A 40987-nucleotide genomic window follows, 5' to 3' on the forward strand; every position below is an offset into this window, starting at 1 on the left:
AGTTTTGTTAGATTTTTCTAAAAAATCAGTATTGACAAATAGACTGATTGATTGTATTATTTTAGCATGATTTGAAAATAAAATAGGTCATGAAACAAGAGTCAAAGAAGACTCCGAACCTTAACCACAGGGGCGGAGTCTTTTTTTTCACCCAAAGGAGGAGTCATGATGGCTAAAGATGATTTAGTATATGTAATCCCTGCAGGTCAATATGGTAAAGAAGGTGTGCTGGCTTTACTCGAACAGCACCCGGAAATTAAATTTGTATCTCTCGTAGGCATCGACCTCGCCGGTAACGATACGGACGAAAAGATTCCTATCAGTGTATTCTTCGATGAATACGATAAATTCTTCAATGCTACGGCTTTCCAGACAGACGGTTCTTCCGTTGTCCTGCCGGGCATCGCTACCTTGTCCAATGCTCGTGTCGACATCAAAGCCGACCCCGGCGTCGACTGGTTCGTCGATTACAATGACGGCAATATCGATTCGGAAACGGGCAAACCCGTCGGTACGCTCCGTATCCCGAGCTTCCTCCGCCATGCTACGGGCTTTATCGACTCCCGTTCCATCCTTCGCAACACCTGCGACTACGTAGGCGACCAGATTTTGGCTCTTGTCAAGAAATACGGCATCAAAGGCACGTCCATCAATCCTGATGACATCGAAAAGATCGTCTTCACGACGGCTACAGAATTGGAATTCTGGGTCAAGACCCCGAGCCAGGACGTAGCTACCCGACTCTTGTCGGCATCCCAGAAGATGCAGGAACAGTACTGGCAGCGTACACACGGCGTCGTCCGCACGGCGCTTGAACAGACCGTCGAACGCCTTGAAAAATACGGCCTCGAACCGGAAATGGGCCATAAAGAAGTCGGCGGCGTCAAAGCCCAGATCGACGATTCCGGTAAATTGACCTTCGTCCTCGAACAGCTCGAAGTCGACTGGAAATACGCCAGCGACCCTGTACAGACAGCCGATAACGAAATCGCTGCCCGTATCATCGTCCGCGAAGTCTTCCGCGAAAACGGCCTCGAAGTCACCTTCCAGGCAAAACCGATCCACGGTGTTGCCGGCTCCGGTGAACATACGCATCTCGGCATCGGCGCTATCATGAAGAATGGCAAATTCGTCAACCTCTTCAACCCGGATGACATGAAGAGCGAATTCCTCTCGGCCGTCGGCTATGGCGCTATCATGGGTATCCTCAAACACTACGAAGTCATAAACCCCTTCGTATCGTCGACGACGGACTCCCTCAACCGCTTGAAACCGGGCTTCGAAGCTCCTGTCTGCATCGTTACGGCTCTCGGCGGCGAAACACCGGACGTTCCGACTCGTAACCGTTCCGTCCTGGCCGGCCTCATCCGTGACATCACCAGCCCGGCAGCTACGCGTTTCGAACTCCGCGCTCCCAACCCGTTCACCAATACGTACATCGCCATCGCTATGTGCTACCTCGGCGCTCTGGACGGCATCAAATACGCTCTCTCCAGCGGCAAATCGACGGCTGAACTCCTGGCTGAACTCTCCAAGAAACCGGGCGAAGACGCAGATTACCTGGAAAAAGACCGGGCATACCGCTCCGAAGTCGACGTCTTCGAAAACTTCAGCGACGAAGAACGCAATGCCATGTTCGGCAAAGCTCCGCGTACGGTATGGGAAAACTTCAAAGCCCTTACGACGTATCCGGAAAAACTGGACGACCTCGCTTGCGACGCTTTCCAGAAACGCATCATGGAATCCTTCAAACTCGGCGCTCTCAGCCGCTGGGCACTGGAACTCCAGTACCGCATCATTCCGGAAAACCTCTCGAAAGTCATCGCTGCCGAACAGCTCCATGCTGATGGCGACAGCAATGCTCTCGAAGTCGAACGCTGGACCAAGATTAACGCTCTCCGCACGGAATTAGGCCGCGACACCGAAAAGAGCCTGTCCATCTTCTCCAAGATCAAACAGGCCCTGGCTGCTGACGACTACGATACCGCATCGGACCTCATGGTCGAAATGAGCGACAAAATGGATCAGCTCACCGACATGTACTACGAATATTCTCATAACGCTTTCTAATATATCGTTTGGATGTAAAAAGGAGCTGTCGCATTGCGACAGCTCCTTTTTGAGTTTTAAGTTTATAGTTTTTAGTTTGCAGCAAATGGTAAAAAATTTAAAATCAGCTTCTACAAACTACAAACTCCACATTACAAACTATAAAGAGAAAGGGATATCACATGATGGCAAAAGCCTTCGTGCGACAAGCCCTTTTTTTATAATGACAAGCAACCCCTCAGTCAGCTACGCTGCCAGCTCCCCTATAAAGGGAGCCTTAAGCCTCTCCTGATAGGAGAGGTGGCCCATAGGGCCGGAGAGGTTGCCTTTTGCCGCCCCTGGGACGGCACTTACGATGCGGCCTGCGAATGCGAACTGCGGCCTGCGAACTGCGTCCTTTAAAAATGGAAGGTCACGCCGGCGCCGACGCCGTGTTCGTTGTCGCCGTCTTCGGGCATGTAGTTATGGTAATTGACGTTCAGGCCCCAGCCGAAGGCGATGTTGTAATTGAGGCCGGCCTGGGCTTCGGCAAAGTGCGAGCCCTTGACGTAGGTCGCATAGGGCTGGAGGCCCAGGATGTGCGGCGCAGCGACGCCGATGCCGCCGTAGAAGGACGTCGAGCTCGACTGTTCGTCGATGTTGTTGCGCCAGCCGCCGAGGAGCTGGACTTTCGAGCCGATGACATTGTATTTGGCATAGATGTCGTTCTGGTTGCCGTACTGGTCGCGGTCGGCCCGTTTATAGCCGATGGTCGTCCGCGGCAGGACTTTGGCTTCGGCGTACTGTTCTTTCGTGCCGACGCCGAGGCTGACACCGGCTTCGGGCAGGACGGACAAGGCGAAGGCCTGGGGCAGGGCAAAAGCCGTGCAGGCCAGTAAGGCTGTGGTCAATTTCTTTAACATACGTATCGCTCCTTTGCGAAAAAATCATTTCAATTCCAGACCGACCGGGCAGTGGTCGCTGCCGGTGATGTCGGTGTATATGGCGGCTTTTTCCAGCCGGTCGTCGAGGTCCTTCGTAGTCAGGAAGTAGTCGATGCGCCATCCGGCATTGTTCTGACGGGCTTTGAAACGGTAGCTCCACCACGAATACACACCGGTCACGTCGGGGTAGAAGTGGCGCCACGTATCGGTGAAGCCCGCTGCCAGGAGGTCCGTCATCTTCTGCCGTTCTTCATCGGAGAAGCCGGCGTTCTTATGGTTCGTCTTGGGGTTCTTGAGGTCGATTTCTTCGTGGGCCACGTTGAGGTCGCCGCAGACGATGACCGGCTTGTCCCGGTGCAGTTCCAGCAGGTACTGGCGGAAGTCGTCTTCCCATTTCATGCGGTACGGCAGGCGGGCCAGTTCGCTCTGGGAATTGGGCGTATAGCAGGTCACGAAGTAGTATTCCGGGAATTCCAGGGTGATCAGGCGTCCTTCGTGGTCGTGCTCGTCGATGCCCATGCCGTAGCGGACGGACAGGGAAGACAGGCGGGTGAAGATGGCCGTGCCGCTGTAGCCTTTGCGGTCGGCATAGTTCCAGTATTGTTCATAGCCCGGCAGGTCCAGGTCGATCTGGCCGGCCTGGAGCTTTGTTTCCTGCAGGCAGAAGACGTCGGCGTCGAGGGCTTGGAACGTATCCATGAAGCCTTTCTTCATGACAGCCCGCAGGCCGTTGACGTTCCAGGAAATAAATTTTGTCATGCAAATCACCTTTCTTCCTTATATATCTAGGATATTGATACATTTTTTGTTATAATGAATGTAAACTATAACAATGATGACGTACAGCCATGGGGAGTGGGGGATGGAACCCCGCATACTCGTCCTTATTGTATAAAATCGCTGTGCGATTGTCAAAATAATGAAGCAGGTGATAGTATGGCAGTACATGAATTGGCAGGTACCAAAGTAAGAAAAGAAGACTACATTGATTTGAAAGCCATCGCTGCGGCATATCATACGACGCATCCCGATGTGGCGGATCCTCATCAGCAGGTCCGTTTCGGCACATCAGGCCATCGCGGCCAGGCCGGCAACGGCAGCTTTACCCAGGACCACGTGGCGGCTATTACCCAGGCTGTCTGCAACTTCCGCAAGCAGTTCGGCGCCGAAGGGCCGCTGTTCGTCGGCGAAGATACCCATTATCTGTCGAAACTGGCTTATGAAACGGTCTTGTCCGTCCTGGCAGCCAACGGCGTCACGGCTTACGTCGATAGTGTTGGCGATTTCGTACCGACACCGTCTGTATCGCGGGCCATCCTGCGCTACAACAGCCATCGTGGTGAACGCCTGGCCGACGGTTTGATCATTACGCCGTCCCACAATCCTCCGGAACATGGCGGCATCAAGTATAACCCCATTACCGGCGGGCCGGCCGGTTCGGATATCACCAAGGCTATCGAAAGGGAAGCCAACCGTCTCCTGGCCGGCCACAACGAAGGCGTCCAGATGATGGCCCATGACCAGGCCAAGGACAGCGCATTTGTCGTCCCTTATGATTACAAGGGCCTCTACGTGGCCGAACTGGACTCCATCATCGACATGGACGCCATCCGCGACGCTAAATTGCGCATCCTGGTCAACGCCCTGGGCGGGTCGGGCATGAACTACTGGCACCAGATTTCCGACACGTACCACCTGGACCTGGATTTCGTCAACGATACGTATGACCCGCAGTTCACCTTCATGAATTACGACCACGACGGCAAGGTCCGCATGGACTGCTCGTCGGCCTATGTCATGTCGGCCGTCACCGGCCAGGCCGCAGACTATAACCTCGTCCTGGCCAATGACCCGGACTACGACCGCTTCGGCATCGTCTCCGGCGCGGAAGGCATGATTTCGGCCAACGCCTTTTTGACCGTCGCGGCCCATTATCTCATGACGCACCGCAATTTCGAAGGCCTGGGCATCGCCAAGACCGTCGTCACGACGGATATGCTCGCCCGGGAAGCCAAGCTCCTGGACATCCCGCTCTATGAAGTCCCGGTCGGCTTCAAATATTTCGGCCCCCTCTATACAGATGGCAAGATCGCCTTTTCCGGCGAAGAAAGTGCCGGCGGCTCGTTCATCGCCAAGGACCGCAGCGTCTGGACGACCGACAAGGACGGCATGATCATGTGCCTCCTGGCCGCTGAAATCCGCGCCGTCACGGGCAAATCGCCCATCGAATATTACAACGACCTCTGTGAAAAACTGGGCCGGCCGTACACCATGCGCAGCGATGCACCGGCGACGCTGGAAGAAAAAGACAAGATCAGCGCCCTCACCGAAGCCGACGTCACGGAAAAGACCTTGTGCGGCAGCCCCATTACGGCCGTCCTCTCCAAGTCCCCGTATGGTGATTTCGCCATCGGCGGCGTCAAGATCACGACCGACGACGGCTGGGTCGCCGCCCGCCCGTCCGGCACCGAAGACCTGTACAAATTATACGCTGAAAGCTTCGTTTCGCCCGACCAGGCCGGCAAGCTCCTGGAAGAAGGCAAGGCCCTCATCAGCAAGGCATTGAATAAATAGCTCAGAGTTGCAAGTTTGTCGTCAATTCTATCATTTCGTATGCAGACAGTGGAATTCAGTACGCTACCTGTGCTATAATAGGGAAGCATGGAATTTAATAACGAAAAGGAGTGGACAGCTGTGAAAGTTGTAATCACCGTAGTTGGCGTGGACCGCACTGGTATCATCGCCGCCGTCAGCCAGATCATGGCAGAAAATAAAGTCAATATCTTGACGATCAACCAGGTCATCTTAGATGGCATTTTCAACATGGCCATGATCGTGGACATGGATAATTCCGATATTACCTTAGATACCTTACAGGATTTGCTCAAACAGAAGGGCGATGCCCTCGGCGTTGAAATCCGGGCGCAGAACCAGGCTATTTTTGACGCAATGCATCGTGTAGGCTAAGGAGAAATGATATGCTGACAATCCAAGACGTACTTGAAACGAATCAGATGATTCAAAAGAACAACCTTGACGTCCGCACCATTACCATGGGCATCAGCCTCCTCGACTGCTGCGCCAGCGACGGCAAGACCTTGTGCAACAATATTTACGATAAAATCACGAAATACGGTGAACACTTAGTCGAAACGGGAGAAGCCATCTCCCGCGAATACGGCGTGCCCATCATCAATAAGCGCGTCTCCGTGACGCCCATCAGCCTCGTCGCCGGGGCCAGCGACCTGACGAGTTACGTCGACATCGCCCGGACCCTCGACAAGGCAGCTAAAGAAATCGGCATCAACTTCATCGGCGGCTTCTCGGCCCTGGTCGAACGGGGCATGAGCAAAGGCGACCGCATCCTCATCGACTCCATCGCCGAAAGCCTGGCTGTGACCGACCTCGTCTGCAGTTCCGTCGCCGTCGGCTCGACGAAGGCCGGCATCAACATGGATGCCGTCGCCGAAATGGGCCGCGTCTTCAAGGACCTGGCCGAACGGACGAAGGACCAGGATGCCTTAGGCTGCGCCAAACTCGTCGTCTTCTCCAATGCCGTCGAAGACAACCCCTTCATGGCCGGCGCCTTCCACGGCGTCACCAATGGGGATTCGTGCATCAGCGTCGGTGTCAGCGGCCCGGGCGTCGTCAAAGTCGCCCTGGAACAGGTCAAAGGCCAGCCCTTTGACGTCGTCGCCGAAACCATCAAGAAGACGGCCTTCAAGATTACCCGCGTCGGCCAGCTCGTCGCCATGGAAGCGTCGAAGCGCCTCAACATGCCCTTTGGCATCATCGACCTGTCCTTGGCTCCGACACCGGCAGTCGGCGACAGCGTCGCATCGATTTTGGAAGAAATGGGCCTGGAAAGCTGTGGTGCCTGCGGCACGACGGCAGCCCTGGCGCTCCTCAACGACGCCGTCAAGAAGGGCGGCCTCATGGCTTCGTCCCGCGTCGGCGGCCTGTCTGGCGCCTTTATCCCTGTCAGTGAAGACAAGGGCATGCTCGAAGCCGTCGGCCGCGGCAGCCTGAGCCTGGAAAAACTGGAAGCCATGACCTGTGTCTGCTCGGTCGGCCTCGACATGATCGCCATCCCCGGCAATACGCCGGCCTCGACCATTTCGGCCATCATCGCCGACGAAGCGGCTATCGGCATGATCAACAACAAGACGACGGCCGTCCGCGTCATCCCCGTACCGGGCAAGGACGTCGGCGACAATGTTGAATTCGGCGGCCTCCTCGGCCATTGCCCGATCATCAATGTCAATAAATACAAGTCAGATGAATTCATTGCCCGCGGCGGCCGCATCCCGGCGCCCATGCGCAGTCTGACGAACTGATAGATTAATGGAAAGTAGGCGTGTGTTGTGCTCCAATATGTTGTACCCTTTGTAATTGCATTAGTCGTTTCTTATCTCCTGACGCCGAGCGTCAAGAAACTCGCTATCAAGATCGGCGCCGTGGACCGGCCCAATGCAAGAAAGGTACATACTCATGTCATCCCGCGGCTCGGCGGGCTGGCAATCTATATCGGCTTCATGGCAGCCGTCTTGTTCTGCGTGCCTTTGCAGCATGAACTGGTCGGGATGCTCCTGGGCTGCACGGCTATCGTCGCCGTCGGCATCTGGGACGACATCTGCAACATTCCGGCCAAGGTCAAGCTCGTCGGCCAGATCCTGGCCGCCTGCATCCCCATCGCCTTTGGCATCCAGATCGAATGGCTGACCAATCCTTTTGGTGATATCATCGTCCTGCCAGAAATCATTGCCATTCCCGTGACGATTTTCTGGATCATCGGCTTTACCAATACGGTGAACCTCATCGATGGTCTTGACGGCCTGGCAGCCGGCGTCGCCTTCATCGCATCGATTTCGATGTTCCTCCTGGCTTATAACCTGAACCAGTTCCTGCCGGCTCTGGTCATCGTGTCCATGGCCGGGGCGGCTTTGGGCTTCTTGCAGTACAATTTCAACCCGGCCAAGATTTTCATGGGTGATACGGGCAGTATGCTCCTGGGCTATACCCTGTCCGTCGCCGCCGTCTTAGGCCTGGTCAAGACGGCAGCCACCGTGGCTCTCGTCGTACCCATCATCGCCCTGGGTCTGCCGATCCTCGATACGACGTTTGCTATCATCCGCCGCAAGATGAGCGGCGTTCCGATTTTCCAGCCTGATAAGGGCCACCTGCATCATCGCCTGCTGGCTCTGGGCATGACACAGAAGCAAGCCGTATTAATAATGTATTTTGTCAGCATGATTCTCGGCATCGTAGCCCTCTTTGTAGCCAACGTGAGCTATAAGACGGGTATCGTGACTGTCCTGGTCGTTCTTGCCGTCATCATTTATTCGGCAAAACGCATTGGCATATTGCGCAAATCAACGACCGATTCTACCCACAAACAGTAGTGGGTGGAATCGGTTGTCTTATAAGGAGGTTTTTTTATTATGATCAAGGTAATGACTGTATTCGGTACGCGGCCGGAAGCCATCAAGATGGCCCCTGTCGTACTGGAATTGCAGAAACATGCCGACCGGATCCAGACCATCGTCGCCGTTACGGCCCAGCACCGTCAGATGCTCGACCAGGTACTGGATCTCTTCCAGATTACACCGGACTATGACCTGGATATCATGTCCCAGGGGCAGACGCTGTACGACATTACGACCAAGTCCCTCATGGGCCTGAAAGATGTCCTGGCCAAGGAAAAGCCCGACCTGGTCCTGGTCCATGGCGACACGACGACGACCTTTGCCGGCGCCCTGGCCTCGTACTACCAGCAGGTCCCGGTAGGCCACGTCGAAGCCGGTCTGCGGACAGGGGACATCTATTCGCCCTTCCCGGAAGAAATGAACCGCAAGCTGACCGGTGCCATCGCAGCCATCCACTTCGCACCGACGGCGACGGCCAAGGCCAATCTGCTCAAGGAAAATGTAAATCCTTCTCATATTTATGTGACGGGGAATACGGTCATCGACGCCTTGATGATGACCGTTGCCGGCGACTATGACTTCGGCGACGACCTGAAGGACGTCGATTTCCATAACCACCGGGTCATCCTCCTGACGACGCACCGCCGGGAAAACCTGGGTGAACCGATGCGCCATATCTATAAGGCCCTGCGCCGCATTATCGAAGAGATTCCCGATACGGAAATCGTCTTTCCTGTCCACCGTAATCCGCTGGTGCGCAAAGTCGTCGAAGAGGAACTGGCCGGTGTCGACCGCATCCACCTCATCGACCCCATGGAATATGAACCCTTTGCCAATCTCATGAGCCTGAGCAGCCTGGTCCTCACCGACTCTGGCGGCATCCAGGAAGAAGCGCCGTCTCTCGGCAAGCCTGTCCTGGTCCTGCGCAATACGACCGAACGGCCTGAAGCCGTCGAAGCCGGCACGGTACGCCTCATCGGCACGGACAAGGATGTCGTCTATGCCGAAACGAAGCGGCTCCTGACCGACCAGGCCGCTTACGATGCCATGAGCAACGCTGTCAATCCCTATGGCGACGGCAAGGCTTCGCAGCGCATCGTCCAGGCTATTCTCCACGTTTTTTCCGGGGAAGAAGCCGTTCCGGATGATTTTAGCCGCTAAGTATTGTCTTAGGCTATACTGAGAATCGTTTTTAGCTATAACGTTTAAATTTCTTTCATTTTGTATTGATTTTCCAGATTTTCCGTGCTAAAATAAGCCAATAATCGTTGCTGGCAGTATATAACTGCTATACCAAACGATTATGGAAAACTGCCATCGCCCGAGCAGGAGTGTATGTAGTATGAGACATCATGATGATCCTCACGATGACAAATTAAATCACATGAGGCTTTGGGATATTGTTGTCATTGCCGGTTCCTTAGGTTTGTCTCTCTTCGTCTGCATCTGTGTCGGCGTCGCCATAGGGCACTTCATCGATGTCCATGCCGGGACGTCGCCGTGGGGATTGATTCTTTTTTCCTTCATCGGTGCCATCTCCGGATTCTGGACCTTATATAAAAAAGCCTTGTCCTATCAGCAGGACGAGGCGCGCCATGGCCGGCATCTGCGCAAGTGAAATGTCACGGAGGATAGCCTATGGAAGCGTTTTATGCTTATGTAAAGGCAACAATATACAAGCTCGTTGGTTTTACGTGTATCGTCACGGCCGTCCTTTTTCTAGGAGGCTGGTGGCAGTACATAAGTGGCTGGTGTATCGGCAGCGGCTTGAACATCGTTTATTTCTTCATGCTCAGCAGCCGTTCGGTACGGGCCTTAAAATTGCCGCCTGGGCAGGCGGCGTCATTCATCCGCGGCGGTGCCGTGTTCCGGCTGGTCTTCATCTGCCTGGCCGTCATCGTCATCCTGCAGTTCCCGTCCATTTCCCTGGGGGCTGCCGTGGCCGGTATCTTTTCGTACCGCGTCCTCGTCTTCGCAGATGTACTGACTGCGCGTCTCAGACGGTAAAGGAAAGGAGGTATTGCGTATGGAATTACATGCAGGGCATCATATGGTCGTCCAGCTCCTGGGTCTGAATGTCAACTTGGATACGCTCATGATGACCTGGCTGGTTGCGGCTTTGGTCATTATCGTCACTGTCGCTGCGACAAGGGGCCGGTCCCTCGTCCCGTCAGGACTTCAGAACGCCATGGAAATCGTCATCGAAGCATTGCTCGATCAGTTCAAGGAAACGTTGGGGCCGAAATACGGCCAGGTCGTTTCGGTCTTGCTGACGATGTTCCTGTTCATCCTCTTCGCCAACGAATTGGGCATGCTGCCGAATCCGCATGTCCTGCTTCGCCGACGAATGATTTGAATACGACTGTCGCCCTGGCACTGGTTTCTTCCTTTATGGTCCACTTCATGGCCTTGAAGAACCAGGGGTTCAAAAAGCATTTCAAGCATTTCTTCGAACCCTTTGCGCCGTTTGTCGTCATCAATCTGATGGAAGAAATCACCAAACCGTTGACACTGGCCTTCCGTCTCTTTGGCAACATCCTGGCCGGTGAAATCCTGTTGGAAGTCCTGTACTTCCTCGTGCCTGTCGCCATCCCGATGATTTGGATCCTCTTTAGCTTCGTCATCGGCCTCATCCAGGCATTCATCTTCACCATTCTGACTACATCGTATCTGGCACCGTCCTTTACGGAAGACTAAGAAAAGCTCAGATACCGTTACAACTTAGGAGGTTATTTATTATGGAAAAAGCTCTCGTATTGGCATTATCTGCATTTGGTGCATGCTTAGGTATTGGTTTGGCAGCTCTCGGCGCTGCTATCGGTGACGGCCATGCCGCATCGAAGATGCTTGAAGGTACGGCCCGCCAGCCGGAAATGGGCGGCAAACTCCTGGTCAACATGCTTATCTCCATCGGCCTGATCGAATCCATGCCGATTATCGCAGCTGTCATCGCTATCGTATTGGTCTTCGCCAATCCGTTCGTCAGCCTGCTCTAATCCGAAGATTCTAATATACAGCCGGGGAGGGAAGTACATTGGTTAGTATTAATGGTACCTTGCTGTTCCAGTTCATCAACTTCTTCGTGTTAGTTGCCATTCTGGCAAAGTTCGCTTATAAACCGCTGCTCAAAGTCCTGGAAGACCGCCGCAACAAGATTGCGTCGGACCTCGACAACGCAGCCAAAGCCCGGGAAACGGCTGAAAAGATGAAAGCCGACTATGAAGCCCAGATCCGCGATGCCCGTGCTGAAGCCCAGGCCATTGTCGACAAAGCTGTCAAGCAGGCCGACAAAGAAGCCCAGGCCCAGCTGGAAGCCATCCGCGCCCAGATCGCCCGGGAAAAACAGATCGCCCAGACGGAAATCGCCAACGAACGGGAAGCGGCTATCCGGGAAATGCGTAATGAAGTAGTCACACTGTCCATGGCTGTGGCAGAAAAACTGCTCCAGAAAAACATGGATCCTGACATGAACGCCAAACTGGTAGCCGATTGCATCGACCAGCTCCAGACGCACCGCGTAAAGGGGAACTGATCTTATGATACCCGAAACGATCTATAGCAAATACAGCCAGGCGATGTTCGACATCGCCAGCGAACAGAAGAAGCTTACCGAGTTCGGAACAGAACTGAAAGGCGTACGGGACACGTTCCAGGAAAATCCCGATTTGTGGAAATTCCTGAATCATCCCCTCGTACCGCCGCAGTCTAAAAAAGACACACTTGCAAAGATTTTCAAGGACAGCCTATCGCCGATCGTCCTGCAGTTCATGTACGTCATGATCGACCGGCGCCGGGAAGCGGCCCTCTTGCTTGCCATTGACGGGTTCATCGATTTGGCCCGCAAGGCCCAGCACATCGAAGTGGCCAAGATCCGCGTCGTCAAACCACTGTCCAAGAAAGAAGAAACGAAACTGGTTGCCAGCCTGGAAGCCATGACGGGTCAGCACATCGAACCGCTGTACTACGTCGACCCGTCGCTCATCGGCGGCATGGTCATCCAGATCGGCGACAAACTAATAGACGGCAGCCTCCGGCGGCAGCTGCGCGATATGCAGCATAAACTGCTCCAGGCTGACGTGACGAATGGGGTGACGGACGAATAATGAAAATGAAGCCAGAAGAAATAACGGCTATAATCAAGAAACAAATCGAAGATTATAATGTGGAAATGAATGTCGACGACGTCGGCACCGTTCTGGAAGTCGGGGACGGCATTGCACACATTTACGGTTTGGACAAAGCCATGTCCGGGGAATTGCTGGAACTGCCTCACGGCGTTTACGGCATGGCCCTGAACCTGGAAGAAGACAACGTCGGCGCCGTACTGCTCGGCGATGACGCCCTCATCAAGGAAGGCGACACCGTCCGCCGTACAGGCCGCGTCATGCGTGTCCCTGTAGGCGAAGCCATGGTCGGCCGCGTTGTCAACCCCTTGGGGATACCTATTGATGGCAAAGGGGAAATCAAGACCAAAGATTCACGCCTCATCGAAGTCAAGGCTTTCGGCATCGCCGACCGCCAGCCGGTCAAGGTACCGCTCCAGACAGGCCTCAAGGCTATCGACTCCATGGTTCCTATCGGCCGTGGCCAGCGTGAACTCATCATCGGTGACCGTGGCACCGGCAAGACGGCCATCGCCATCGATACCATCCTGAATCAGAAGGACACAGGCGTCATCTGCGTCTACGTCGCTATCGGCCAGAAGGCATCGACCGTTGCCCGCGTTGTCCGGACCCTGGAAGAACACGGCGCTATGGCCTATACCATCGTCGTCGCCGCTACGGCTTCCGACGGCGCACCGCTCCAGTACCTGGCCCCGTATTCCGGCGTTTCCATGGCCGAATACTTCATGCTCCAGGGCAAGGACTGCCTCTGCGTCTACGATGACTTGTCCAAACACGCTCAGGCTTACCGCGCCATGAGTCTGCTCCTCCGTCGTCCGCCAGGACGTGAAGCATACCCGGGCGACGTATTCTACTTACATTCCCGTCTCCTCGAACGCGCTGCCAAGCTGTCCGATGAACTCGGCGGCGGCTCGATTACGGCCCTGCCGATCATCGAAACCCTGGCCGGTGACTTGTCGGCCTATATCCCGACTAACGTCATTTCCATCACAGACGGCCAGATCTTCCTGGAAACAGAAGCCTTCAACTCCGGGATCCGCCCGGCTATCAACGTCGGCCTCTCCGTTTCCCGTGTCGGCGGCTCCGCCCAGATCAAGGCCATGAAGAAAATCGCCGGTACCCTCCGCCTGAGCCTGGCCCAGTACCGCGAATTGGCCGCTTTCGCCCAGTTCGGCTCCGACCTCGATAAGAGCACGAAAGCCCAGATCGACGCCGGCGAACGGACGATGCAGCTCCTCATCCAGCCGCAGTATCAGCCGATGCCCGTCGAAGACCAGGTCATGCAGATTTACCTGGCCGTCAAGAACTACCTCATGCCTGTACAGGTTGAAGAAGTTTCTCAGTTTGCTGACGGCTTCATCAAGTTCATGCACAGTAACTATCCGGAAGTCGGCGAAAGCATCAAATCGACGAAGGAACTCGGCAAAGACGCAGAAGCTACGCTGCAGAAGGCTATCGCTGAATACACCAAGCAGTACGGCGCTTCTCACGAACTGATCAAAGAGGAGGAATAAGCTATGCCGAGTGCACGCGAAATAAACAGACGTATTAAATCCGTCACCAATACCCAGCAGATCACTAAGGCCATGAAGATGGTTTCCTCCGTACGACTGCGCCGTGCACAGGATCGGGCCGTGGCTACCGCCCCGTATACCGAAAAGATGGAAGGCATGCTGCAGCGTCTGTCTGCGGCTTCGCCCGATGCGGGCAACGCCTTGTTCACGCCTCATGATACGGTCAAGAAGACGTGCTACATCATCATCGGTTCGGACAAAGGGCTGGCCGGTGCTTTCAATTCCAATGTCAACAAGGCCATCGTGTCGGTCCTCAAGGACAAGCCCCGCGATGCATCGATGCTCCTGGTCGCAGGCCGCAAGCCCATGGAGTACCTCAAGCACCTCCACCTGGTACCGGAAAAGAAGTGGTCCGGTTTTTCCGACAAGCCCCAGTTCAGCCACGCCCAGCAGATAGCCCACTTGGCGACGCAGAAGTTCCTCGATGGCGAAGTCGACGAAGTCTATGTCATTTACACGCACTTCAAGTCGGCCCTGTCCCAGGATACGCGCATCGTCAAGATGCTGCCCATTACCCAGAAGGAAGGCCAGCAGGAAGGGGGGCCGCGGGAAGAATACCTCTTCGCGCCGGATCCGAAGCTCGTCCTCGACGCCTTGCTGCCGCAGTATCTGGATCTGTTCATTTACAACAGCCTCCTTCAGTCCGCTGCCAGCGAACTCGGTGCCCGTATGACGGCCATGACGTCGGCTACGGACAACGCAGGCGAACTGATCGACAAATTGACTGTTACCTACAATAAAGTCCGTCAGGCTGGTATCACCAACGAATTGACGGAAATTGTCAGCGGCGCCAACGCTTTGCAGTAAGCCGCCTGGCGATCATTCTGAAAGAGAGGAGTACCTCTTCATGAGTAATAATATTGGGAAAGTAGTCCAGGTCATCGGCCCGGTCGTCGACGTGCGGTTTGCCTCGGAAGCAGATTTGCCCGCCATTTACAACGCCATCCATATCACCGGTGGCGAAGGCGACCAGAAGATCGACCTGGTTGTAGAAGTCATGCAGCACTTGGGCGACGACGTCGTCCGCTGCGTTGCCATGGACTCGACGGACGGCCTCGTCCGCGGCATGGCAGCTGAAAATACGGGCGGTCCCATCAAGGTCCCCGTCGGCAAAGGTGTCCTGGGCCGTATCTTCAACGTCCTCGGCCAGACTGTCGATAAAGTCGACGCTAAAGTCGAAGCCGATGATTACTGGCCTATCCATCGTCCGGTCCCGAAATTCCAGGACCAGGCGACGGAAACGGAAATCTTTGAAACGGGGATCAAAGTCGTCGACCTCATCTGCCCTTATGCCAAAGGCGGCAAGATCGGCCTCTTCGGCGGCGCTGGTGTCGGCAAGACCGTCCTCATCATGGAACTCATCCACAACGTCGCTACCGGCCACGGCGGCTATTCCGTCTTCACCGGCGTCGGCGAACGTACGCGTGAAGGCAATGACCTTTGGAACGAAATGAAGGAATCCGGCGTCATCGACAAGACGGCCCTCGTCTACGGCCAGATGAACGAACCGCCTGGAGCCCGTATGCGCGTCGGCCTGACCGGTCTGACCATGGCAGAATACTTCCGCGATAAAGAACACAAAGACGTATTGCTGTTCATCGACAACATCTTCCGTTTCATCCAGGCCGGCTCCGAAGTTTCGGCTCTGCTCGGCCGTATCCCGTCGGCCGTTGGCTACCAGCCGACACTGGGTACCGACGTCGGCGCCCTGCAGGAACGCATTACGTCGACTAAAGACGGGTCCATCACGTCGGTCCAGGCTGTCTATGTCCCGGCCGATGACTTGACTGACCCGGCTCCGGCAGCTACCTTCGCCCACTTGGATGCGACGACCGTCCTGGCCCGTGAAATCGCCGAACTGGGCATTTACCCGGCCGTCGATCCCCTCGATTCGACGTCGCGTATCCTCGATCCCCACGTCATCGGCGATGACCATTACAACATGGCCCGTGCCGTCCAGGAAATTCTCCAGAAGTACAAAGACCTGCAGGATATCATCGCCATCCTGGGCATCGACGAACTGTCCGAAGAAGATAAGCTGACCGTTGCCCGTGCCCGTAAGGTACAGCGTTTCCTCAGCCAGCCTTTCGCCGTCGCTGAACAGTTCACCGGTCAGAAGGGCCGCTATGTGCCGTTGAAAGAAACCATCGAAGGCTTCAAGGAAATCTTGTCCGGTAAATGCGACGACATGCCGGAACAGGCCTTCTACATGGTAGGCAATATCGAAGAAGCATACGAAAAGGCTAAGACACTGAAAGGGGAATAGTCTATGGCAGAAGCAGGAAAGACCCTCCATCTGGAAGTCATTACACCCGATGCTGCCGTACTCCATGAAGATGTGGATTTCGTCCTCGTCCGCGCATTGGACGGCGACTTGGGCATCATGCCCAATCATGCGCCGCTCATCGCGTCCCTGTCGATTTGGCCCCTGTGCTATGATAAAGGCGGAAAGCGCCAGTGCGTCACCGTAGCGTCGGGCTTCCTGGAAGTCCATGACAATACGGTCACAGTCATCACGCCAGCTTCAGAAAAACCGGAAGACATCGACGTAGCCCGCGCCCAATCGGCGGAAAAACGTGCCGAAGACCGCTTGGTTGCACACGCTGCCGACCTCGACGTGACCCGCGCCGAAGCGGCCCTGCAACGAGCCCTGCGCCGCCTGGACGTCGCCGAAAAATACGGCAAGCAATGATAGTGAGTTTAAAGTTTTTAGTATAGAGTTTGTAGTGAATCCATTCAAAGTATTGATTACTGCAAACTACAAACTGCAAACTCAAAAGGAGCTGTCTCTACGAGACGGCTCCTTTTTATTGACTTTTCCCCCCATCTCTGCTATGATAAGGTTTGTACAAATCAATAGGCGATGCAGGAGAGTAAGTACGTATCATCCTCAGCGAAGCAGGGACAGTGTGAGCCTGCTGCCGATGCGGAAGGCGCTCTGAAGGCCGCGGCCGGAAGTCTTTTCGATGTGTATGGCCGATGAATCAAGCGGGTCTTTGGACCAATCAGGGTGGAACCGCGGGTACGTATACTCGTCCCTGTAACATGTCATGTGTTACAGGGACTTTTTTGTATTTAGGAGGGAATACGATGAATTTTCAAGACATGATATTTGCATTGAAGAGCTTTTGGTCTTCTCAGGGCTGTATCATCTACGAACCGTATGATGTAGAAAAAGGGGCAGGGACCATGAACCCGGCTACCTTCCTGCGCACGCTCGGGCCGGAACCGTGGCACGTTGCCTATGTCGAACCGTCTCGCCGCCCGGCTGACGGCCGCTATGGCGACAACCCGAACCGCCTGTACCAGCATCATCAGTTCCAGGTCATTTGCAAACCGTCGCCGGACAACATCCAGGAACTCTATCTGAAGAGTCTGGAAACGTTGGGCATCAACCCGGCAGAACACGATATCCGTTTCGTCGAAGACAACTGGGAATCGCCGACCCTCGGCGCCTGGGGCCTGGGCTGGGAAGTCTGGCTCGACGGCATGGAAGTCACGCAGTTCACCTACTTCCAGCAGGTCGGCGGCATCGACGTCGCTCCTGTTTCGTCGGAAATCACATACGGTATGGAACGCCTGGCCATGTATATCCAGGGCGTCGAAAACGTCTATGACCTCAAATGGAATGAAGACGTCACTTATGGCGACATCTTCCATCAGAACGAAGTCGAACAGTCGACGTATGCCTTTGAATTGAGCAACGCCGACCTCTTGTTCCACCTCTTCGATGAATACGAAAAAGAAGCCATGCGGGTCATCAAAGCCGGCTTCGTCCTTCCGGCCTATGACTACGTATTGAAATGCTCGCACACGTTCAACCTCCTCGACGCCCGCGGCGCCATCAGCGTCAGCGAACGGGCTGCCTTCATCGGCCGCGTCCGCAACATGGCACGGGCCTGCGCCAAAGCGTACTTGGAACAGCGTGAAAAATTAGGTTTCCCGATGCTGAATAAGGAGGAAAAATAAGATGAGCAAAGATTTGTTACTTGAAATCGGTACTGAAGAAATCCCGGCTCATTATATGCCGAGTATCCTTTCCCAGGTCCGGGACCTGGCCGGGAAATCCTTTGGCGAATCCCATATCGCCTATGAATCGATCCGCACCCTCGGTACGCCGCGCCGCATCGCCCTCATCATGAAGGGCGTCGCTGAAAAACAGGCCGACGTATCGGCCAAACATAAAGGCCCGTCGGTCAAGATCGCTTACGATGCCGACGGTAACCCGACGAAAGCTGCCATGGGCTTTGCCCGGGGTCAGAAAATCGACGTCAAGGACCTCGTCGTTGAAGACGGCTACGTCTATGCCAACGTCACCAGCGTCGGCGCTGACACAGCCGGCCTCTTGCCGGACCTCATGAAGGGCATCGTCACGGGTCTTAATTTCCCCAAGAGCATGCACTGGGGCAGCCTGGACTTCCACTTCGTCCGTCCTATCCGCTGGTTCGTCGCCCTCTTCGATAAAGATGTCATCCCCTTTGAACTGGCTAACGTCAAATCGGGCAACGTCAGCCGCGGCCACCGCTTCCTGGGTACCGGCGATTTCACCATCGAAAGCCCGGCAGCCTATGAAGAAACGTGCAAGGAACATTTCCTCATCGTTGACCCGGAAGTCCGCAAGCAGATGATCCTCGAAGGTCTGCAGAAACTGGCTGACGAAAAGGGCGGCACCATCATCATGGACGACGACCTCCTGGAAGAAGTCGTCTACCTCGTCGAATACCCGACGGCCCTTTGCGGCGAATTCGATGAAGACTACCTGAAACTGCCGGAAGCGGCCATCATCACGCCGATGAAGGACCACCAGCGCTATTTCCCTATGCGCGATAAAGACGGCAAGCTCATGAACCTCTTCCTGACTGTCCGCAACGGCAACGACTACCATCTGGAAACGGTCCAGCACGGCAACGAACGCGTCCTCCGCGCCCGCCTGGACGATGCCAAGTTCTTCTTTGAAGAAGACAAGAAACATAAGCTCGCCGATTACACGGAAAAATTGAAGAAAATCGTCTTCCAGGACGGCTTGGGCACGCTCTATGACAAAGCCCAGCGCCTGGAAAAGATTACGGTCTTCCTCAATCATAAACTCGACCTCGGCCTGGATGACGCCAAGCTGCAGCGCGCATCGCTCCTGGCCAAAGCCGACCTGGCTACGCAGATGGTCATGGAATTCACGGAACTCCAGGGCGTCATGGGCAAGGAATATGCCCTCATCGACGGCGAAGATGCTGGCGTGGCCGAAGCCATCAACGAACAGTACCAGCCGCGCTTTGCCGGCGACGTCCTGCCGCAGACCGACATGGGTAAAGTCCTGGGCATTGCCGACAAGTTCGATACCATTACGGGCATGTTCAGCCGCGGCTTCATCCCGACGGGCTCGCAGGACCCCTTTGCCCTGCGCCGCCAGACCATCGGTACCCTCAACATCCTCATGGATGCCGGCTGGAACCTCAACTGCCATGAAGTCTTTGCCTTCGTCCTCAATCTCCTCGGCGTAGAAGGGGAAGACGCAGCCAAAGTCATGGGTCAGCTCGACGACTACTTCACGCTGCGCCTGAAGAACATCTTCCAGGATAAAGGCATGGATTACCACATCATCGACTGCGTCCTGGCTTCGGATACGCTCAACGCTTATGAAGAAGCCCGCCGTGCCCAGGCCCTCATCGATGCCGACATCATGGGCAAGACCGACCTCTTGCAGGCCTTCACCCGCGTCAGCAACATGATCAAAGGCGCCGACGATACCGACGTCAATCCGGACCTCTTTGAAACGGAAGAAGAAAAGGCCCTTTACAGCGCCTGCCAGGCCATGCAGGTCAACTTGCCGCAGAAATACGCCGTCTATGACTACGAAGGCGTAGCCGAAGTCCTCTCCGAAGGCATTGCCGCCATCAATGACTTCCTGGACAACGTCCTGGTCATGCACAAAGACGAAGCGGTCAAAGAAAACCGTCTCCACCTCTTGGCCCTGACCTACAGCCTCATCCAGCCCTTGGGCGACATCAAGAAATTGGCGTAGGGGCCGTCCCGACGGACGGTCCGCAGGCCGCTTTGGAATCAGATGCCGCTGCGCGGCGACAGACTCAGGTGGACAACGACGCTTCGGGACACCCTCGGCGCGTAAAAAGCCTCCCCTGAGAAGGGGAGGGGGACCGCTTGCGGTGGAGGGGTTCTTTACGACATACCCTTAGCGTATTGTAGAGAAAGAACCCCTCAGTCAGCAGAGCTGGCCCAACGGGCCGGAGAGGTTGATTGTACTTTCGCGGCTCGCCGCGAATCCCGTGGATAAAGCGGAAATTCAATGGCCAAAAATGAAAAATATGATATAATGAATAGTGTCCAAGTTTGTAGTGTAGAGTTTGTAGTTTGTAGATGACAGGATTGAATTTGAGTTATTTACTGTAAACTAAAAACTACAAACTTCAAACTCGAAAAGAGGCTGCCTTCGTGTGACAGCCTCTTTTCCGCATCTACCATAAAGGAGTGATCATTTATGAAATTGAAGAATCTCGTCATGTTGGCAGCAGCCCTTACCTGTATTGCCGGTTCGACCGTCATGGCTGAAGAAAAGGTGGGCCTCAAGAGCGCCAGTGCCGACAGCTATGAAGTCGTCCAGGTCATGACGACTAAAGACAAGAATTACTATCAGTACTATAACAGCGCCTATCAGTATGCCGTCGATATCCCCCGGGCTGCGACGACAGCCGACATGAATGCCGACGGCGATGGCTGCTATTTCCAGGATCCCAAAGACGATGCCGTCTACATGACCTATGCCGCCAAGAACACCATGGGCTTCACTATCGACGAACTCTACAACATGGCTTTGGGCATGAACGGATCGCCGACACTGACGACCAACATCAAGACCAAGAACAGCTATGCCATCGGCTGGACGGACGGCAAGAAGTCTTACTACCACGAACTCTACATCAACGACAAGAACAAGACCTACACGGCCTTCACCGTCACCTATCCGACCAGCAAAAAAGATAAGTACCAGGCCATCATCGCCCACATGTCCCGCAGCTTCATGCCCAACGTACAAATGTAATGATAGGGGATGCCCAATGGGCATCCCGCCGGTCGCAGTTCGCAGGCCGCAGGCCGCCTCGGAATCAGATGCGGCGTCCCGCCGCGACAGACTCAGGTGGACAACATCGCCTCGAGTAACCCTCGGCTCGTAAAAAATGCCCCGGCTGGGGCCTTCGTAGGGGCCGTCCTAAGCCTTTTTGGCCCGTCAGGTGCCGACCAACGAGAGGCGCAAGACGGTTGCCAAAACGGACAGCTGTGGCTAGGCGGCCCGCCGTGAATCCTGTGAATGCAGGGGAGGTGGCCCGAAAGGCCGGAGAGGTTGCTGCGCTTTCAAGCAGCCCTTTACGGAAGATGCCTATAAAATGGAAAAATCCCCCTTTACAGGACCGCGGCTTTATGGTATAATTCCCTTGTTAATTTAGGCAGTCCTCTGCTCGATACACGATTGTCGTGAAAGGTGGCGGCAACGGGGGCACGAATGTCTTATAGGAGGAAAAAAGAAATGAACATTATCAGCGTACTTGAACAGGAACAGCTTCGTGACGATATCCCGGCATTCCGCCCTGGTGATACAGTCAAAGTTCACGTAAAGGTTGTCGAAGGCAATCGCGAACGTGTACAGATTTTTGAAGGTGTCGTTATTGGCCGTCAGAACGGCGGTGTCCGCGAAACTTTCACTGTCCGCCGCGTTTCCTACGGTATTGGTGTTGAACGTACTTTCTTGGTACATTCCCCGCGTCTCGCTAAAATCGAAGTCGTTCGCCACGGTGTCGTCCGTCGTGCAAAACTGCACTACCTCCGTGGTCTTACAGGCAAAGCTGCCCGTATCCGCGAACGTCGGTAATTCATTGGCAAGAACACTTGAAAAAGAGGTTGTCCCACGAAGCATGGCTTCGCGGGCAGCCTCTTTTTTCATGACTCCATCGTAGGGGTCGTCCCCAAGGGTGGCCAAAGGCAACCTCTCAGTCAGCTGCGCTGACAGCTCCCCTATAAAGGGAGCCAAAGCCTCTCCTCATAGGCCCTTTTTGGCCCGTCAGGTGCTGACCGCAGGGAAGTGCAAGACGGTTGCCAAAACGGAGAGCCGAGCTGGAGGTGGCACGAAGCACAAATTCCCGTAAAGTCGGCGGTTGTCACTGCGCCAAAGCCTCTCCTCATAGGCCCTTTTTGGCCCGTCAGGTGCTGACCGCAGGGAAGTGCAAGACGGTTGCCAAAACGGAGAGCTGAGCTAGAGGTGGCCCGAAGGGCCGGAGAGGTTGGTCTTAAACAAATGGGCCGTCCTGCGATTCAGGATATCGTGTACTCATATTGTTAACCTTAATACAAACGAAATAAAGTTGACTGCAATCGCCGCAGCGAGTATAATAATCCCATAGTTCACAATAAAAATAGGGAGTGGGTTGACAATGAATACGATAGCAGCACTGACCGATAGCATTATACAGGGGTACCGCATCCAACGCGGCGATGATTTATCGATTTTCCTGGAAGCACCTTTGGAAGAATTGCAGCAGGGAGCCGGCGTTTTACAGCGCCATTTTTGTGGCAATCATATTGATTTCTGCACCATCATCAACGGCCGCAGCGGCCGCTGTGGGGAAGACTGCAAATACTGTGCCCAGTCGGCCTGCCACCATACGGGCTGCGAAGAATACGGTTTCCTGGCGAAAGAAGAAATCCTGGCCAACGCCAAGGCCAATCAGGATGCCGGCGCCAACCGCTTTGCCATCGTCACGTCGGGCCGGGCTCTGACAGGGGCGGATTTTGAAAAAGCCCTGGATACGTACCGCACGATGAAGCAGACGATGCACATCGACCTCTGTGCATCGCACGGCCTGCTGACGCCGGAACAGCTGCACCGCCTCCACGAAACGGGCGTGACCAGTTATCACCATAATATCGAGACGTCGCGGCGTTTCTTCCCATACATCTGCACGACCCACACCTATGACGACCGCATCCGCACCATCAAGGCCGCTCAGAAAGAAGGGCTCTGCGTCTGTTCCGGCGGCATCATCGGCATGGGGGAAACCTGGGAAGACCGCCTGGACATGGCCATCAGCTTGGCCGAACTGGGCATTCAGTCCATTCCCGTCAACGCCCTCATGCCCATTCCCGGCACGCCCCTGGAACATCGGCCCCAGCTCGACGGCCGCGATGTCCTGCGGACCATCGCCTTCTTCCGCTTCATCAATCCTGAAGCTAACATCCGCCTGGCTGCCGGCCGCAAACTCCTGCCGGAAAACGGCGCCACGGCCCTGCTCCACGGCGCGTCGGCCTCGATTACGGGCAACATGCTGACCACGTCGGGCTCGACCATCGCCGAAGACATGGTCATGCTCCAGCGCCTGGGCTTGACTAATTCGTAGGTCGTAGGCCGTAGATCGTTCGTCGTTGATGGTACGATTAAAAATCATAACTAATACGACGAACGATGAACGAAAAACGTTTGAATCTGCGAGGGCTATGTGCATGATAGTCTATACTGGTGTATGACAAGCCCTGCACTAGCCTTCATCCTTTGTCTATGATATAATGTTAGGGATATAGAAACATACATATACTTTTCAATGAGGTGATTATCGTGGCAAAACAGATTTTTGTTACCGGTCATAAGAGCCCGGACACGGACTCCATTTGTTCTTCCATTGCCTATGCAAAATTAAAACAGTTACAGGGTATCGACGCTACGCCGATCCGCGCTGGCGAACCGAATAAGGAAACGGCCTTTGCCCTGAATTATTTCCACGTTGCTCCGCAGCCACTGGTCAAGGACTTCTACGTCAAAGTCAGCGAAGCTGTCCACACGGAAGTCGAAGCCCTTCCGGTCAGTGCCAGCCTGAAAGATGCTGCCAAATGGTTCGCATCCCACGAAAGCGATGTCGCTCCCGTTGCCGATAACGGCCAGTTCGTCGGCGTCATCGAAAAAGGCCAGCTCGCCGATGAATTCGTCAAGACCGTCATGGGTGAAGAATTGAGCACGGTCAAAGCCTTGGCTCACGATCCGGAATTGTTCTTCAAGCCGACCGATAACGGCCATGATATCCCGGCTGATGGCAAATACGCTGTCGTCGAAAACGGCAAATACGTCGGCATGATCTGTGCAGACTGTGTCGCTGCTGTCGAAAAACAGCAGGTCATCCTCGTCAGACCACAACGAAAAGAAACAGATCATCGACGGCATCGACGAAGCATCTATCGTCGGCGTCATCGACCATCACCGCATCGGCGGCACTTTGGAAACAGCCGGCCCTATTTCCATCCTCTTCAAACCCGTCGGCTGCACGGCAACCATCGTAACGGGCTTGTATGAACAGGCTAAGGTCGACATCCCCAAAGACATTGCCGGCCTGCTCTTGTCGGCCGTCATTTCCGATACGGTCCTCTTCCGTTCGCCGACCTGCACGCCGGCTGACCGCGAAGCTGCCGAAAAATTGGCCAACATCGCTGGCGTAGACGTCGAAAAATACGGCATGGAAATGCTCAAAGCCGGTGCCAACGTCTCCGATTTGACGCCGGACCAGATCGTCCACAACGACATGAAAGAATTCTCCAGCGGCAATACGACCTTCACCGTTGCCCAGGTCCAGGTCATGGATACGACGGACCTCCTCGACCAGAAACAGGTCCTGCTCAACGCCTTGGAAAAATTGCGCGCTGAACACGATTACGCCGCTTCCTTCCTGATGATCACCAGCATCATCGACGAATCGACGAACCTCATCTTCGCCGGTAATATGGACGACGTCGTCAGCAGTGCCTTCGGCAAGGACGTCCTCGATAAGGAAGTCTACCTGCCCAAGGTCATGAGCCGTAAGAAACAGGTCATTCCGCCTATCCTTTCGGCAATGAAATAAGTGATGATTTTCAGAGGCCCCATCGACACGGTGTGGGCCTTTTTATCTATAAAGGGGAAGAATGCATGAATCCTATTTTTGATACCCTCAACGACCGCCAGTGCGAGGCCGTCAAGCATACTGAAGGGCCGCTGCTGATCACGGCCGGTGCCGGATCGGGCAAGACCAAAGTCCTGACCTGCCGCATTGCCCATCTCCTGGAATTAGGCGTCGCGCCGTACCGCATCCTGGCCATTACCTTTACCAACAAGGCCGCCAAGGAAATGAAGGAACGTGTGACCAACCTCGTCGGTGCCCAGGCCGACAGCATCTGGCTGAGTACGTTTCACTCGTTCTGCGCCAAGCTGCTGCGCTTTGAAATCGACGGCTTCCATGGCTATACGCGCAATTTCACCATCTACGATTCGTCGGACCAGTTGGTCCTGGTCAAGGACTGCCTGAAAAAACTCAACCTCGACGACAAGCAGTTCACGCCGCGCTCCGTGTTGGGGACCATTTCATCGGCTAAGAACGTCCTCATGGACGCCAAGGCCTTTGCGGCGCAAGCTCCGATTTCTACGAACAGAAAGTCGCCGACGTCTACGCTCTGTATCAGGAAAAATTGCGGGAAAACAATGCCGTCGATTTCGACGACCTTTTGTTCCTGGCCGTGCGCCTCTTGCAGGAAAACGAGGAAGTCCGGGAAAAATACCAGTCCCGGTTCCAATATATCCTGGTCGACGAATATCAGGATACGAACCATGCCCAGTATGCCCTGACCAAGATACTGGCCGCCCGCTGGCGCAATATCTGCGTCGTCGGCGATGCCGACCAGAGTATTTACGCCTGGCGCGGTGCCGATATCCGCAACATCATCGACTTCACGCGGGACTATCCCGATGCGGCGTCGATCAAACTGGAACAGAACTACCGCTCGACGAAGACTATCCTCCATGCGGCCAATGCCGTCATCGACAATAACGAAAGCCGGCCCAAGAAGACCCTGTGGACAGAGAACCCGACGGGGAACAAGATCATCCATTACCAGGCCCAGACGGAACACGACGAAGCCGATTATATCGCCGGCGTCATCTACAACCGCCATGAAATCAGCCATGAACCGTATGGCGACATGGCCATCCTCTTCCGGACCAACGCCCAGTCCCGTGTCCTCGAAGAAAAGCTCATGCGCTATGCCATTCCCTATACCATGGTCGGCGGCACCAAGTTCTATGACCGCAAGGAAATCAAAGATGTCCTGGCCTATTTGCGATTGCTCTACAACCCGGAAGACAGCTTGAGCCTGACGCGTATCATCAACGTGCCGAAACGGAACATCGGCGCCACGACGATGGAACACGTCGCAGCCTATGCGGAAGAACAGGGCATATCCTTGTTTGAAGCCCTGTCGTCGACGGACGAGATTCCCGTCACCAAACGAGCCCGGACATCGTTGGAAAACTTCGCCGCCATGATTTTCGACCTCCTCAACGACATCGAAGGCAAAGATGTTCTGAGCCTCATCGAAACGGTCATCAAACAGACTGGCTACGGTGATATGCTCGATAAAGAAGCGGAACACGACCCGCAAGGCGAAAGCCGCAAGGAAAATGTCGGCGAATTCCTGTCTGTCGCCAAAGATTACATGGACAGCAATCCCGACGGCAACCTCCAGGACTTTTTGGAAAACGTCGCCCTGGTCAGTGATGTCGATGATTTTGAAAGCAGCGATTCCAAAGTGACCCTCATGACCCTCCATGCCGCCAAGGGCCTGGAATTCCCGGTCGTCTTCCTGACCGGCCTCGACGAAGGCCTGTTCCCGCACAGCCGGACCCTGATGGACCCAGCGCAGGTCGAAGAAGAACGGCGTCTGGCCTACGTCGGCATTACCCGGGCCGAACGGCAGCTCTACGTGACCAATGCCGTCACGCGGACCATGTACGGCCGCATCTCGGCCTATATGCCCAGCCGTTTCCTGGCCGAAATCCCGCCGCAGTTCATGGAAGACTACCATCGCAAGAGCGCCATGCCCCAGAGCCGGACGACGGCGGTCCCGGGGAAACAGCGCGTCTCCATCCTGACCAAGCCCGTCGCGTCGAGCCTGCCCAAGAAACATGCCGTTACCGATACCTTTGCCAAAGGCGATAAAGTCCGCCACAAAATCTGGGGCATCGGCACTGTCCTCGACGTCATCGGCGAAGGCCCGAACATGCAGATGAAAATCCAATTCCCGACCAAAGGCGTCCGCCAAGTCGTCGTAAAATACGCCCCCTTAGAGAAAATATAATAGGGGCCTTCGTAGGGGTCGCCATGTGGGCGACCCGCCACAGAACGTGTGAGGAGATCCTTTTCGGATAAATGGAACCGATTTTCAGGAATAAAGGAGGAACTCATGGATACTGAAAAAGCGCGTCTTTTGGCGCTGCGCAAAAAAATAGATGAATTGAGTTATCAGTATTACACCCTCGACAAACCGACGGTGACTGATTATGAATACGATATGATGTACCGGGAACTGGAAAACATCGAAAAAGCCCATCCCGACTGGGTCACGCCCGATTCGCCGACACAGCGCGTAGGTTCCAAGATTTCCGGCGGCTTTGAAAAATACACTCACGACCGGCCCATGCTCAGCTTGGGCGACGTTTTCAGCGACGATGAATTACGGGAATTCGACCAGCGCGTCCGCAGCGATTTAGGCGGCGAAGCCTTAGAATACGTCGTCGAACTGAAAATCGATGGCCTGGCAGTCAACCTCATTTACGAACAGGGCCAGTTCATCCGCGGCGTCACCCGCGGCGACGGCGTCGTCGGCGAAGACATTACCAACAACGTCCGGACCATCCGCACCATTCCCCTGCACATCGCCAGCGATTCGCCGCACATCGAGATCCGCGGCGAAGTCTACATGCCCATTACGTCGTTTGAAGCCCTGAATCAGCAGCGCCGCGATGACGAACTGGAACCTTTTGCTAATCCCCGCAACGCCGCCGCCGGCTCACTGCGCCAGCTCGACCCGCGCATTACGGCCCAGCGCAAACTGGCTTTCTTTGCCTACGCCTTGGGCGGAAACAGCGGCATCACCATCGAGAGCCAGGAAGAACTGCTCCAGGCCTTGGCCCAGTTCCATTTCCAGGTCAATCCGGAATACCGCAAGTTCACGAACATCGAAGACGTCATCGCCTTCATCCACAGTTGGGACGACCGCCGCGACAGCCTGCCTTATGCAACGGACGGCATGGTCGTCAAAGTCAACTCCTTTGCCCAGCAGGCCCGCTTGGGCAATACCGTCAAGATTCCCCGCTGGGCCATTGCCTATAAATTCCCGCCCGAACAGGCGCGGACGAAAGTCCTGGACATTTCCGTCAGCCTCGGCCGGACAGGCGTCCTGACGCCGGCAGCCGACCTCGAACCGGTCCACCTGGCCGGGACGACAGTCAAACGGGCAACGCTGCACAATGAGGATTACATCAAAGAAAAAGACATCCGCATAGGCGATACCGTCGTCATCCAGAAGGCCGGCGAAATCATCCCCGAAGTCGTCCGCTCCCTGCCGGAACTGCGCGACGGCTCGGAAAAAGTCTTCGCCATGCCGACGACTTGTCCTGCCTGCGGCAGCCCTGTCGTCCGCCGCGATGGGGAAGCGGCCTGGCGCTGTACCAATCCGGACTGCCCGGCTGTCATCGGTGAAAAAATCGCCCATTTTGTCTCCCGCGATGCCATGAACATCGACGGCCTGGGCGACGCCATCGTCCAGCAGCTCCTGGCCCAGCATCTGATCCACGACGTAGCCGATATCTACGGCCTGACTAAAGAAGAACTGGTCGACCTCGAAGGCTTTGGCGACAAATCGGCAGACAACCTGCTCAAGGCCATCGAAACGAGCAAATCCGTCGGCCTGGCCCGGGTCCTCTTTGCCCTGGGCATCCGCTTCGTCGGCGCCAAAGCCGGCCGCGTCCTGGCCGAATCCTTCGGCTCCGTCGATGCCCTCATGAAAGCCAATGCCGATGACCTGACAGCTATCGACGACATCGGACCGCGCATTGCCGACAGCATCGTAGCCTACTTCAGCGACGCCAAGAACCAGGCCCTCATCGAAAAACTGCGCGCTCACGGCGTCGATATGACGGCAGAAAAGAAAACACTCATCAATACGACCTTTGACGGCGAAATCGTCGTCCTCACCGGCAAATTGCAGATGTTCAGCCGCAAAGAAGCCGAACAGGCCGTCGAAGCACGAGGTGGTAAATGCACGTCATCGGTCACCAAAAAGACGACCCTTGTTGTCGTCGGAGCCGACCCGGGCAGCAAATACGAAAAAGCCAAGAAACTGGGGACCCCCATCATCAGCGAAGCCGAATTCAAAGAATGGCTCGAACGCTAAATAAGCCACCTCTCAGTCAGCAGAGCTGCCAGCTCCCCTACAAAGGGAGCCTTAAGCCTCCCCTCATAGGCCCTTTTTGGCCCGTCAGGTGCTGACCGTAGGGAAGCGCAGGGCGGTTGCCAAAACGGAGAGCCGAGCTGGAGGTGGCCCAACGGGCCGGAGAGGTTGCTTGTACTTTCGCAGGCCGCCGGTCGCAGTTCGCAGTTCGCAGGCCGCCTCGGACTCAGATGCCGCTGTGCGGCGACAGACTCAGACTAACAACGACGCTTCGGGAAACCCTCCGCGCGTAGCGGGCCGCCCTCTGGGACGGCCCCTACGGATGCCGCGGCGCGGCGACAGTAGAAATGCCCCCGGCTGGGGCTTCGTAGGGGTCGCCGCGTGGGCGACCCGCCACAGAACGAATGGAAATACCTAAACAGACTGAATGGAGATGATTTTATGCGTGCTATGGATAAAGTAATGAAAGAATTACATGCATTTATTGCTAAGAAGGCTCCGAACGGTGTTAAGAGCGAAGAAGAGATGCAGCAGATTATTGAAGAATTCATGATGCAGCATAATGAGGCTGTCCAACACTTGCAGGACTTTTTGCAGGAGAATGGGCAGGACGATACAGTACCAGCCGATGTCTATGATTATTTGGACTTAGCTGAGCAGGCGAGCCGAAAAAAAGACAAACGGGAATATTTGGCTAAAGCAGCCGAACTGGAGCCGGATAATGTGGAAGTCAAACTGGCCCAGGCTGAATTGGATTCGAAAGGCCCCCTGGATATGCTTGAAATCCTTCCGGGCATGATTGCAGCCGAAGAAAAACGGTTAAAAGATCAGGAAATTTACCAGCGTAGCAAAGGTGATTTTTGGCTGGACTTTGAAACACGGCCTTATATGATGCTGCTTCAAGAATACTTGTCGAACTTGATTGAATGTGGTATCCACAACAAAGCCATCCAGATAGGGGAAGAAATGCTTCGCCTCAATCAAAACGACAACTTGGGAATCCGTTTTCTGCTGATGCCGCTGTATGCTAAAATGTGCAATGAAATGAAGGCTTTGAAACTGTATAAACGGGGAAAATACGAACAAAAGAGTTCCTTTTATCTCTTGGCCTTAGCCTTGTTGTACTTCAAACTCGGCGATTGGCCCGAGGCGAAATCATACTTGGAAACCTTGAAGCAGGAATACCCTATTACGAAAAAGCTCATCCGTTCCATTAAAAAGGGTGACCAGAGCATCTTCCAGCCCTACCTTGACAACCCGCCATACGCCCCATTTTCCGATGAAGAACTCATCACTGCCTATCTGACGAACTATGCCATTTACGCAACCGAACCGTACTTCTTCGACTGGGCCGACGAAGCCCTCATCGTCCATCGTAAAAAGAAGAAATAATCGGAATCAAATGCCGCTGCGCGGCAACAGACTCAAACTGACAACGACGCTTCGGGAAACCCTCAGCTCGTAAAAGATGTTCCCGGCTGGGGCGTAGGGGTCGCCACGTGGGCGACCCGCTACAGAACGAGTAGTACGGAACTTATCTTTGACACTCTTTCCAGTGGCTATGCAGCCGTTTTAGACATCGTCGTCGATTGATGATGTGGATGGAAACGAAAGCGGGTAAGTGTTATAAAATAGGAAGAATTGACTATCTCTTTGGGGAAGTCTATATCACCCGGAACGTTGGAAAAGTGGACAGATATTTAAATTTTCGTTATAATTAAAAATGTAGATGTCTGCATGGGAAGAGTGGTCTATATGCCATTTTCTGCCTTTGGGCAAGATCCCTATTTTTTTTAGCTAACGACGTAAAAGGGACTGTCGCACGGAGACTTCTACCATCATGCGTGGTCCCTTTACTTTATAGTTTGTAGATACTGCAAACTTAAAACTCCAAAGAGGCTGTCGCACATGCGACAGCCTCTTTTGCTATGACTTATTATCAGGGGAGAATCAGAGGAGGAGCTGTTTTGGAGACGCTATCGACGAAAGGGTCTATTTCTATCAAAAATAAATACAGCAATGAATTGTTGCCGATTGTTATGGTTATTGCTGATTACATTGCTATCTGGCTGGCCGAGTATGCATCTTATGGACTGCGGGATTTTCTCGTTCCCGAAACGCATTTCCATCTCTCCTGGCTCAGTATCCACGTCATCATACCGGTCGTATATATCCTTTTTTTGCAACTACATCATCTTTATACGCGACGTATGCAGTTCTGGCAGGTCATTTCCGGCCTTTTTAAATCCGTCTTTTATGCCGTCGCTTTACTGATCTTTTTTATCTATATCGCCCAGACGGCAGCCTCGACGTCGCGACTCTTTGTGGCCTTATTGTGGCTGACCTCTTTCTTTTTCCTGGTAGCCGAACGATACATCGTCAAACATATCCTGGGGCATTTCAAACTGCTCCAGCTGCCGGTCCTCATCATGGGAGCCGGTAAGACAGCAGCCATCGTATTGGATTATTTTAAGCACGATACGGGCGTCAGCTATGATTTCATCGGCTATCTGGAAGACTATACGCCAGAAGCGAAAGTAGCGGCCATGATGCCGCATTTAGGCCGTTTTGAAGATGCCGAAGATGTTATCCGCCAGACCGGTGTCCAGCACGTCATGGTCATTGCACCGGGCCTCAGCAGTAACGCTGTCCAGAACATCGTCTATCGCGTCCAGCCCTTGGTCAAGAAAGTCGCTTTTATCCCCGATATGGGCAGCCTGCCGTTGGCGACGCTCGACACGGAAAGCCTCATCGACGGCCATATCGTTTCCTTCAGCTTCCGCAACAACCTGGCTCTCTGGTACAATCGGGCTGTTAAACGCGTCTTTGATGTCATCTGTACCAGCCTGGGGATTATCTGTCTTTCGCCATTCTTTTTGGCCATCGCTCTATGGATCTATAAAGACTCGCCCGGACCTATCATCTTTAAGCACCGCCGCGTCGGCCGGAACGGCAAAGAATTCAACTGCTATAAATTCCGCAGCATGTGTGTTGATGCCGACGTCAAACTGAAAGAACTCCTGGCACGGGACCCGCAGGCCCGGAAAGAATGGGAAACAGAATTCAAACTGAAAAATGACCCGCGCATCACTAAAAGCGGGGCCTTCCTGCGCAAGACCAGCTTAGACGAATTGCCGCAGCTGTTCAACGTCCTCAAAGGCGAAATGAGCCTCGTCGGGCCACGGCCCATCATCCAGGCCGAAGTCCCGAAATACGGCCCGTACATCAAGGATTTCTACATGGTCCGCCCTGGCATCACCGGCATGTGGCAGACCAGCGGCCGCAGCGATACAACCTACGAAGAACGTGTCCAGATGGACACTTGGTACGTCCGCAACTGGAACGTCTGGTTCGACATTGTCCTCATTTGGCGCACCATCGCCGTCGTCCTGAAACACAAAGGAGCGTATTAGTTATTAGCCTCGCCTCATAGGCCCTTTTTGGCCCGTCAGGTGCTGACCACAGGAAAGCGCAGGACGGTTGCCAAAACGGAGAGCCGAGCTAGAGGTGGCCCGAAGGGCCGGAGAGGTTGCTCTTGATTTCGCAGTCCGCCTCGGACTCAGATGCCGCTGCGCGGCAACAGACTCAAACTAACAACGACGCCTCGAGTACCCCTCGGCTCGTAAAAAATGCCCCGGCCGGGGCCTGCGTAGGGGCCGTCCTGTGAAGGCGGCCCGCAATAGAACTAGTGGCTGCATCCATCACAGACTTAATGGAGATGATTTTATGAATCAACATTTTATCACGCAAATACATATTGATAAAGTACGGCACTTACAGAATATCACTATCCCATTATCAGAAACGACTTGCAAACACTTGATTCTGACCGGGAAAAATGGCAGTGGTAAAACCAGTGTCATGGAATCGTTGAAGGCATATTTGTCTATATATACAGAAGATAGTGATACTGTTGATATAGCCCAAGGCGTTACTGCTCAGTTTAACGACAAGGAAAGTATGCAGTCCAAGGTATACACGGGCGAATACATTTTTGCCTATTATGAAGCGGAACGAGGATATACAGCACATAACGAGAAAAATGTATCTAAAGTGGATTTAAAGGAAAGGTATACTATCCAGGAACATCCAGGGCAGGAGTTCGTAAAATACATTTTGAATTTGAAAACAGTAGGGGCCATGGCGGAAGTTGGTGGGAAAAAAGAAAGAGCTGAAGAAATCAAAGAATGGTTTCAACGATTTGACCACGTTTTACAAATCATATTTGATGCGCCGCAAGCTCATCTGGACTTTGATATTGAAACCTTTGAGTTCCATATCGTCGTACCTGGCAGAGAACCGTTTACCTTTGACACTCTTTCCAGTGGCTATGCAGCCGTTTTAGATATCGTCGTCGATTTGATGATGCGAATGGAAAAGAAAGCGGGCAAACGTTATGATTTGGAAGGCGTCGTCTTGATTGATGAAATCGAAGCACATCTGCATTTAGAGCTACAGAAAAAAATTATGCCGATATTGACAGGCATTTTCCCCAATATTCAGTTCATCGTGACGACACACTCTCCGTTCATTTTGAATTCTATCGAGAATACAGTTATTTATGATTTGGCAAATCATATGCTAGTTAATACTCCAGAAGGCCTTTCAAATATTCCTTATGATGGAATTGTAGAAGGCTATTTCAAGGCTTCGGTACTTTCTGATGAGCTACAGAAAAAATATGAAAGATATAAACAACTGGCTTGCAAACAGGAACTAACCGATGATGATTATGAAGAAATTGCTAATTTGGAATATTATCTTGATGAAATTCCTGACTATCTTGGGTTAGATTTTATGGCAGATTATAAAAAGCTCAAATTGGAATTATCGCAGAAGGAGTAAGTACAATGGTAAAATGTGATAAATCTCCGGTGGCACCAGCTTCTTTAAAAGTTGAAAAATTGAAGGGTGAAAACGGCTCGTATCGTGGAGAAGATGTCGTAGAACAATTGAAGACTGATTTTCATGATAAATGCTATATTTGCGAACTGAAAGGGTTACAAGACCCTGAAATCGAGCACTTGGTCCCGCATAAAGGAAATCTTGATTTGAAATTTGATTGGAATAACCTTTTCTGGAGTTGTGGTCATTGCAATAGCATCAAGAATCAAAGAAAATATGAAGGCAAGATCATTAACTGTTGCCAGGAAGATCCAGAATTGCATATTCAATTTCTTTATACTAACGATAATATAGATGTCAAGCCTTTAGATGACCACGAAGAAACGCAAATGACAGCTAAACTAGTTGATGAAGTGTTTAATCTAAGAAATACCGGAATGAGGGTTATCAAGTCAGCCCAGCGAATGAAAGCCTTACAGCGAGAAATGAATATATTTTTCAATGAATTGAAACGTTACCAAGAACATAAATCGGAAACTAATAAACGAAGAGTGGTTGTCCGATTGAAACGAAGCGCTGCGTTTGCAGCTTTCAAACGCTCGTATATTAGAAATAAAGATGAATATGCCGAATTTCAAGAATATGTAAGCCTTATAAAATAGAAAGGATTGACCATTTTGTCTATCAAAATCATCGTTGCAGCTCACAAAAAGTACTGGATGCCGACGGATACGGTTTATCTGCCTGTTCATGTCGGAGCGGAAGGAAAATCCTCAATTGGCTATACACCGGATAATACAGGTGATAACATCAGCAGTAAAAACTCTCATTTTTGTGAACTGACGGGCCTTTACTGGGCCTGGAAGAACTTGGATGCCGATTATCTGGGGCTTGTTCATTACCGCCGTTATTTTACTCGTAAAGAGGTCCATAACATCGAGGCCAAGAAAGACCAGATATTGACAGAAAAAGAATGGCAGCAGCTCTTATCCTGCCATCCCGTCATTGTTCCGGATAAGCGGAAATATTACATCGAAACGAACCGTTCCCATTATAACCACGCCCACCATCGGGAAGGGCTGGATGTGACGGAACAGATCATCAAGGAGCAGTGTCCAGAGTACCTTCCTGCTTTTGAAAAAGTCATGAATCGGACCTGGGCCCATATGTTCAATATGTTCGTCATGCGCCGAAATCTTTATGATGACTATATGCAGTGGATGTTCTCTATCCTCTTTGAACTGGAAAAACGAGTCGACATCACTGGCTGGGATACCTATGAATCCCGCATCTACGGCTTCGTTAGTGAACTTCTTCTTGACATCTGGCTAGAAAAGAATCAGATTGATTACTTAGAAAGCAATGTATCCTTTATGGAAAAACAAGATTGGATTAAAAAAGGTGGAGCATTCCTTAAAAGGAAAATTTTTGGCCGATAGATAGCTGGTTATCATAATTCCTGCAAAAATTGATGAAATATGGTAAAATAAATCATCTAAGGAACGGCTTTTATTTTTCAATCAACTGAAATAGAAATAGAGGTAAAATATGCACTACCATCAACCGATTAGAATTCTACAGGCTTTTGTTGCTAATGATAAGGGAGGACTTACTGGATATATCTGTCAAAATTATCGATTTATCGATAAAAATAAAGTGCAATTTGATTTCTTGACTTTTGAAGATAGAAAATTAGATTTTGAAGATGAATTTATTAGCATGGGTGCTAGATTTTATCATATCTCCAGACCATCACATCCGATTTCATATGCTAAGTCCTTAAAAGGCATACTAAATCAGACTGAATATGCAGCCGTTCATTTTAATATGTCTTATGCTAATTTTATTCCTATTATTATTGCTCGTTGGATAGGGGCCAAAAGAATTATCATGCATTCTCATAGCACTGCTATTGATGATCGACGTGATATCATACGTTTTGCTAAGATGATAATCCATAAATTAGGAAGACATTTGATGAACTATATGGCAGATGAATATTTAGCATGTTCCTCTTTAGCGGCTCGATGGATGTACCCTGTCTCGATTCTTCAATCTAAACGTTATCATATGGCCAAAAACGCTATTGATGTAAGTAAATATAATTATAATCCTCATGTAAGAGCAGATATACGACGTAAATTAAAAATTAGTGATGATACCTTTGTTATCGGTCACGTTGGTCGCTTTACTTACCAGAAGAATCATGAATTCCTGATTGATATTTTTAAACAGGTGCATGATAAACTGAATAATTCTTTGCTTTTGTTAATTGGGGAAGGACCGGAAGAAAATCAGATGAAAGAAAAGGTGGCATCATTGGAACTAGCTTCGCGTGTCTTATTTTTAGGCAGGAGAAACGATGTCCCCAAATTGTTTCAGGCAATGGATTGCTTTGTGTTGCCGTCGCGCTTTGAGGGCTTGGGGATTGTTGGCATTGAAGCACAGTCTTCGGGCTTGCAATGTATTTTTTCAGATGTTGTACCTAGAGAAGTTGATGTCGTGGGTAAATCTATATTCTTATCGTTAGAACATTCTGGACAGTGGGTTTCTGAGATTTTAAAAATTAGTTCTTTAAATAACCGAAAAAATACAGAAGCACAAGTGGATGCGGCAGGATATAATATCCATAGTGAAATAAAAAAGATTGAAAGTTTATATGAAGTTGATTTATGATTTTTGTTCCAATGAAAAGTGAGGTAGGTTCTATGTATCTCAAAAGATTTAAGTTAAAAAATTTTCGTGGTTATAAAGAGGCTGTAGAAATTAATTTTGATGATTTGACTGCTTTTGTTGGAAAAAATGATAGTGGAAAATCAACTATATTGGAAGCATTAGATATATTTTTTAATGAGAATAAGGGAACCGTTAAATTAGATAAAGATGATTTAAATATAGACTGTAAAGATGCTGGCGACGTTGATATTATGATGACAGCATATTTTTCTGGGTTGCCAGATTCAATTATTATTGATGAAAGTAATCCTACTAGTTTGCAAGATGAATACTTATTGAATAAAAATAATGAATTAGAGATAAAAAAGGTTTTTCATAACGCCTCATCTTCTTGCAAAACATATATTATAGCTAATCATCCTCAAAATTCAGAATGTAATGATTTGCTTTGTCTAAAAAATGGTGACTTAAAGAAAAAGATAAAAGGTCTTGGGATTGATAGTGATATTGATTTAACGAAAAATGCAGAAATACGCCAAGCAATATGGAAATATTACCGGGATAAATTGCAGTTAGCTGAGAGTAAAATTGATATTTCAAAAGAAGATGCTAAGAAATACTGGAATAAGATTTCAACATACCTTCCGATTTATAGCCTATTTCAATCAGATAGGAATAATTCTGATTCAGATGATGAAATTCAAGATCCATTAAAAAATGCTGTTAAAGAAATTATTAGTTCAAATGTTTTACAAGAGGAGTTCGAAGAGGTAGCAGCGCAGGTTTTGGATAAATTAAATGAAGTAGCCTCACGTACTTTGGAAAAATTAAAAGAGATGGATGAAGAAACTGCTAAAACGTTGAAACCATCTATTCCAGATGTAAAACAACTAAAATGGGCAGATGTCTTTAAAAATGTATCTATTGCTGGTGACGAAGGAATTCCTATTAATAAACGGGGCAGTGGAGTGCGTAGATTGATACTCTTAAATTTCTTCAGAGCAGAAGCAGAAAGAAAACTAGAAGAACAAAATGAAAATAATTCAACGGCTAGCATTATTTATGCCATAGAAGAGCCGGAAACCTCACAACATTTTTCGAATCAAGTAAAGCTTGTCGAAGCATTTAAAACCCTGGCTTCCCTAAATAATGTTCAAGTTATCATGACAACACATAGTGGCACTATTGTTAAAAAACTTGATTTTAACGATTTGCGTCTTATTGATAATGAAGGAATTGATAAAGGGACGGCTGTTAAAACGATTAGACCTAATTGTTTACCTTATCCTTCATTGAATGAGGTGAATTATATTGCTTTTAATCAAATTACTGAAGAATATCATAATGAACTTTATGGTTATTTAGAGTCAAATAATTTGTTAAATGAATACAAAAAAGGTAAAAGAACAAGAAAATATATACAAATATGTAGAAATAATGAACTTAAAGAAACAGATAAAATTTTAACTGAATATATCCGACACCAAATTCATCATCCAGAAAATGATAAAAACGAACCTTATAAGCCAGAAGAATTAGAAGAATCAATCGAAATGATGAGAAATTTTATACAAAAACAAGATAACATAATGGATGATATGTAATGATAGAAATATACAATTTATAGGGAGCGCATGATATGAATTTTGCGATGGCAGTTATATTATATCAGCCGGAAAAAAATGTTTTAGAAAATATACGATCTTATATTAATTTGACTGAAAAACTATATATAATTGATAACTCAAATACTCAATCATTAATTATACATCAATTACAACAATATCCCCAGGTTAACTACCTTTCAATGCAGGGCAATAAGGGGATAGCAGCGGCTTTGAATGTGGGGGTTCATCAAGCTTTACAGGATAAAATAGACTATTTAATTACAATGGATCAGGACAGCCAATTTACTAATGATGTATTTTATGGGTATATATATACGGCAAAAAGTCTGTTTAAGAAATTTTCAAATGCAGCAGTTATTGGTATCAATTATGATGGATATAGTCAAAAGAATCCTGATCAAGATATAGAAGTTGCCGATGAAGTAATTACTTCTGGCATGATTATCAATTTAAAGATTATGAAGGAATTAGGTGATTTTATAGAGAAACTTTTTATTGACTATGTTGACTATGAATACTGTTATCGTGCACGAAAGGCGGGATATTTATGCCTTATGGTGAATAAGTACAAATTAAATCACCAGGTGGGGGGGATGAGACCCATCGTAAAGTATGGAATTCATTTTCGAAATCATAATGAACATAATGCGATTAGGCAATATTATATGGCGCGAAATGCTATTTATGTTATAAAGAAATATCCTGAGATGGCTATGAAATGGGTAAAAAATTTAATAAAGGCCCCCATTAAAATTATATTAGTAGATGATGATAAAGTAAGTAAAAGTAAGGGATATATTGAAGGTATAATTGATGGACTACGTAATCATTATGGCCCTAAAACATATTTATGAGGTGAAATAAGATGAGATTAGCTGGCGTTATTACTTTATATCATCCTAATAAAAATGTCTTATCTAATATAAAGACTTTCTTAGACCAGTTGGATATTTTATATGTACTTGATAATACAGAAAATCCAGATATATCAATAAAGAAACTATTTTCCGAAATTGAAAAAGTTAAATATGTGGCTTTTGGTGATAATATGGGCATTGCATATGCAATGAATTATGCATTAAAAGCTTCAGACGGCTATGATTTCCTTTTGACGATGGATCAAGATAGTCATTTTATGCCGGGGATGATGGCAAAGTACAAGCAGGCAATAGAAGAGCAAGAAAAAATTAATCCACAAAGAACAGGCGTATATTCAGTAAACTTTGATCAGAGGGTGGATGCGGTAATACCAGGATACAAAAAAATTGATGTAGCAATTACTTCTGGATCTATTATTCCAGTTCATATTGCTAAAGCAGTTGGGGGGTTTGATGAAACTCTTTTTATTGATGAGGTGGACAACGAGTTTTGTTACCGAATCAAAAAAAATGGATATGATATTTTGGAATTTCCTTCTATCATTTTAAAGCATTCGCTGGGTCATCAAACTTTCCATCAGATTTTAGGATTTCATTATAATACATTTAATCACAATGCATTACGAAAATATTATATGACTCGAAATCGAATATATGTTTTAAAAAAATATCCTGAAATAAGGTGTTGGTATATAAAAAATATAATAAAAGATGTAATTAAAGTGATTCTTGCAGAAAATGATAAGAAACATAAAATTAATTATATTATTAAAGGAATGAGAGATGGGATAAACAATCATATGGGAAAGTTTATTGAATACAATCACTAGTGTAGAATCAATTCCACTTGCGTAACAATTAGTTATTTACTTCAATTAGGTTACGAAGGTATCAGTTTAATTTTATTTTTTTCTTGGTGAATAACTAGTAAATCGGTGGTGGTTTTTTATTCCGCTCATTCGCTCATGCACGGAATTCATCCAAATGAGTTGTATCACTTCTTCGCTAGCGGTAAATCTGAGTTTGACATGTGAGTACTCTGTGGGGAGTCAAACTGTCCATCTAATATATCGTTTAGGAGGGCTGCTACAGTGCATCGTGACAATTCGAACTTCAATGGTGCCGCTAATCTTATATGCGGTATTGTCATGATTAACATTGTAATTTAGAAAAGGTACGCACTGAAGCGAGCTTTCATAGTAGAACCTGATAATATGTAACCGTTTTCAGCGCCACACCGATAATATGCATAATTGTAGTATTAGAGGGGGGACAGTCCCGTACCATCAAAATTTGGTAGCATTTCTTAATGGTATTCGATGTCTTGCTCTAGCGTAAAACAGAGTTTAGATGATTGCGTTCCTTGTTCATCGATATAATTTTGTATCTGCATCCACTTATAATGAAATGCATCCGTGTTAATAACTATATCTATGGGTGTGTCAAGAGTTTTGTGTAAATCGATTCAATAAGCAACATCGTATTGCTGCATAAGCTGAGACATCCTGTCGTCCATGAGCAGCTGGTTCCGGACCATCGCCCAGTTTGCGACGTGACGACCCTTCCATTTTTTATAGAGCTCTTGGATGCGTAGGTAGAAATCTTGAAGACCTGM

At 50.8% G+C, this 40987-nt stretch carries 33 protein-coding genes and 2 pseudogenes; 33 read left to right on the forward strand and 2 right to left on the reverse strand.

Annotated elements, in window-relative coordinates; all coding sequences use genetic code 11:
- Positions 1–168: 168 nt before the first annotated feature.
- Positions 169–2070, forward strand: coding sequence for a glutamine synthetase (locus NM10_RS05975; RefSeq protein ID WP_020310698.1), 1902 nt, complete (start codon positions 169–171; stop codon positions 2068–2070).
- A gap of 377 nt (positions 2071–2447) precedes the next feature.
- On the opposite strand, the gene NM10_RS05980 is transcribed toward NM10_RS05975, so the two are convergent.
- On the reverse strand, positions 2448–2951 hold the full coding sequence (locus tag NM10_RS05980) for a hypothetical protein (RefSeq protein WP_020310699.1): 504 nt from the start codon (positions 2949–2951) through the stop codon (positions 2448–2450).
- A gap of 24 nt (positions 2952–2975) precedes the next feature.
- Positions 2976–3731, reverse strand: coding sequence for an exodeoxyribonuclease III (locus NM10_RS05985; RefSeq protein ID WP_020310700.1), 756 nt, complete (start codon positions 3729–3731; stop codon positions 2976–2978).
- A 177-nt stretch (positions 3732–3908) separates the two neighbouring features.
- Here NM10_RS05985 and NM10_RS05990 point away from each other — a divergent pair, with 177 nt between their 5' ends.
- The 32 genes and pseudogenes from NM10_RS05990 to NM10_RS06145 all read left to right on the forward strand — a co-directional run bounded on the left by NM10_RS05990 (position 3909) and on the right by NM10_RS06145 (position 40202).
- Positions 3909–5546, forward strand: coding sequence for a phosphoglucomutase (locus tag NM10_RS05990; protein WP_020310701.1), 1638 nt, complete (start codon positions 3909–3911; stop codon positions 5544–5546).
- Positions 5547–5666: 120 nt separating this feature from the next.
- Positions 5667–5939 carry an ACT domain-containing protein gene (locus NM10_RS05995; protein WP_014016854.1) on the forward strand — a complete coding sequence of 91 codons (273 nt, stop codon included), beginning with the start codon at positions 5667–5669 and terminating at the stop codon, positions 5937–5939.
- Between the two features lie 11 nt (positions 5940–5950).
- On the forward strand, positions 5951–7309 hold the full coding sequence (locus NM10_RS06000) for a PFL family protein (RefSeq protein WP_020310702.1): 1359 nt from the start codon (positions 5951–5953) through the stop codon (positions 7307–7309).
- Positions 7310–7336: 27 nt separating this feature from the next.
- Positions 7337–8374 carry a glycosyltransferase family 4 protein gene (locus NM10_RS06005; RefSeq protein WP_020310703.1) on the forward strand — a complete coding sequence of 346 codons (1038 nt, stop codon included), beginning with the start codon at positions 7337–7339 and terminating at the stop codon, positions 8372–8374.
- A 39-nt stretch (positions 8375–8413) separates the two neighbouring features.
- Entirely contained in the window at positions 8414–9559 is a 1146-nt protein-coding gene (wecB, locus tag NM10_RS06010; RefSeq protein WP_020310704.1) for a non-hydrolyzing UDP-N-acetylglucosamine 2-epimerase, read from the forward strand.
- A gap of 181 nt (positions 9560–9740) precedes the next feature.
- Entirely contained in the window at positions 9741–10016 is a 276-nt protein-coding gene (locus tag NM10_RS06015; protein ID WP_020310705.1) for an AtpZ/AtpI family protein, read from the forward strand.
- Between the two features lie 20 nt (positions 10017–10036).
- Positions 10037–10405, forward strand: coding sequence for an ATP synthase subunit I (locus NM10_RS06020; RefSeq protein ID WP_020310706.1), 369 nt, complete (start codon positions 10037–10039; stop codon positions 10403–10405).
- A gap of 19 nt (positions 10406–10424) precedes the next feature.
- A pseudogene (gene atpB / locus NM10_RS06025) lies at positions 10425–11095 on the forward strand (F0F1 ATP synthase subunit A).
- Positions 11096–11136: 41 nt separating this feature from the next.
- Positions 11137–11394 carry a F0F1 ATP synthase subunit C gene (gene atpE, locus NM10_RS06030; protein ID WP_014016847.1) on the forward strand — a complete coding sequence of 86 codons (258 nt, stop codon included), beginning with the start codon at positions 11137–11139 and terminating at the stop codon, positions 11392–11394.
- A 38-nt stretch (positions 11395–11432) separates the two neighbouring features.
- The gene (atpF, locus tag NM10_RS06035) at positions 11433–11930 is read left to right on the forward strand and encodes a F0F1 ATP synthase subunit B (protein WP_014016846.1); all 498 of its coding nucleotides are present in this window, start codon (positions 11433–11435) and stop codon (positions 11928–11930) included.
- 4 nt (positions 11931–11934) lie between these two features.
- A complete protein-coding gene (atpH, locus tag NM10_RS06040) occupies positions 11935–12501 on the forward strand; it encodes an ATP synthase F1 subunit delta (protein WP_014016845.1) in 567 nt (188 codons plus the stop codon).
- Positions 12501–14036 (forward strand): F0F1 ATP synthase subunit alpha, encoded by a 1536-nt coding sequence (gene atpA, locus NM10_RS06045; RefSeq protein ID WP_020310707.1) that lies wholly within the window; start codon positions 12501–12503, stop codon positions 14034–14036. Before atpH ends, atpA begins: the two co-directional genes overlap by 1 nt.
- A 3-nt stretch (positions 14037–14039) precedes the next feature.
- Positions 14040–14903 (forward strand): ATP synthase F1 subunit gamma, encoded by an 864-nt coding sequence (atpG, locus tag NM10_RS06050; RefSeq protein ID WP_020310708.1) that lies wholly within the window; start codon positions 14040–14042, stop codon positions 14901–14903.
- A 40-nt stretch (positions 14904–14943) separates the two neighbouring features.
- Positions 14944–16362: a F0F1 ATP synthase subunit beta gene (gene atpD / locus NM10_RS06055; RefSeq protein WP_020310709.1), complete on the forward strand. Its 1419-nt coding sequence runs from the start codon at positions 14944–14946 to the stop codon at positions 16360–16362.
- Between the two features lie 3 nt (positions 16363–16365).
- Positions 16366–16788, forward strand: coding sequence for a F0F1 ATP synthase subunit epsilon (locus NM10_RS06060; protein WP_020310710.1), 423 nt, complete (start codon positions 16366–16368; stop codon positions 16786–16788).
- Positions 16789–17186: 398 nt separating this feature from the next.
- The gene (gene glyQ, locus NM10_RS06065; RefSeq protein ID WP_014016840.1) at positions 17187–18065 is read left to right on the forward strand and encodes a glycine--tRNA ligase subunit alpha; all 879 of its coding nucleotides are present in this window, start codon (positions 17187–17189) and stop codon (positions 18063–18065) included.
- A gap of 1 nt (position 18066) precedes the next feature.
- Positions 18067–20115 carry a glycine--tRNA ligase subunit beta gene (glyS, locus tag NM10_RS06070; protein ID WP_020310711.1) on the forward strand — a complete coding sequence of 683 codons (2049 nt, stop codon included), beginning with the start codon at positions 18067–18069 and terminating at the stop codon, positions 20113–20115.
- A 474-nt stretch (positions 20116–20589) separates the two neighbouring features.
- Positions 20590–21150 (forward strand): hypothetical protein, encoded by a 561-nt coding sequence (locus tag NM10_RS06075; protein ID WP_020310712.1) that lies wholly within the window; start codon positions 20590–20592, stop codon positions 21148–21150.
- Positions 21151–21633: 483 nt separating this feature from the next.
- Positions 21634–21975, forward strand: coding sequence for a 50S ribosomal protein L19 (gene rplS, locus NM10_RS13290; RefSeq protein ID WP_020310713.1), 342 nt, complete (start codon positions 21634–21636; stop codon positions 21973–21975).
- 559 nt (positions 21976–22534) lie between these two features.
- On the forward strand, positions 22535–23497 hold the full coding sequence (gene bioB / locus NM10_RS06085; RefSeq protein ID WP_020310714.1) for a biotin synthase BioB: 963 nt from the start codon (positions 22535–22537) through the stop codon (positions 23495–23497).
- 741 nt (positions 23498–24238) lie between these two features.
- Complete coding sequence (locus NM10_RS15265; RefSeq protein WP_239639633.1) at positions 24239–24985, forward strand: manganese-dependent inorganic pyrophosphatase; 747 nt, start codon at positions 24239–24241, stop codon at positions 24983–24985.
- 65 nt (positions 24986–25050) lie between these two features.
- Positions 25051–27251 (forward strand): annotated as a pseudogene (gene pcrA, locus NM10_RS06095) (DNA helicase PcrA).
- Positions 27252–27356: 105 nt separating this feature from the next.
- Complete coding sequence (ligA, locus tag NM10_RS06100) at positions 27357–29348, forward strand: NAD-dependent DNA ligase LigA (RefSeq protein ID WP_020310717.1); 1992 nt, start codon at positions 27357–27359, stop codon at positions 29346–29348.
- A 447-nt stretch (positions 29349–29795) separates the two neighbouring features.
- A complete protein-coding gene (locus tag NM10_RS06105) occupies positions 29796–30737 on the forward strand; it encodes a tetratricopeptide repeat protein (protein WP_239639634.1) in 942 nt (313 codons plus the stop codon).
- 575 nt (positions 30738–31312) lie between these two features.
- The gene (gene wbaP / locus NM10_RS06110; RefSeq protein WP_020310719.1) at positions 31313–32758 is read left to right on the forward strand and encodes an undecaprenyl-phosphate galactose phosphotransferase WbaP; all 1446 of its coding nucleotides are present in this window, start codon (positions 31313–31315) and stop codon (positions 32756–32758) included.
- A gap of 313 nt (positions 32759–33071) precedes the next feature.
- Entirely contained in the window at positions 33072–34190 is a 1119-nt protein-coding gene (locus tag NM10_RS06115; protein ID WP_020310720.1) for an AAA family ATPase, read from the forward strand.
- Positions 34191–34195: 5 nt separating this feature from the next.
- Entirely contained in the window at positions 34196–34852 is a 657-nt protein-coding gene (locus tag NM10_RS06120; protein ID WP_020310721.1) for a hypothetical protein, read from the forward strand.
- Positions 34853–34867: 15 nt separating this feature from the next.
- Positions 34868–35629, forward strand: coding sequence for a DUF4422 domain-containing protein (locus tag NM10_RS06125; protein WP_020310722.1), 762 nt, complete (start codon positions 34868–34870; stop codon positions 35627–35629).
- A gap of 109 nt (positions 35630–35738) precedes the next feature.
- On the forward strand, positions 35739–36866 hold the full coding sequence (locus tag NM10_RS06130) for a glycosyltransferase family 1 protein (RefSeq protein ID WP_020310723.1): 1128 nt from the start codon (positions 35739–35741) through the stop codon (positions 36864–36866).
- A gap of 32 nt (positions 36867–36898) precedes the next feature.
- Entirely contained in the window at positions 36899–38470 is a 1572-nt protein-coding gene (locus tag NM10_RS06135) for an ATP-binding protein (RefSeq protein WP_239639635.1), read from the forward strand.
- 35 nt (positions 38471–38505) lie between these two features.
- Complete coding sequence (locus NM10_RS06140) at positions 38506–39348, forward strand: glycosyltransferase (protein WP_020310725.1); 843 nt, start codon at positions 38506–38508, stop codon at positions 39346–39348.
- An 11-nt stretch (positions 39349–39359) separates the two neighbouring features.
- On the forward strand, positions 39360–40202 hold the full coding sequence (locus NM10_RS06145) for a glycosyltransferase family 2 protein (RefSeq protein ID WP_020310726.1): 843 nt from the start codon (positions 39360–39362) through the stop codon (positions 40200–40202).
- Positions 40203–40987: the final 785 nt, after the last annotated feature.

Origin of the sequence: Megasphaera sp. NM10, from assembly GCF_000417505.1 — a bacterium.
GTDB classification, from domain to species: Bacteria; Bacillota; Negativicutes; order Veillonellales; family Megasphaeraceae; genus Megasphaera; species Megasphaera intestinihominis.

What these genes read in the sequence shown, in the direction of transcription:
- NM10_RS05975 (WP_020310698.1), top strand. Translation starts at nt 169, where the DNA reads ATGGCTAAAGATGATTTAGTATATGTAATCCCTGCAGGTCAATATGGT.
- NM10_RS05980 (WP_020310699.1), bottom strand. Translation starts at nt 2,951, where the DNA reads ATGTTAAAGAAATTGACCACAGCCTTACTGGCCTGCACGGCTTTTGCC.
- NM10_RS05985 (WP_020310700.1), bottom strand. Translation starts at nt 3,731, where the DNA reads ATGACAAAATTTATTTCCTGGAACGTCAACGGCCTGCGGGCTGTCATG.
- NM10_RS05990 (WP_020310701.1), top strand. Translation starts at nt 3,909, where the DNA reads ATGGCAGTACATGAATTGGCAGGTACCAAAGTAAGAAAAGAAGACTAC.
- NM10_RS06000 (WP_020310702.1), top strand. Translation starts at nt 5,951, where the DNA reads ATGCTGACAATCCAAGACGTACTTGAAACGAATCAGATGATTCAAAAG.
- wecB (WP_020310704.1), top strand. Translation starts at nt 8,414, where the DNA reads ATGATCAAGGTAATGACTGTATTCGGTACGCGGCCGGAAGCCATCAAG.
- NM10_RS06015 (WP_020310705.1), top strand. Translation starts at nt 9,741, where the DNA reads ATGAGACATCATGATGATCCTCACGATGACAAATTAAATCACATGAGG.
- NM10_RS06020 (WP_020310706.1), top strand. Translation starts at nt 10,037, where the DNA reads ATGGAAGCGTTTTATGCTTATGTAAAGGCAACAATATACAAGCTCGTT.
- atpE (WP_014016847.1), top strand. Translation starts at nt 11,137, where the DNA reads ATGGAAAAAGCTCTCGTATTGGCATTATCTGCATTTGGTGCATGCTTA.
- atpH (WP_014016845.1), top strand. Translation starts at nt 11,935, where the DNA reads ATGATACCCGAAACGATCTATAGCAAATACAGCCAGGCGATGTTCGAC.
- atpA (WP_020310707.1), top strand. Translation starts at nt 12,501, where the DNA reads ATGAAAATGAAGCCAGAAGAAATAACGGCTATAATCAAGAAACAAATC.
- atpG (WP_020310708.1), top strand. Translation starts at nt 14,040, where the DNA reads ATGCCGAGTGCACGCGAAATAAACAGACGTATTAAATCCGTCACCAAT.
- atpD (WP_020310709.1), top strand. Translation starts at nt 14,944, where the DNA reads ATGAGTAATAATATTGGGAAAGTAGTCCAGGTCATCGGCCCGGTCGTC.
- NM10_RS06060 (WP_020310710.1), top strand. Translation starts at nt 16,366, where the DNA reads ATGGCAGAAGCAGGAAAGACCCTCCATCTGGAAGTCATTACACCCGAT.
- glyQ (WP_014016840.1), top strand. Translation starts at nt 17,187, where the DNA reads ATGAATTTTCAAGACATGATATTTGCATTGAAGAGCTTTTGGTCTTCT.
- glyS (WP_020310711.1), top strand. Translation starts at nt 18,067, where the DNA reads ATGAGCAAAGATTTGTTACTTGAAATCGGTACTGAAGAAATCCCGGCT.
- NM10_RS06075 (WP_020310712.1), top strand. Translation starts at nt 20,590, where the DNA reads ATGAAATTGAAGAATCTCGTCATGTTGGCAGCAGCCCTTACCTGTATT.
- rplS (WP_020310713.1), top strand. Translation starts at nt 21,634, where the DNA reads ATGAACATTATCAGCGTACTTGAACAGGAACAGCTTCGTGACGATATC.
- bioB (WP_020310714.1), top strand. Translation starts at nt 22,535, where the DNA reads ATGAATACGATAGCAGCACTGACCGATAGCATTATACAGGGGTACCGC.
- ligA (WP_020310717.1), top strand. Translation starts at nt 27,357, where the DNA reads ATGGATACTGAAAAAGCGCGTCTTTTGGCGCTGCGCAAAAAAATAGAT.
- NM10_RS06105 (WP_239639634.1), top strand. Translation starts at nt 29,796, where the DNA reads ATGGATAAAGTAATGAAAGAATTACATGCATTTATTGCTAAGAAGGCT.
- NM10_RS06115 (WP_020310720.1), top strand. Translation starts at nt 33,072, where the DNA reads ATGAATCAACATTTTATCACGCAAATACATATTGATAAAGTACGGCAC.
- NM10_RS06120 (WP_020310721.1), top strand. Translation starts at nt 34,196, where the DNA reads ATGGTAAAATGTGATAAATCTCCGGTGGCACCAGCTTCTTTAAAAGTT.
- NM10_RS06130 (WP_020310723.1), top strand. Translation starts at nt 35,739, where the DNA reads ATGCACTACCATCAACCGATTAGAATTCTACAGGCTTTTGTTGCTAAT.
- NM10_RS06135 (WP_239639635.1), top strand. Translation starts at nt 36,899, where the DNA reads ATGTATCTCAAAAGATTTAAGTTAAAAAATTTTCGTGGTTATAAAGAG.
- NM10_RS06140 (WP_020310725.1), top strand. Translation starts at nt 38,506, where the DNA reads ATGAATTTTGCGATGGCAGTTATATTATATCAGCCGGAAAAAAATGTT.
- NM10_RS06145 (WP_020310726.1), top strand. Translation starts at nt 39,360, where the DNA reads ATGAGATTAGCTGGCGTTATTACTTTATATCATCCTAATAAAAATGTC.